The sequence below is a fragment of the Pseudoalteromonas sp. Isolate6 genome (genome assembly GCF_022398435.1).
In the GTDB taxonomy this organism is placed as follows: domain Bacteria; phylum Pseudomonadota; class Gammaproteobacteria; order Enterobacterales; family Alteromonadaceae; genus Pseudoalteromonas; species Pseudoalteromonas galatheae.
In genome coordinates, this window is the sequence record NZ_JAKEVK010000020.1 from 1 (window position 1) to 44868 (window position 44868).

Here is a 44868-nt window from a genome sequence, read left to right on the forward strand (position 1 = left end):
GAATTCTGATTTTGATACCTTTCGGTATCGAATTGACTGTGCTGAATAAACTATGTTTATTCTGTTGGTCACTCAGTTCAATTGAGACTCTAAATTTGTTTGCGCCATCTAGCGAACTAGAATCTGCTGTTAGAACTCAATCTGTACGAGTGCCCACACAGATGATTGCTTCATATTTTTAAAGAACGTTTCGAAACATTTCGTTGTTTCGAGGGATGTGCATTCTAAGCATTCCCAATTTTTTGTCAACACTTAATTTTTAATTTCTTTGGCAGAAGTTTCGAACTTAAGTTTTACTTGACGCTAACTCGCTGCTGCTTTGCTTTTCAGCGTAGCGCCCCGTGTCAGTGGGGTCGCATTATAGGGCGATCCGATTTTAGTGCAACCCTTTTTTTAAAGAAAGTTGCGAAAAAACGTTTGTTCGAGCAAAAATAAAGCGAAACGCTTATTTTTGACACTTTTCTGTATGAAAAGAGAACAAAGAAGAGGTCTACTGTATCGTTTATGTGTGGTACCGCATGCTATCAATACGATTGAGGCACTATTTTATAAGTGGGGTTATCACTTAAGAAGGTTCGAGAACAGTTATTGAATTACTAGGAATGACTCTTTTTGTTGGTCACGATATAAAATCGCTGCTACGACAAAGAGTTTATCGCGAGGTAAACTCGCTCCCACCACAAAAATTCTATCTTTGAAATCGAGACGTAAAGTCACTGCTTCAACAAAGAGTTCATCTTTTAGAGCGTAATAATAAAAAGTCTGTACTCCTTATCGGAGAATGACCCTTTTCACTGGTCGCGATATAAAATCGCAGCTACAAAGCATTAAAAAAGGCCGAACTCCTATCAGAGAACGACCCTTTTCATTTATCGCGATATAAAATCGCATCTACAAGGCATTAAAAAAGGCCGCCAAAGCGACCTTTTTTATGTGTGTTACGACAATCTACAGATTACTCTTCGATTGTTGCTACAACACCAGCGCCTACTGTACGGCCACCTTCACGGATAGCGAAACGTAGACCTTCGTCCATCGCGATTGGTACGATTAGCTCAACAGTCATCTTGATGTTGTCGCCTGGCATTACCATTTCTACGCCGTCTGGTAGCTGGATGTCAAGTGAACTTAGTGTGCGGCTTGATTGAACCAGGCTTACATAGAACCTGACCACGCTCAACTTCGTCACGCTTAGTACCACGTAGTAGTGCACCGATGTTCTCACCCGCACGACCTTCGTCTAGAAGCTTACGGAACATCTCAACACCCGTACAAGTTGTCTTCGTAGTTTCTTTGATACCTACGATTTCTACTTCGTCGTTCACGTTGATGATACCAGCTTCTACACGGCCTGTTACTACTGTACCACGACCCTGGATTGAGAATACGTCTTCGATAGGCATGATGAATGGCTTATCGATGTCACGCTCTGGCTCTGGGATGTAAGAATCTAGTGCTTCTGCAAGCTCAACGATTTTGTCTTCCCACTCTTTCTCACCTTCTAACGCTTTAAGCGCAGAACCTTGGATTAGAGGTAGGTCATCACCTGGGAAGTCATACTCAGAAAGAAGTTCACGAACTTCCATCTCTACTAGCTCTAGTAGCTCTTCGTCGTCAACCATGTCACATTTGTTCATGAATACGATGATGTAAGGTACACCAACCTGACGAGAAAGTAGGATGTGCTCACGTGTTTGAGGCATAGGACCGTCAGTAGCAGCAACTACTAGGATCGCGCCGTCCATCTGTGCAGCACCTGTGATCATGTTTTTAACATAGTCAGCGTGTCCTGGACAGTCTACGTGTGCATAGTGACGAGTTGGTGTGTCATACTCAACGTGTGAAGTTGAGATTGTGATACCACGCTCACGCTCTTCTGGAGCGTTATCGATTGATGCGAAGTCTTTTGCTTCACCACCGTATACTTTTGCAAGTACGTTAGTGATTGCTGCAGTTAGAGTTGTTTTACCGTGGTCAACGTGGCCGATTGTACCTACGTTTACGTGCGGTTTTACGCGTTCAAACTTTTCTTTTGCCATTTTCAAATTTCCTATAAAGAAATTAAAGTCCAGCCCTAAGACCGGACCGAACTAAAATTACTTAACAGCGCGAGCTGCAATTATTGCATCAGCTACGTTTTTAGCCGCTTCAGCATACTTTAGGAATTCCATAGAGTATGATGCGCGCCCTTGTGTAGCGGAGCGTAAGTCTGTTGCATAGCCAAACATTTCAGAAAGTGGGACCTGAGCATTAATTTGCTTCGAGCCACCAAATGCTTCTTCCATGCCTTCAATTATGCCACGACGACGATTTAAGTCGCCTACTACATCACCCATGTTTTCTTCAGGAGTGATTACTTCTACTTTCATGACAGGCTCAAGTAGAACAGGGCTTGCTTCTAGCGCGCCTTTTCTAAAGCCCATCGAACCTGCGATCTTAAACGCCATCTCGTTTGAGTCAACATCGTGGAATGAACCATCAAACAAGGTAGCTTTAACACCCAATAGCGGATAACCTGCAAGAACACCTTGCTTCATCTGCTCTTGAATACCTTTATCAACCGCTGGGATATATTCTTTTGGTACTGTGCCACCAACGATTTCGTTAACGAATTCGTATATTGGTGCATCATCATCAGAAACATCCATTGGTTCTAGCTTCAACCAAACGTGACCATATTGACCACGACCACCAGATTGACGCACAAACTTACCTTCAGCTTCAACAGAAGCTCGGATAGTTTCGCGGTATGCAACCTGAGGCTTACCAACGTTACACACAACGTTAAACTCACGCTTCATACGATCGACAATGATATCTAAGTGAAGCTCACCCATACCAGAGATAATCGTCTGACCTGATTCTTCGTCCGTTTCTACACGGAATGAAGGATCTTCTGCTGCAAGTTTACCAAGTGCAACGCCCATTTTTTCTTGGTCAGCTACTGTTTTAGGTTCTACTGCGACTGAGATTACAGGCTCAGGGAACTCCATACGTTCTAACGTAATTGGCGCTTCTTGAGCACAAAGTGTATCACCAGTAGTTACATCTTTTAGGCCGATAGCAGCCGCGATGTCACCCGCATGAACTTCTTTAATCTCTTCACGCGAGTTAGAGTGCATTTGAACAATACGTCCAAAACGCTCTTTTTTACCTTTAACAGGATTTAGTACCGAATCACCCTGGCTAACTTTACCAGAGTAAACTCGGAAGAAAGTAAGTGTGCCAACGAATGGATCAGTTGCGATCTTAAATGCAAGCGCCGCAAACGGTGCATTATCGTCAGCTTCACGCGTATCTTCGGTTTCGTCTTCTAAGACACCTTGGATAGCTTTTACTTCAGTAGGCGACGGCATGAATTCAATCACAGCGTCAAGCACAGCCTGAACACCTTTGTTCTTGAATGCACTACCTGTCGTCATAGGCACAATTTCATTGGCCAATGTGCGTTGGCGAAGGGCTGATTTAATCTCTTCTTCGCTCAACTCACCATCTTCAAGATATTTTTCCATTAGTTCTTCAGAAGCTTCTGCAGCACTCTCAATTAGATGAGAGCGCCATTCTTCAGCTAGCTCAAGAAGATCTGCTGGGACCTCTTCATAGGTGAAAGTCATCCCCTGGTCTTCTTCATTCCAGTTAATTGCTTTCATCTTAATAAGGTCAATAACACCTTTAAATTCATCTTCAGCACCAATTGGTAACTGAATAGGCACAGGTGTAGCACCGAGACGTTTTTTAACTTGTTCAACTACAGACAAGAAGTCAGCACCTGTACGATCCATCTTATTGACGAAAATCATACGCGGCACTTCGTATTTGTTAGCCTGACGCCAAACGGTCTCAGTTTGCGGTTGCACACCTGATGAAGCACATAACACAACAACAGCACCATCAAGTACGCGCAATGAACGCTCTACTTCGATAGTAAAATCTACGTGTCCTGGAGTATCGATGATGTTAACACGATGCTCATCAAACTGAGCATCCATCCCTTTCCAGAAACACGTTGTTGCAGCAGAAGTGATCGTGATACCACGCTCTTGCTCCTGCTCCATCCAGTCCATAGTTGCGGCGCCGTCGTGTACTTCACCAATCTTATGAGAAAGACCAGTATAAAAAAGTACGCGCTCGGTCGTAGTTGTTTTACCCGCATCTACGTGAGCACATATACCGATGTTACGGTAGCGCTCAATCGGAGTTGTCCGTGCCATAATATCCTCTTAAAAGGTGTTAGCAGATTACCAACGGTAGTGAGCGAATGCTTTGTTCGCTTCAGCCATACGGTGAACGTCTTCACGTTTCTTAACCGCAGTGCCTTTGTTTTCAGCAGCGTCGATCATCTCTTGAGCAAGACGAAGACCCATTGATTTCTCGCCACGCTTACGTGCAGCTTCAACCAACCAACGCATACCTAGTGCGTTACGACGCACTGGACGTACTTCAACTGGTACTTGGTACGTTGAACCACCAACACGGCGAGATTTAACCTCTACCTGTGGGCGAACGTTATCAAGTGCAGCTTCAAAGATTTCTAGGTGCGACTTGCCTGATTTTTCAGCAGCCACGTCTAGCGCACCATATACGATTTTTTCAGCAGTAGATTTCTTGCCGTCAAGCATTACTACGTTAACGAATTTAGCAAGAAGCTCTGATCCGAACTTCGGATCTGGAAGAATTTTACGTTGACCTATTACGCGTCTTCTAGGCATTTTCTTTCTCCGGTATCTTCAGGTCCGTGTTAAACACGGATTCCCAAAACAATATATAAAAATTTAAAACTTAAGTGCTTGGCCTTACTAACGGAGAACCATTAGCCCTTAGGACGTTTTGCACCGTACTTAGAACGAGCCTGTCTACGGTCGTTTACGCCTGCACAGTCAAGTGCACCACGAACAGTGTGGAAACGCACACCTGGTAAGTCTTTAACACGACCACCACGGATTAGGATTACACTGTGCTCTTGTAGGTTGTGACCTTCACCACCAATGTATGAAGTTACTTCGAAACCGTTAGTTAAACGTACACGCGCTACTTTACGTAATGCAGAGTTTGGTTTCTTAGGTGTTGTTGTATATACACGAGTACATACACCACGCTTTTGTGGACAAGCTTTAAGAGCAGCAGAGTTGCTCTTTGTAACCTTGCTACGACGTGGCTTACGCACTAGCTGGTTAATAGTTGCCATTAAATAGCTCCTGAATTAATAAATTACTACTGAAAAATAAAATCTTACCATTTAAGTCAAATCCAGTTTTCTTGAACGACTAAAATGGGTGGCCGAATTTTAATGACCAAAGTTTAACCTGTCAACCAAAAGTCGTCATCAGCATTAAGTAAATGCATACCAATCGGTTGGTTTTGTCTGCGAAACTGTTGAAAGTTAACAAAAGTTAGCAATCACATTGAAAAACCTTTGTTGCAGTATACACATCGATGTGACGCTTTGATGGCAAATCGGACTGCGGAGTTGAGAATGCATAAAAAAGCCGCTGTATTCACACAGCGGCTTTTCAATCAATAAGCTAAATGGTGGGGATTACTCGTTACCACCTAGTAAATCAGCATTCAGTGCATCTGTTAGCGCTTGAGTTGCCTCTTCAGCACTTACAGTTTGTTCTTCAACAGCTGCTTCACCTTGCTTGCGACGGTTGATACGCTCTTCATGGTATGCGAAACCTGTACCCGCTGGGATCAAACGACCCACGATTACGTTTTCTTTCAGACCACGTAGCTCATCGCTCTTACCGTTAACCGCAGCTTCGGTTAGAACACGTGTCGTTTCCTGGAACGATGCCGCAGAAATGAACGATTCAGTCGCAAGTGACGCTTTAGTAATACCCATTAGCTGAATTTCAAACTTAGCTGGGATCTTACCTTGCATTTCTAGCTCACGGTTAGCGATGTTTACACGTGCAACTTCAGCTTGCTCGCCTGCTAGGAATTCACTGTCACCACCATCAAGGATGATACACTTACGAAGCATCTGACGAACGATAGTTTCAATGTGCTTATCGTTAATCTTTACACCCTGTAGGCGGTATACTTCTTGTACCTCGTTAGTGATGTAGTTAGATACATCAGTAACACCACGTAGACGCAGGATATCGTGTGGTGATTCTGGACCATCGGCAATAACTTCACCTTTAGCCACTTGCTCACCTTCGAACACGTTAAGCTGACGCCATTTCGGGATCATTTCTTCGTACGCATCACCCTCGTCAGGTGTGATCACAAGACGCTTCTTACCTTTAGTCTCTTTACCGAAGCTAACAGTACCTGTGATTTCTGCAAGAATTGCAGGATCTTTTGGTTTACGCGCTTCGAATAAGTCTGCAACTCGAGGTAGACCACCCGTGATGTCACGAGTCTTCGAACCTTCTTGTGGGATACGAGCCAATACAGAACCTGGTAGTACTGTTGCACCATCTGTGATTTCAATCGTTGTGAATGAAGGTAGGCGGATCTCTTGAAGACCACGCTCTTCGTTCTCAATGATTAGTTTAGGCTCTTTTGCGTTTACTTTCGCAAGATCCTTAACAACCACACGTGTTAGACCGGTTAATTCATCAGTCTGTGCTTCAGTGTTTGAATCATCGATATCGCTGAACGATACTTTTGACTCATGTTCAATGATGATTGGGTGGCTATGCGGGTCCCAAGTAGCGACGATGTCGTTACCTTTAACATCAGCACCATCTTGTACAGTTAATACTGCACCATAAGGTACTTTATAACGCTCTTTCTCACGACCGTGCTCATCGATTATCGTGATCTCGGTTGAACGAGATGTGATAACGATTTTGCCATCAGCATTGATTACAAATTTCGCATTGTGAAGTTTCAGATTACCATTGTTCTTAACTTGAACACTGTTCTCTGCAGAAGCTCGTGATGCCGCACCACCGATGTGGAATGTACGCATCGTAAGCTGTGTACCCGGCTCACCGATTGACTGTGCCGCGATTACACCAACTGCTTCACCAGGATTGATGATATGGCCACGCGCCAAGTCACGACCGTAACAGTGTGCACACACACCAAAGTCATTTTGACAGGTGATTACAGAACGTACTTTAACTTCGTCTACTGAGTGTTCTTCTAAAAGATCACACAGTTTTTCGTCAATCATTACGTTACGTGCAACAAGTACTTCAGTAGTACCTGGCTTACATACATCTTCAGCAACAACACGACCTAGTACTCGCTCGCGAAGTGGTTCTACAACGTCACCACCTTCGATTAGCGGCTTCATTACTAGACCTTCTTCGGTACCACAGTCTGATTCGTTGATAACCAAATCTTGTGCTACGTCTACTAGACGACGAGTTAGGTAACCCGAGTTCGCTGTCTTAAGTGCCGTATCCGCTAGACCTTTACGCGCACCGTGCGTCGAGATAAAGTACTGTAGTACGTTTAGACCTTCACGGAAGTTTGCTGTAATTGGCGTTTCGATGATTGAACCATCTGGACGTGCCATTAGACCACGCATACCCGCTAGCTGACGGATCTGAGCAGCACTACCACGAGCGCCCGAGTCTGCCATCATAAACACTGAGTTAAATGACGGTTGCTCTTCTTCGTTGCCTTCAGCGTTGATAACCGTTTCTTTTGAAAGGTTAGCCATCATCTCGCGAGAAAGGTTTTCGTTTACACGTGACCAGATATCGATAACTTTGTTGTACTTCTCACCGGCAGTTACAAGACCTGATTGGAACTGTTGGTTGATTTCTGCAACTTCAGCTTCCGCACGATCGATGATCTCACCTTTAGTTGGTGGGATTACCATGTCATTGATACCGATAGAAACACCAGACTTCATCGCGTAGTGGAAACCGGTATACATCACTTGGTCAGCAAAGATAACTGTATCTTTAAGACCTAGACGACGGTAACACTCATTAAGAAGACCAGAAATTTGTTTCTTACCTAGTGGCTTATTGATCAGTTCAAACGGCAAGCCTTCAGGGATATTCAATGAAAGGATTGCACGACCTACTGTCGTATCTACTAGGTGAGTTAACGTGCCGCGCTCACGTGTTTCTTCGTCGATAGTCACTTCTGTGATACGCACTTTAACACGAGCGTGAAGCTCAGCAGCACCTACACGGTATGCTTTTTCAGCTTCTTTAGCATCTTTAAATACAGTGCCTTCACCTTTACCGTTGATGCGATCGCGAGTCATGTAGTAAAGACCTAGTACAACGTCCTGTGAAGGAACGATGATTGGTTCACCGTTAGCTGGTGCTAGGATGTTGTTAGTAGACATCATCAATGCACGCGCTTCCAACTGCGCTTCAAGCGTCAGTGGGACGTGAACCGCCATTTGGTCACCATCGAAGTCAGCGTTATACGCCGCACATACTAGTGGGTGTAGGTGAATCGCTTTACCTTCGATAAGTACAGGTTCGAACGCTTGGATACCTAGACGGTGAAGTGTTGGCGCACGGTTAAGTAAAACCGGGTGCTCACGGATAACTTCGTCTAGTACGTCCCAAACCTCTGGTACTTCACGCTCAACCATCTTCTTCGCAGCTTTGATGGTTGTCGCCATGCCACGGCGCTCTAGTTTACCGTAGATAAATGGTTTGAATAGCTCAAGCGCCATCTTCTTAGGTAGACCACACTGATGTAGTTTCAGCGTAGGACCTACGGTGATAACAGAACGGCCTGAGTAGTCAACACGCTTACCTAGAAGGTTTTGACGGAAACGACCTTGCTTACCTTTAATCATGTCTGCAAGCGACTTAAGTGGACGCTTGTTAGAACCCGTAATCGCACGGCCACGACGACCATTATCAAGTAGCGCATCAACCGCTTCTTGAAGCATACGTTTTTCGTTACGTACGATGATGTCTGGCGCAGCTAGGTCAAGAAGACGCTTCAAACGGTTGTTACGGTTGATCACTCGACGGTAAAGGTCGTTCAGATCTGAAGTCGCAAAACGACCGCCATCTAGTGGTACTAGAGGACGTAGATCTGGTGGAAGAACTGGTAGCACACTCATTACCATCCACTCAGGGTTATTACCTGATTGGTGGAACGCTTCCATTAGTTTAAGACGCTTAGTGATTTTCTTACGCTTAGTTTCAGAGTTGATTGTTGGCAACTCTTCACGCATTTCAGCGATTAACTGACCAAGGTCTAGCTCGCGAAGTAGATCAAGTACAGCTTCTGCACCCATCTTCGCTTCAAACTCATCACCGTGCTCTTCAAGTGCATCTAGGTATTCTTCTTCACCTAGTAATTGACCACGCTCAAGCGTAGTCATACCTGGCTCAGTTACCACGAATGATTCGAAATAAAGTACGCGCTCAATGTCACGAAGCGTCATGTCTAGCATTAGGCCAATACGTGACGGAAGTGATTTCAAGAACCAAATATGCGCAACTGGGCTAGCCAGCTCGATGTGACCCATACGGTCACGACGTACTTTTGTTAGCGTTACTTCAACGCCACACTTTTCACAGATAACACCACGGTGCTTCAAGCGCTTGTATTTACCACACAAACACTCGTAATCTTTTACTGGGCCGAAGATACGGGCACAGAATAAGCCATCACGCTCAGGCTTGAAAGTACGGTAGTTGATTGTCTCAGGTTTCTTTACTTCACCGTAAGACCATGAACGCACCATGTCTGGCGAAGCAAGACCAATGCGAATTGCATCGAATTCTTCGGTCTTATTTTGTTGCTTCAGAAACTTAAGTAAGTCTTTCACCTTAGCTCTCCTGTCGGAGGTTAATCTTGAGGGCAAGCCAAGCCTGCCCCTACATTCTTTTCAGTCCGGTTGCAGTTATGCAACGCCGCAGCGCACTGCGGCGGTCGGATTAAACTTCTTCCAACTCGATGTTGATACCTAGCGAGCGGATTTCTTTCAACAGTACGTTGAACGACTCAGGCATACCCGGTTCCATCTTGTGGTTACCGTCTACGATGTTCTTGTACATCTTAGTACGACCGTTTACGTCATCCGACTTCACTGTCAACATTTCTTGTAGCGTGTAGGCAGCACCGTATGCTTCAAGTGCCCATACCTCCATCTCACCGAAACGCTGACCACCGAACTGTGCCTTACCACCCAGCGGTTGCTGAGTAACTAGGCTGTAAGAACCTGTTGAACGCGCGTGCATCTTGTCATCAACAAGGTGGTTCAGTTTCAGCATGTACATGTAGCCTACTGTTACTTGACGCTCAAATGCATCACCAGTACGACCATCATATAACGTTACCTGACCACTTCTTGGATAACCACCAAGTTCTAGCATGTCTTTGATTTCAGCTTCACGTGCACCATCAAATGCTGGTGTTGCGATTGGTAGACCACCTTTAAGGTTTTCTGCCAAGCGACGGATTTCATCATCAGAGAAGTTAGCAATATCTACTTTCTGACGGCAGTCACCGATTTCGTAAGCTTTTCTGATGAATTCGCGTAGCTCGTGTATTTCACGTTGCTCTTTCATCATTTCTTCAAGACGTTCACCGATACCACGAGCAGCTAGACCCATGTGAGTTTCTAGGATCTGACCGATGTTCATACGAGATGGTACACCCAGCGGGTTAAGTACGATATCTACAGTACGGCCTTTGTCATCGTAAGGCATGTCTTCAACAGGAACGATAGTTGAGATTACACCCTTGTTACCGTGACGACCCGCCATCTTATCACCAGGTTGGATACGACGTTTAACAGCTAGGTATACTTTAACAATCTTAAGTACGCCAGGCGCTAAGTCATCACCTTGAGTGATCTTACGACGCTTGTTCTCGAAACGCTTGTCGTAGTCAGCTTTAAGCTCGTCATACTGCGCTGCTAGTTGCTCAAGCTCTGCTTGATGCTCTTCGTCAGCAAGGCTTTGTGTCAATAGCTTCTCAGTGTTAAAGCCTGCAAGTTGCTCTTCACTCATACCTGCTTTGATAAGTAGGTTACGAGCGTGAGTCAAGATACCGCCTTCAAGGATTCTGAACTCTTCGTTGAAGTCTTTCTTCGCTTCACGAAGCTGCATATCTTCAACTTCTAGCGCACGTTTGTCTTTTTCAACACCGTCACGCGTAAACACTTGTACGTCGATAACCGTACCAGATACAGAGTTCGGTACACGTAACGAGCTATCTTTAACGTCAGACGCTTTTTCACCAAAGATAGCACGTAGTAGCTTTTCTTCAGGAGTTAGTTGCGTTTCACCTTTAGGCGTCACTTTACCTACAAGGATGTCGCCGCCTTTCACTTCAGCACCAATGTATACAACGCCTGATTCATCAAGCTTACCTAGTGCAGACTCACCTACGTTTGGAATATCCGCAGTGATTTCTTCTGGACCAAGCTTAGTATCACGAGCAATACACTGAAGCTCTTGAATGTGGATAGTCGTTAGACGATCTTCTTTTACAACATTCTCTGAAAGTAGGATTGAATCCTCGAAGTTGTAACCATTCCAAGGCATGAACGCTACGCGTAGGTTCTGACCAAGTGCTAAGTCACCTAGGTCTGTTGAAGGACCATCAGCAAGCACGTCACCACGTACTACCGGCTCACCAACCATACAAGTTGGTTTCTGGTTGATACAAGTGTTTTGGTTTGAGCGTGTGTACTTAGTTAAGTTATAGATATCGATGCCCGCTTCACCTTGGATGCGCTCGTCTTCATTAACGTTAACAACAATACGGCTCGCATCAGCATACTTAACGATACCGCCACGCTTAGCAACGATTGTTACACCAGAGTCTTTCGCTAGTGTACGCTCAATACCAGTACCAACTAGCGGCTTATCAGCACGTAGTGTAGGTACAGCTTGACGTTGCATGTTCGATCCCATCAATGCGCGGTTCGCGTCATCGTGTTCTAGGAATGGAATAAGCGCTGCAGCCACAGAGATTACCTGCTGTGGAGATACGTCCATATACTGAATGCTGTCGCTTGGCATAAAGGTTGATTCACCTTTAAAGCGACATGGAATCAGTTCTTCAGCAAATTGGTTGTCATCAGTTAGCGTTGTATTCGCCTGTGCGATAACGAACTGACCTTCTTCAATTGCTGAAAGGTAATCAACATCGTCTGTAACGATTCCGTCTACTACTTTGCGGTATGGAGTCTCTAGGAAACCATAGTCGTTTGTACGCGCGTAAGTAGATAGCGAGTTGATTAGACCGATGTTTGGACCTTCAGGCGTTTCGATAGGACAAACACGACCGTAGTGCGTTACGTGTACGTCACGTACTTCGAAACCAGCACGTTCACGAGTTAGACCACCCGGACCTAATGCAGAAATACGACGTTTATGCGTCACTTCTGAAAGCGGGTTGTTCTGGTCCATAAATTGTGAAAGCTGTGAAGAACCAAAGAATTCTTTTACTGCTGCAGAAATCGGCTTAGCGTTGATCAAATCCTGTGGCATAACGTTATCTAGGTCACCAAGACTTAGACGCTCACGTACTGCACGCTCAACACGTACAAGACCTACACGGAATTGGTTTTCAGCCATTTCACCTACTGAACGGATACGACGGTTACCTAAGTGGTCGATATCGTCCACATCACCTTTACCGTTACGGATGTCGATCAATACCTTCATCACGCTAACGATATCTTCTTTAGATAACGTACCCTCACCTTCGTCTGAATCATAACCAACACGGCTATTAAACTTCATACGACCTACTGTTGATAGATCATAGCGCTCTTCAGAGAAGAATAGGTTGTCGAATAACGCTTCTGCAGCTTCTTTTGTTGGTGGCTCACCCGGGCGCATCATGCGATAGATTTCCACCAATGCTTCTAGGCGATTATTAGTAGAGTCAACACGTAATGTCTCTGACATGTACGCACCACTGTCTACTTCGTTGATGTAAAGCGTATCGATCTTTGAGTGACCCGCCTTCACCAATTCAGCCATAAGCTCTAGTGATAACTCGGCATTCGCTTCTGCGATCACTTCGCCTGTCGATTCGTCGATGTAGTTTTTAGCAACAACACGGCCGATGATGTACTCATGTGGTACCTCAAGAGTATCTATACCTTGCTTTTCGATGCTCTTAATATGGCGTGCGGTAATACGACGGCCTTTTTCAACCAAGACGTCACCGTTTGCATCTTTAATATCAAATGCAGCAGTTTCACCACGTAGGCGTGAAGGCACAAGTTCCATCAACACTTTGCCATCTTTTACTTCGAAACTTGTTGTTTCAAAGAATAGTGCCAAGATTTCGTCTGAAGTGAATTCTAGTGCACGTAAGATGATAGATGCTGGTAGTTTACGGCGACGGTCAATACGAACGTAAAGGTTATCTTTAACGTCGAATTCAAAGTCAAGCCATGAGCCACGGTAAGGGATCACACGAGCGTTATATAACACTTTACCAGATGAGTGTGATTTACCACGGTCGTTATCAAAGAATACACCAGGTGAACGGTGTAGCTGAGAAACGATAACACGCTCAGTACCATTGATAACAAAAGTACCGGTGTCTGTCATGAGCGGGATTTCGCCCATGTAAACTTCTTGCTCTTTTATGTCTTTGACTGTGCCAGGTGCATCTTTGTCCATTAGCACAAGACGTAGTTTAACGCGAAGTGGAGCAGAATATGTCACACCGCGAATTTGACATTCTTTAACGTCAAATACTGGCTCGCCAATACGATAACTGACGTATTGAAGTTCAGAGTTGCCCGAGTAGCTCTTGATAGGGAATACAGAACGGAATGCAGCTTCCAGTCCAGTATCGCCATCGGCATCAGGCGCAATGAACTTATCGAACGATTCCAACTGCATTTGCAGTAGGAAAGGTATGTCCAAAACCTGTGGACGTTTACCAAAATCCTTACGGATACGTTTCTTTTCAGAATAAGAGTAAGCCATGGGGTTCCTCAGCTTGCTGATCTTTGACCCAACCTGTCCAAAATTGAACAGACTTCACTGGCATCTAAGCCATGATAACAACATCTAAATTGTCACACTAATTTACTCAACTAACGGCTTAAAGGAGCACAATTCAGGCTCTATTCAAATCGTTAATGTTACCAAATCAGTGTTACTTCAAATGCCATTGCGATTTTCAACAAAAACTTCTAAGTTATTGAAAATTACAGTGAAATTCGAAGATTTATGCACGATAGAAATGTATATCTCTATAGCGCAAAAGGGCCGGTGATTAAATAATCACCAGCCCTTGCCTGATTTCTCAGGCAGCGAACCTAGCGGGAGCTAGATTACTTGATCTCAACTTCAGCACCAGCTTCTTCAAGATCTTTCTTAAGCGCTTCAGCTTCTTCCTTAGATACACCTTCTTTGATAGGTGCAGGAGCAGACTCAACTAGCGCTTTAGCTTCTTTAAGGCCTAGACCTGTTGCGCCACGTACCGCTTTGATTGCAGCAACTTTGTTACCGCCAGCAGCAGCTAGGATTACGTCGAACTCAGTCTTTTCTTCAGCAGCTTCAGCAGGACCAGCAGCAACAACAGCAGCAGCTGCAGTTACACCGAACTTCTCTTCCATAGCTTCAACTAGTTCAACAACTTCCATTACTGACATTTCAGCAATAGCGTCAAGGATTTGGTCTTTAGTTACAGACATTTCAAATTTCCTAATTATTTACGAACCCATGCGGTTCAAAAAATTTATTAAAGAAAGGAGCATTGCTTAGATTAAGCAGCTTGCTCAGCTTTCTGTACACGTACCGCTTCAATTGTTTTACACAATTTGCCAGCAGACGCTTCTTTCATAGCGCTCATTAAGCGTGCAACAGCTTCGTCGTAAGTAGGTAGCTTAGCAAGCATATCTACATCAACGATTTTGCCTTCGAATGCAGCAGTTTTAAGCTCAAATGCTTCGTTCTTTTTCGCGAAATCTGCAAAGATACGCGCAGCAGCACCAGGGTGCTCTGAAGAGAAAGCGATAAGGCTTGGGCCAACTAGTGATTCGTTAAGGCATTCGTAATCAGTGCCTTCAACAGCACGTTTAGCTAGGGTGTTACGAACAACTTTCATCCATACACCAGCTTCACGAGCTTCTTTACGAAGAGCAGTGATTGCACCTACTGTTACACCACGAGAATCAGCAACAACTGCTGAAAGAGCACCTTTGGCAGCTTCGTTGACTTCAGCAACAATTGCTTTTTTGTCTTGAAGATTTAAAGCCATGGGTGTTACTCCTGGTTTATAGAAAAACACATATATGTTTTTCAGTTCTACTCTACTCTGCTAAAAACTTTAGCAGAGATGCTTTTTACGGCGAGAGCCAGAAGATTAGGAAAATCTAGCTGGGATTCACACCGTCTACGTAGGACGATTAAGGCCGAAGCCACCTACGGTCTTGGACGGAAGCGCAATTTATCGATTCATTGTAGACCATGATGGAAACAATTTTCGAAATTATGCGCTTCAACCCGAATTCTTTGCTTTGTAAAGAAGCACACTTCTCTACAAAATGGCGCAAAATTATAGTCTAATTTTTACGCCATGTAAACGCTAAACTCTAAATTATACTACTTGAGTATTTAGAGTAGCTTGGTCTAAAGCAACACCAGCACCCATCGTAGTAGAGATGCTTACTTTCTTCACGAAAGTACCTTTTGCAGTAGAAGGCTTAGCCTTCTTAAGCGCGATGATTAGCGCTTCAAGGTTTTCTTGAAGTTGGTTAGCGTCAAAGTCTACTTTACCGATAGTAGTGTGGATGATACCGTTCTTATCGTTACGGTAGCGAACCTGACCAGCTTTAGCGTTCTTAACAGCTTCTGCAACGTTAGGCGTTACAGTACCTGTCTTAGGGTTAGGCATAAGACCACGTGGACCTAGGATTTGACCTAGTTGACCAACAACGCGCATTGCATCAGGAGAAGCAACAACAACGTCAAAGTTCATTTCGCCTTTCTTAACTTGCTCTGCAAGGTCTTCCATACCTACTAAATCAGCACCAGCTTCTTTAGCAGCTTCTGCATTTGCACCTTGAGTGAATACTGCTACGCGTACATCACGACCAGTACCGTGAGGTAGTACAGTTGCACCACGTACGTTTTGGTCAGATTTACGAGCATCGATACCTAGGTTTACAGCAACGTCAACACTTTCAACGAACTTAGCAGTAGCAAGTTCTTTTAGAAGAGCAACAGCTTCGTTGATTTCGTACTCTTTAGTCGCATCCACTTTCTCGCGGATAGTACGCATACGCTTAGTTAATTTAGCCATTTTCAATTACTCCTCTACGTTCAAGCCCATTGCACGTGCAGAACCTGCAATCGTGCGTACAGCTGCGTCCATATCAGCAGCAGTAAGATCTGGACGTTTCGTCTCAACGATCTCTTCAAGTTGAGCACGAGTAACTGTACCAACTTTTTCAGTGTTAGGACGACCAGAACCAGACTTGATACCAGCAGCCTTCTTAAGAAGGTATGCCGCAGGTGGAGTCTTCATTTCAAAAGTGAAAGAACGGTCACTGTAAACAGAAATAACAACAGGAACAGGTGCGCCTTTTTCGATAGACTCTGTACGTGCGTTAAACGCTTTACAGAATTCCATGATGTTTACACCGTGTTGACCTAGTGCAGGACCTACTGGAGGACTAGGGTTAGCCATACCAGCAGCAACTTGTAGCTTGATTAGAGCTTCAACTTTTTTAGCCATGATAATACCTCAATTGTGGGTCTTTGCCTCGTGCGCGCGAGGACGCGTACTCAAACGGCTTCCCAGTTAAAAAATTCAGTCTTTTTGCCGCATATTTTTGCGTACAACAAAAAGGCCGCTGATTATAGATTAATCAGCGGCCTTTGACAACTTTTTCAAGTTAGAATTTATTTGTCTTTCTCAACCTGACCAAACTCTAGGTCTACAGGCGTTGAACGACCGAAAATAAGTACCGATACTTTCAGGCGACTCTTTTCGTAATCCACTTCTTCAACCACACCATTGAAGTCAGCAAATGGGCCATCTGTAACACGAACCACTTCACCCGGCTCAAATAATGTGGCAGGTTTCGGTGCTTCAGCATTTTCTTGTAGACGGTTAAGAATACGATCCGCTTCTTTTTGACTGATCGGTGCAGGACGGTCTGACGTACCACCAACAAAGCCCATTACACGAGGTGTGCTATTCACCAAGTGCCAAGACGCATCATCCATCACCATTTGAACTAATACATAACCAGGGAAGAATTTACGTTCAGATTTACGTTTCTGACCTGCACGCATTTCAACCACTTCTTCAGTCGGCACAAGGATCTCACCGAATAGGTCTTCTAACCCTTCGATTTTAATATGCTCGATAATGGTTTGTGCTACACGTTTTTCAAAACCTGAAAACGCTTGGATCACGTACCAACGTAATTTCTTTTCTTTGTTCTCATCCGACATGGGATCAGATCTCCAATCCAGTTAAAAAGCCTACTGCACGGAAAAGTATACCATCTAATCCCCAAAGGATTAATGCCATAATCACCGTTGCAATGATCACGATGAAAGTAGTGTGAGTCGCTTCCTGACGCGTTGGCCAGATAACTTTACGTACTTCGATACGTGATTCTTTAGCAAAAGCGATAAAGGTACGGCCTTTTTCAGTCGTTACCAAAATGCCCAAAGCCGCAGCGATAGCTGCAACTACGCCTACAGCGCGTACTAAAACAGATAAATCGGCATATAGATAATTACCAACTACGGCACCAGTTAGAAGTGCAATAGCAGCTAGCCACTTTACCGTGTCCATCGAGCTTGACGAGTTTTCAACATTAGTGCTCATAATCAATTTTACCTTAAATACAGACACAACAACCCTGCATAGAACAGGGTAAATCCATTCAATCCAAATTTACAAATAAGCGACTTAAGTGGTTTTGGGTCACGTTATTTTAAATGTGGACTTGTTGCTGAATTGGCAGGGGCGGCAGGACTCGAACCCGCAACCATCGGTTTTGGAGACCGCTGTTCTACCAATTGGAACTACGCCCCTGCAAAGTGGATGCCCATTATACTGACGAAGCAAACGAAAACAAGTGTAAAAGATATGCAAAGTAACATTTAATCTAAACTTGGTTTTGCGACGGCTTTAGAAAAGACGCAATAAATCTCCGTGATAAAAATCACAAAGCACCCAAACTTGCTCAAATGGATGACAATCAGGGATCTCCCAAGCGGCTTTTAAGCGCTTAAAATCGTCAAGATGATAAATTGGGCTGGCATTTCGAATTAACAACCAAACACGTTGTGAATCATAGTGTTTTTTGGCTTTTTGATTGAGCAGCCGCTGTAAGCCGATACTCAATTGATCGGAGTCAGCGGCTTGACTCATTGCTGCCAGCTCTCTTTGCGTGGAGAGAGACAGAGGACGCCCAAGCACAGCCATCGCTTCTTTCTCACTGGCATAAAAATGGGCTATTTCTATATCAAGCTGTGTTTTTCCTTGATAACAACTGACGTCCGGTTTATTGGGCTCATTGTGCCAAATATGGCGCATATGCACTGCAAACTGCTTTTCATAACTGCGTAAAAACAGTTTAGCCGCGTCATGCTCAAGTTTTACCTTTTCTGCTTCACTCGCTCTGTCCATTCACAACCACTGCTACATCACTCAATAGGCTTGAAGCACCGAATCTAAAATTATTGGCATTGAGCCACTCGGCCCCCATAATTTCTTCCGTCAATCGTAAATATCGCTGCGCTTCAATTACTGACTTTACTCCACCGGCCGCTTTAAATCCAACCGATTTACCGCTGCTTTTGATTGTCTTAAGGATAACTTCTGCCGCTTCTGGTGTAGCATTGACAGCAACCTTTCCTGTACTTGTTTTAACAAAGTCCGCGCCCGCCATAATGGCAAGCTGCGCGGCCTCCGCAATGAGCTTTGGTTTGGCCAATACGCCACTTTCGATGATGACCTTAAGCTTTGCTTTACCTTGACAAGCGAGCTTACTCGAGTGCACGTATTGCCAAGGTGTATCTGGATCACCCGCCATGAGCTGCTGATAAGGAAGCACAAGATCGATTTCGTCCGCGCCATCAGCGATTGCTGAATGAGTTTGTGCAAGGACCTGTTGGAGTTTTTGCTCTCCAGATGGGAAGTTGGTCACCGTTGCTACTTTTATCTGCGACCACTCACGCTTTTCCAACTCTTCTTTTACTAACGTCACAAACTGCGGATACACACAAATCGCCGCTGGTAGTCCTATATCAGGGTTAATGCTATTCAATAACGCGAGAATACTTGCCGGCGTATCGTCCTCTTTCAACGAGGTCAAATCCATTAAACTCAGCGACAACCGAGCATCAGATTGTAAAGTCATTACTGTGTTCCTTTTCACTCTATGTAATAAGCCTAGTTAAATGCATACAGCAACACCAACAATAGGACAAATGTCCGCATACAATTACCTCTCGGACGCTGTTTCTTCTATTGTTCATAAAATGAATATCTCATAACCAAACACTATAATCATAAAATCACGGTAAAATACTGGCTAACTATATGAAATAAAAAGAAACCAAGGTTTAACCACTTTTTTTATAACTTTTGGTTATATGGAGTCGGTTTAAATTATTTTTTCCCACATTTGCAACTCTATATGCTGCGCCCTATTACTAATATCAATCAATATTGATATTAACCGTCGTGATGTTTAGCAGAGGTTATCGTGCAATACTTGCCAATTTTTACCAAACTAGAAAATAAACCTGTATTAATTGTAGGTGGTGGTGAGGTTGCGCTGAGAAAGTGCCGCGCCTTTTTAAAAGCCAACGCAGCAGTCACTTTGGTTTCACCTGAGTTTTGCGCTGAGCTTTTATCACTAGCTGCGGATTCAAGCGTTGCACTTCGACATAAGCCGTTTGATGCATCAGACTTAAACAATGCTATGTTAGTCGTTGCGGCAACGGATATTGAAGCAGTAAATGCAGAGGTGGCAGAGCTTGCTGAAGCTCGCAACCTTTTCGTTAACGTGGTCGACGACCAACCAAAGTGCAATTTTATTTTCCCTTCAATCGTGGATAGAAACCCTATAACGATTGCCATATCCAGTGCTGGAACTGCGCCCGTCCTTGCAAGACGATTACGAGAAAAGTTAGAAACCCTTATTCCACAGCATATTGGTCCGCTGGCAACGCTTGTCGGTCAATTCAGACATAAAGTGAAAGCGCGTTTTAAACACTTTGCTGACCGCCGTCAGTTTTGGGAATCCGTCTTTGATTCAAATGTGGTAAGTGAAGTACAAGCTGGTAACAATGAAAATGCACAAATTCAGCTTGAAGTCATGCTGAAACACACCCCCTCCCCTGAAGGCGAGGTTTATGTCGTCGGTGCAGGTCCTGGCGACCCAGAGCTACTGACACTTAAGGCATTACAACTAATGCAGCAAGCCGATGTTGTGGTTTATGACTACCTGGTATCTGACGAAATCATGGAGCTTGTGCGCCGTGACGCTGATTTAATCTGCGTAGGAAAAAAAGCCGGTAATCATAGTGTTAAGCAAGAACACACCAACAAGATTTTGGTTGATTTAGCCAAACAAGGTAAAAAGGTTTGTAGAATAAAAGGCGGCGACCCATTTATTTACGGTCGCGGTGGCGAAGAAGTCCAAGTATTGGCCGAAAATAACGTGAAATATCAAATTGTTCCGGGTATTACGGCTGCTGCAGGGTGTAGCGCGTACGCTGGTATTCCATTAACTCATAGAGATCATGCTCAAGCTATTCAATTTGTGACAGGGCATTGCAAGCAAGATGGACAAGAACTCGACTGGGAAGGCTTAGCTAAGGCGAATCAAACGCTTGCTGTATACATGGGAGTGATTAAATCGCCGCATATTCAGGCGCAACTACTCGAACATGGTCGCTCGCCGAATACACCTGTAGCAATTGTTGAGAATGGCACGCGCAAATCTCAACGTGTCGTAAGAACACAATTAGATCAACTTGCACAGACCATTACTACGCATGATATTCAGTCACCAGCACTATTGATTATTGGTGAAGTAGCAGCATTACATGAGCAATTAGCTTGGTTTAATAAGAACAATCAAATCAGTAGCTTTGCTCAACCCATTACGCAAGTGGCGTAATTAAAGTACAAGATAGTTAAATTTATAAGTAGGACATTAATCATGGCTTTAACCCATCTCCAGCAACTCGAAGCTGAGAGCATAAAGATCATCCGAGAGGTTGCCGCAGAGTTTGAAAACCCGGTAATGCTGTACTCGATTGGTAAAGACTCGTCGGTACTGCTTCATCTTGCTCGTAAGGCTTTCTACCCTGCGAAGATCCCTTTTCCTCTACTCCATGTTGATACCAATTGGAAATTTAGAGAAATGATCGAGTTTCGCGATAGATTAGCAAAAGAGTACGGATTTGAATTGCTTGTGCACAAAAATCCAGAAGGACTAGAGATGAACATCAGTCCATTTGTTCATGGTTCATCTAAGCATACCGATATCATGAAAACACAAGGCCTGAAGCAAGCGCTAGATCAATATGGCTTTGATGCGGCCTTTGGTGGTGCACGCCGTGATGAGGAAAAATCTCGTGCAAAAGAACGGGTTTATTCATTTAGAGATAAACACCATCGCTGGGATCCTAAAAACCAGCGTCCGGAGTTATGGAATACGTATAACGGTCAAGTGAACCCTGGTGAAAGCATTCGTGTTTTCCCATTATCAAACTGGACTGAACTCGACATTTGGCAATATATCTACCAAGAAAACATTGAAATAGTGCCACTTTACCTCTCTAAGCCAAGACCAGTTGTCGAGCGTAACGGAACGTTAATCATGGTCGATGATGACCGTATGCCGCTTGCTGAAGGTGAAGTGCCTGAAATGAAATCTGTACGCTTCAGAACGCTTGGCTGTTACCCACTAACGGGGGCAGTTGAATCAGAGGCTGATACGCTTACCGGAATTATCGAAGAAATGTTGTTATCTACGTCGTCAGAACGTGAAGGTCGAGTGATTGATCATGACTCATCAGGATCAATGGAGAAGAAAAAGCGCGAGGGGTATTTCTAATGTCAACAGCAAATGAAGTGAAAGAATTAGGCATTGAAACCTACTTAGCACGTCAGCAAGACAAGAGCTTGTTGCGCATGATGACCTGCGGCAGCGTAGATGACGGTAAATCAACGCTGATCGGCCGTTTACTGCACGATAGTCATCAAATCTATGAAGACCAGTTAGCTGCGCTACACAAAGACAATGAAAAAGTCGGCAATGCGGGTGAAGATCTAGATTTAGCGTTACTTGTTGATGGCTTACAAGCGGAGCGTGAGCAAGGTATTACTATTGATGTGGCTTACCGCTATTTCTCAACTGCGAAGCGTAAATTTATTATTGCCGATACGCCGGGACACGAGCAATACACACGTAATATGGTAACAGGTGCTTCGACCAGCGATTTGGCGATTATCCTTGTCGATGCCCGTTATGGTGTACAAGTTCAGACTAAACGCCATAGTTTTATCTGTGATTCACTGGGTATCAGACAGTTCGTTGTCGCGATAAACAAGATGGATATTGTCGACTTTGATGAAGCCGTATTTGAGCGCATAAAAGCTGATTATTTGAAGTTTGCTGAGCAACTGAACGTACGAGATATTCGCTTTGTGCCAATGTCAGCACTTAAAGGCGACAATGTTGTAAACCGCTCAGAAAAAACACCTTATTATCAAGACAAACCATTGCTGGAACTGCTGGAAGATTCTCCTGCAGCAGAGCCTAATCATGGTTTTGAAGCGCGATTCCCGGTGCAATATGTAGTGCGTCCTAACCTAGATTTTCGTGGTTTCCAAGGCACATTAACCTCTGGTAGCTTAAGCGTTGGCCAAGCGGTTAAAGTATTGCCATCAGGTAAGACTTCAACCATCAAAGAACTCGTGACTTTTGATGGCAATCTAACCCAAGTGGAAACCGGGCAAGCATTCACTATCACATTAGCAGACGAAGTCGATGTGAGTCGTGGTGATGTGATTGTGCCTGCTGAGTCCACTGCTCAGGTGACGAACCAGATCACGGCTAAGCTGGTATGGATGCACGAAACACCACTGCAGTTAGGTAAAAGTTATAACCTTAAATTGGGTAGCAAGAAAACTGCGGCAATCGTGAAAAATATCGAGCACACTATCGATGTGAATACACTTGAGCATGGCCAAGCCGATTCATTGTCATTAAATGAAATTGCTATCGTAACCATCGAGCTGACAGAAAATGTCGTTGCGGATGAGTATTTAAATAATCGTGAAACCGGCTCGTTTATCCTAATTGATCGCCTATCTAACCTAACCATAGGTGCAGGTATGGTGGAAACGGTTCAAGCAGCAACAGCAACGTCCTCAAGTCAGTTTAGTGAATTTGAGATTGAGTTTAATGCATTAGTTCGCAAGCACTTCCCTCATTGGCAAGCGCTTGATATTTCGAAGTTAAAATAATGCAATTTAGCCTGTTAGTCGAGGTATGACGTCATTATGGAACAAGTCATTTTAACAGGCATTATGCTAGCGTTAGTCGTGTGTCTTTTTGCCACACGCATTAACGCTGCATGGCTATTCACAGGCGCAATCGCCACCAGTTATTTGACTGGCCTCATCGATCTTGAATCGATGCTGGTGAATTATGCGAATCCTTCTTTAATCACGCTTGTACTACTTATCCTAGTTTCTATTGCGATTGAAAAAACAACCTTAGTCAAAAAACTCGCTCACTCAATGGCGCAAGGTAGTCTCGCAAAAGCGGTGATTAAATTGGGTTTATCCACCGCCTTTTTGTCTTCTTTTACCAATAACACGGCGGTGGTTGCTTCGCTGATCACCACCGTTAAAGAGAGCAAAACACACGCGCCTTCTAAGCTGCTATTGCCGCTTTCTTATACCGCTATTTTAGGTGGTACGTTAACGCTGATAGGTACTTCTACCAATCTTATTGTTAATGGCTTTGCCGTAGAAGCTGGGATGGCGCCGCTGGGTTTTTTTGACTTTACCTTAGTAGGTCTCGCCGTCCTGAGTGTTGGTTTATTGACCATCACGATTATGCTCAAATATTTGCCCGACAACGGCAAAAATAATGATGAGGTCGTGCCGTTTTATTTAGAAGGGAAAGTTGAGCCAAGCTCGAAGCTAGTTGGCCGCACGGTTGAAGAAAACGGCCTGCGCGACCTCAAAGACTTATTTCTTGCTGAAATCATTCGTGGTGAACGACGGATCTGCGCCGTTACGCCACAACAAGAAATTCTTGCTAGTGATGTTCTGCTATTTGTGGGTGACATCAATTCAGTGCCACTGTTACAGCGTTTCGATGGATTAAAGATAGTCCATGATAAACACGAGAAAGATGTTGAGCACTTGGTGGAAGTGGTCGTCAGTCAGTCTTCGCGCTTTCTTGGCAAAACCATTAAAGAGATCCGCTTTAGGGAGCAGTTTCATGCCGCTATTATTGCAATACGTCGTGGTCATGACCGCCTACAAGGTGGGATCGGTCAGGTCGAATTACAAGCAGGCGACTCTTTAATACTTGCCCCAAGCAGCGATTTTTATGCACTCCCCAATCTCAAACGCGAATTTGTGTATATCTCGGGCCTAGATTTACAAACACATCTATCTCGCAATAAGTCCAACACGGTACTTGCGAGTTTTGCGACAGTGGTTGGCCTTAGTATCTTTGGGGTTGTGCCGCTGGTAAAAGGGTTGATTGTGTTACTCGCCGCCCTTGTGGTGCTCGGCACAATTAAAGTCCCAGAGATGAAACGCCGCTTTCCTATTGAGCTTGTCGCTATTGTTGGCAGTGCGATAGGACTAGCTAAGTTAATGATTGAAACCGGACTGGCAGCCGAGATTTCTTCAAGCTTATTGTGGTTGTTAGGGGATTTTGGTCCTTACGGTGCATTTATCGCCATTTTTGTGATGACCGTGATATTTACCGAGCTCATCACTAACAATGCCGCGGCAGCACTTTCATTCCCGGTGGCTTATGCGCTAGCAAGTGGTTTTGGTGTAAACCCACTGCCATTTGTAATGGCGGTAGCCTTTGGCGCATCCGCGAGCTTTATCTCACCTTTTGGCTATCAAACTAACCTCATGGTGTATAGCGCAGGCAACTATCGAATTCGTGATTACGTCACCATGGGACTGCCCTTATCATTGATTTATTCAGCGACGGTACTGACTGTTATTCCACTTGTCTTTCCATTTTCATAGAGCAAAGTATGGACGAAAATATTGTTTGGCATAACTATGCCGTAGATAAAACAAAACGTAGCGAATTAAAAGGTCATAAGCCTTGCGTGCTGTGGTTTACAGGCTTTTCAGGCTCAGGTAAAAGCACCGTGGCCAATGCACTTGAACATGCATTGCAAGCAAAAGGCATACATACCTACCTCCTTGATGGGGATAATGTCAGGCATGGACTGTGTAAAGACTTAGGGTTCAGTGATGAAGACCGCGTCGAAAACATTCGTCGAGTGGGTGAACTCAGCAAACTCATGGTCGATGCGGGACTCATGGTACTCACTGCTTTTATCTCTCCTTTTCAAGCAGAACGAGACATGGTACGTAACTTAGTCGCAAGCGGCGAGTTTATTGAAGTATACCTAGATACGCCGCTTGCAATTTGCGAGCAACGAGACCCTAAAGGTTTGTATAAAAAAGCGCGTGCTGGAGAAATAAAACATTTTACTGGCATAGATTCGGCGTATGAGCCCCCAATTAGTCCAGAAATATGTTTAAATACTTCCGAGCAGTCGCTGGAAGAATCTGTCCAGCAGCTAATACACTATCTACTGTCAAAAAATTTAATAGGGTAAGTCATGAATCATACGGATCTGCTGGAAGAAGTATTAAATCTAAGTATTCGCGCTGGTGAAGCGATTATGGAGATTTATGCCAAGGACTTTAATGTTGAGTATAAAGAAGATGAAAGTCCCGTCACTGAGGCAGATCTCGCTGCACATAAAATTATTGTTGCAGGCCTTAAAACCCTCACTCCCGAAATGCCGATATTAAGTGAAGAAAGCGCGGGAATAGATTGGCAAGAACGCCAACAATGGCAAGAATATTGGCTGGTTGATCCCATTGACGGCACCAAGGAATTCATCAAGAAAAATGGCGAATTTACAGTAAATATTGCACTTATCAATAACGGCGAACCTATTCTCGGTGTTGTTCATGCTCCAGCACTAAATGAGAGCTACCTTGCAGAAAAAAGTATTGGCGCGTTCAAGCAAACGGGTGAAGCTCGCATAGAACTAAAAGTCACAACAAAGCCCAATCAAGGATTAATTAAGGTGGTCGGCTCGCGCTCACACCCTTCACCAGATTTAGCTGAGTACCTTACCCGTTTCGAGCAAGTCGACATGGTGCCTAAAGGTAGCTCACTCAAGTTATGTTTAGTGGCAGAAAGTAAAGCCGATGTTTATCCTCGCCTTGGCCCGACTTCAGAGTGGGACACCGGAGCCGGACACGCAGTGGCAAGTATCGCAGGGGCAAAGGTCAGCCAAGTGAATGGCGAGCCTCTGTGCTACAATCAAAAAGCCGAGTATCTTAACCCCTATTTTGTAGTTTCTAGGTTGGAAGACTAAACGAGACGGTTTTAATAGCTTAAGCTAGTTCACGTAAGACCAGTCGAACTAACGTTCGACTGGTTTGTTGGCTGCGCGAGTTAGAACTTTATCGTATACGCTTTTTAAAACCGCTCTTGGTATTTCAAGCAAAAATACCTCCTTTACGAGCTGCTCCAGCTGGGAAAAGCTCTCTACTGCTGTTTCAGTAACGCTGCCATCGCATTCATGCCATTCAAAATAGCTCTGATTGCGCAGCAAATAGCGATGGCAATCTGTAATTCGAGAAACCACTAGGTTATTCACAAACGCTGCTTCAGGGTGTTGATGGGAATAAAAGTGTGCCACTTCACAATCGGATTCGAACACCTCAGCAAGGTCGACATGATAAAGAGTGAGCGGTGCTTCTCCCTCCTCTAACAAAGTCACTTTGACTGTGTCTGCTGTTTTTTGTACCTGATAAGTCTGCTGACCCTGGATAGTTAAGGCCTGATTGATGTTAATTGGTGCCCGAGGAGATTTCACACCAAAGCCAACATCTACAAGATATTGCTCACCATCTAGCTCTAATAGTGTGATGCGGTGAGAACGAGGGTTGGTTAAACTACCATTCAACATGACTCTTCCCAACACAGGCCTTACATTGAAACCAAGCTGTTGTAGTGCAAGAAATGCTACCTTATTGTGCTCAAAGCAATATCCACCTTGCTTGCCACTTACCAAACGCTCAAAAAGCGGCTGTTCATCAAGGAGTAAGCGCTCTCCGTACATGGCATTGATACTAGAAAAAGAAAAATGAGATTGATGCTTTTGTTGCAGCTCAGTAACAAGCGTAAGCCCCTCTGAACATTGCAAATTCAAACTTTCAAGATATTGATTAATTTTTACTTTTAAATCCATGACTAGCTCCTTAAGTTGATAAGCTTAGGTTAAAACCTCAACCCGACTTTAGGTCAATAGATTATTTTAAAATAATTTTTGGCACTCAAAATGAACCTTAAGTTTAACGTAGCTCAACAAAGCTAAGCATCATTTTTTATTCGCTTTAAGCCTATCAACTGGGCGACTGTAAGCTAACCAAATAATTGATGAACTTCAGCCTTACCTCGAGCCAAACGTTTAGCATTCGCAACACCGAGCGGCTTTGACATAAAATAGCCTTGAGTTTGATGACAATAAAGCCTTGATAACGCATCAAGCTGTGCTGCCGTTTCAATACCTTCGGCTGTCACTACAAGGTTAAAGCTGTTCGCAATGGCACAAATCGCTTCGATCAGTTGCGTCGCCTTACCGCCCTGTTCAATACCTGACATAAATGCCCTATCTATTTTAACGCCATCCACTGGAAGATGATTTAGTCGTGCAAGGCTGCTATAGCCGGTACCAAAGTCATCAATATAAATACCAAATCCCGCTTGATGCAGCTGCTCAAGCGGCCCAATAAGCATATTTTCCTCTGCCATCATAGCGGACTCCGTAAGTTCAAGCTTGATCTGTTCCATCGCAATTCCCTCATCTTTACAACGAGACATTAACCAAGCAGCAAACTCAGGCGATTGGAGCTGCAGTGGAGAAACATTGACAGCTATAAAAAGCATACTGTCCCCTACTTCATTCATAAAACTTAGCGCCTGATCAAACACCCAACGACCAAGCTCCGAAATCTTCGCACATTGTTCTGCAATAGGAATAAATTCCGCGGGACTCACTTCTCCAAGCGTTGGGCTATTCCAACGTAACAGAGCTTCAAATCCTTTTAGATTCTGCCCTTGCTGACAATAGACGGGTTGCAAGTTCAGGCTTAATTCACGTGACATTACCATTGCTTGAAGTGCTTGCTCAATCTGGATTTTTCGACCAGCCTCACAAGCGATTGCATTAGTGAATACATGGTAGGTATTCTTGCCTCGCTTCTTCGCCTCATACATAGCAATATCAGCATCATGTAGTAGTTTCTCAGCATCGTAATTTAGACACGGAACGGTAAAGTGACGTACACCGACACTACCGCTCACAGAATGACTATTGCCCTGGTACAAAAATGGTGCTCGGATCCGCGCAAGAATATCTTCTAATACTCCCTCTATTGGTTGAGGTAGATGTTCATCGTAAATAAGGACGGCGAATTCATCTCCACCAAGTCTAGCAATATCTGCAAAGCTACTAAGCAGCGTGCGCATTCGCGTTGCAAACTCGATAAGTAGCTTATCGCCTGCTTGATGGCCCAAAGTATCGTTTATGAGTTTAAAGCGGTCTAAATCTATATACAGCAGGGTAAATTTTGCGTTTCTACGCTCACGGAGCTTATCAACCAAAGGCACAAAACTTTGGCGATTTAGCAGATCGGTCAAGCTGTCATGTTGCGCTTTATAGTGTAATTGTTCTTGGAATAGTTTCGCCTGAGTTATGTCCGTCACTCTCCCCTCGTATAGGCAACTATCTGGTTGATGCAACCAATTCCCAGAATGTCTAAGCCAGATGTGCTCCCCAGACTCAGCCTTTGCCAGCCACTCCATTTCTTGGTGAGCTCGCTTCATAGCAACAATCTGGTTCCACTGCTCATGACACTCAGGATCTTGCATAAGCACAGCAAAGTTCGTATCAGGCGAAGGAATGCGCCCAGCAAAAAGCAACTGATTGAATGCAGGGTTAGAGTCAATAATATGGCCATGACGATTTAGTACAAACAAACCTTCATGACTATTAAAAAACAAACTTTTATATTTACGCTCTGCAGCGACCTGTTGCTGCAAAGCCCCCAATCGCTTATTAGATTCAATTTGTAATCTGTGGTTCGACACCTCGAGGCTTTTGGTTCTTTCAATCACTAAACTATTGACAGTTTCATTCCGGTTTTTCAGTTGTCTTAGCTGGAGCCACACCAATAAAATACATGCAGCCAAAATAGCTAAAAAGAGTACAATCAGCACACTATGATTATTTAACCAACTTGGATGTAAACACGCCTCATCATACAACTGCATAGTAATAGACAAACCATAAAAATTAATGGTGTGTACCGCACTTGGCGTTAAGCTATTAAGGTCAAAACGTTTCTGCCAATCGGAGCTATAAATAATTTCATTTTTTGAAGAGACCAATATGTGTTGCTTGCGCTGTTGGTAGAGTTGCCCAAATAATGAATCTAGCAACATTGGCAGCTCGAAGCTTAACCCTAATAACGTCTTAAGCTCTCCAAGTCGAGGCTGCTCTATCAAGACACTGAGTTTTTGTCTATCTGGCCAGACATAAGTTGTTAGGTCATTCTCATCTCGCTCTGCAAAAATATCTTGTGCGAGTACACGCGCTTGCCCAACCGTTTGGCCAACTTCAGACACAGGTGCAGCGCGGGTAACCACCAACCACTGTTCAGCCTGTTCCTCTACTTCGCGTCTGACTTTAAAGTCAAAATAACCCCTTTCTCGCTGCACTTTTTCTAAAATAGAGAATTGATCTGGTGAAACCGCCGCGTATGTCTCCATACTCAACCCTAAGTTCGCCGTGGTAAGCTGTGATTGTGCTATCTCGTAAAAGTCAGCATCTTGGTGGGTGTTAAGGTAGGCATCTATCGAATACAGTAGGTGGGCAACGTGCTGCAACTTACCATCTAACAAGTATTCTAAGCGTGTTAATTCTTGTGCCCTTTTACTATCGGACTGATTTTGATAGTAAACATTCACTATCACCCCGACATAAATTAATGTAGCAAATAATAATAATAGCCATAATGCAGGGAAAGCGCGCTTAAAAAGCACTCGAGCTTTAGTGAGCCTGGCGCTTGTAAAAATACGTCGTTTAAGTCTGGACATCTTCATTGAACATTGTATGCTACACCCATTCGATAATAATTCTTATTTGCAATGAATAAAAGTAAACTTTTCCTTTTTTTGCTCTTTTGGGTACATTTTGGTCAAGCGGTTGCGAAGCAGCCCCACACCTCGCAAGTAAACGTCTATTCATTTAGAAAATATGAATTAATTCAACCTGTCCTTAAGGCATTTGAAAAAGAGACTGGGATCACCGTAAACCTAGTAAATGGTAAATCAGCACAACTGCTTGAGCGTCTCAAAAGCGATGGTGCCCACTCAAAGGCCGATGTGTTACTCACCTCCGATCTTATTCAGTTGCATGATTACAAAACACTACTGCGGCCTATCGACAAGATCACAAATTGGCAAGCAGTAAATCATGAACTCAAGGATGATGATAAGCGTTGGATCAGCGTTTCTATAAGGACACGCGCATTATTCCGTAAAAAAGGCGTTTCTACCCCCTTGCCAGAACACTTTTCAGATTTAGATAAAGCACTTTATAAGGGTAAATTTTGCATTCGCCAGTGGTCTCATAGTTATAACTTGACGTTAGCATCGAGCCTCTATGCTTCTTCACATAACAATGACTCCGCATGGCTCAGCCAAGCCAATGCGCTATTAGCAAAGCGCCCTGTTGGAGGAGATAGAGATCAACTGCGAGCGCTTGCACAAGGCCAATGCGAATTCGCGTTGGCAAATCACTACTACTGGAGCATGATGCAGCACTCCGAAAATAAGCGCGACAAGGCCCTTGCCGAACAGCTAGAAATCCACTTTCTGAAAATGCACTCGGGAAAAACGCCTATTTCTACCACGACAGTTGCTATAGCAAAGCACTCACCCAATGCACACAATGCCGAGCTATTTATTGATTTCTTGCTGAAACCGAGTACTCAGTCCATGTATGCTAATTTACTTCATGAATACCCTGTGATTCAGAGCTCGAACACAGCTCCTGCTCCATTTCTTCCCGCCATGCAACAGGTGAAGCTTGGCCTGCAGCAAGTCTCACGAGCCCAGCGAGCCATTAACTCACTCAGCAAAGATCACTTGTAAGTCACAGTTAAATACTGGCACAGGTCCATCGAAAAGCTGCTGCCGGGTAAATGTTTTTGCAGGCTTCGGCCCGTGCAGTGTCTGTACTATATGTTCTCGCTCGGAATACACTTGCTGGTAAGGATGTTGTTCGGGCTTCTCACGCCACGTGAGCGTGAGATATTTACTTTTATAAGTCCAACGCCCCCGATACTCAGTGCCAACTTGCTGCCAATGACCACTAGATTTCAGCTGCAATTGGATAGAATCGTCTTTGCATTGGTGGGCAAATAATAGATCTGGCAATGCTTGAACAGCTCTGTTTTGCACCAAATACAATCCTGCATTATTTGGAGTATAGCGATGCCTTTGCATATTAAATTCAGAGATTGTCAGCGAATCAAAACCAATCTCTCTAACCACATATTCAATCTCCCTATGCCACTTGTCACCTGAAGTCATCGGTGGAATATTCAAGCGTGCATCTTCATATTGTTGAGGTACGGGAAGCTCTGTAAAACGATAATGAATATCTCGCTCTTCTAAAGCTTTAACTAGATCCGCTCTGGTACTGTCATCAAGACCAGACTCAAAAATATGTAGAGTTTGGATGCTACAACCACTCAATAGTAAAGCGGCCATTGCGAAGATACGTTGCATTGTCATCCTTGGTGTTATGCCTCGGTTTGAAATGCACCTAATCTAGGTAGTGCATTTCAACCTCAGTCTTATTAATACCTTAGATTAACACCTAGATAGCCAATTTTGAACAGATGATTTAGGATAGAGAATGTCTTTAAACAATCGATGCTGTTGATGACGTAGGTGCTGTTCCTGACTTGGCAGTCCCGCTTGCACCTGACTATGATGCTCATTGAATCGAGAGATGACCGAAAGCTTATCCTTGGCTTGCGTAAGAGACTCATTGACATAGTGACGTACATCATCCGCGGTCATTAGATCAGTCTTATCTACGTTCATAAGCTCTTTTCTTAATGCTGTGCGAATACCCATCGTTGCCTCCATATAATACTGATAAAAACAAATCGCGTGGTCGGCGTGCAAGATACACACCAAATGCTTCAGTAATGTTAAAGACCTCAGATTTAACGAAAAAGTTTCGTCATTCATCGCAGTAATTTTATATACTGTCGTATAAGACAATGAGGCACTGGTCGTGTTAAGTAAATACGGCATGTTGAGGTTAATTAAATGCAAGATGGGTTTATTGAAATTGAGCTTGAAGAAGAGCCAATAGAATTATGTAACCTTTTGAAAGTACTGGACTTAGCAGAAACTGGTGGACATGCTAAGTTACTGATCACTGAAGGTTATGTAGCAGTCAACGATGAAATATGTACGCAAAAGCGTAAAAAGATTTATTCAGGCGATATTCTGCATTTTGATGGTGATGAATTTCATTTAACCTTAGCACCTGATGCAACGCCACAACCCCGTGCGGTAGCCACACCACGCGCCGAAACGGCACCAAAATCAAGTAAGAAAAAACGACAAAAGTCAGGAAAATCTTACACACAAGTAGACAAAAATACAGGTCGAAAGCCCATTTCCTTTGGCTGATAATTCCACACGCTGACACACTTAATAACAAAAAGGCTCACCTTTTTAGTGCACTGATACCCCGCTAAAGTGCACTTCCCCCTTGAAAAAGTACTCAATCAACACTAGGACTATAAGAAGTATAAAAAAGCAGCAAATCTGCAACTGGTACATTCTATGCACCATGTTTTGCATTTTTAGAACCAAACCAATTCGCTTAATTTGATGCTCTACTTCCCTATTAACATAGAGCAAACCTTAAGTGCAGTTGGTATAAGGAAAGGGTCAAGCATGAATAACTCATATAACACCCTGACTCAGCTTACCGTCGGCGAACGTCAGGTCCATATTCACTCACTTCCAGCTTTAAGCGACAGAGCAAGAAGATTACCGTTTTCGCTTAAAATTTTATTAGAGAATTTACTGCGTCATGAAGATGGCAAAAACGTGACTGCTCAAGACATCGATGCCTTACTCAACTGGAAACCGGAAGATAAACCCAGTAAAGAAGTTGCTTTTACGCCTGCGCGCGTTGTGATGCAAGACTTTACAGGCGTACCGGCCATCGTGGATCTTGCAGCAATGCGTGATGCTATGGCTAAACTCGGCGGAGATCCAAACAAAATCAACCCCTTATCACCCGCTGAAATGGTCATAGACCACTCAGTACAAGTAGACGAATATGGCCACGATGGTGCCTTTGATCTTAATGCTAAGTTAGAGTACCAACGCAATAAAGAGCGCTATGAGTTTTTGCGCTGGGGGCAAGGCGCGTTTGACAATCTAAAAGTGGTGCCACCCGCAACTGGGATCGTGCACCAAGTCAACCTAGAGTATTTAGCACGTGTGGTATTTGAAAAAGAAATCGACGGTATGCCATTCGCTTACCCTGATACATTAGTAGGAACTGACTCTCATACAACAATGATCAATGGCCTTGGTATTTTGGGTTGGGGCGTAGGTGGCATTGAGGCCGAAGCCGCTATGCTTGGTCAGCCAATTTCACTGCTCATTCCTCAGGTCGTTGGTTTTAAACTTGAAGGGCAGTTGCCTGAAGGTACAACCGCAACAGACTTGGTACTCACCGTGACACAAATGCTACGTGAACATGGCGTAGTGGGTAAGTTTGTCGAATTCTTTGGTGATGGTTTAGCAGACTTACCACTTGCTGATCGTGCTACCATCGCCAATATGGCTCCTGAATATGGGGCAACCTGCGGTATTTTCCCCATTGATAACGAAACCCTGGAATATCTGCGATTAACTAATCGTGATGAAGAAAAAATTGCACTGATAGAAGGTTATGCTAAGCATCAAGGTATGTGGCGAGAACCCGGTGATGAACCACTTTACACCGACGTACTGACACTAGACTTAGCGACAGTGGTTCCGAGCCTTGCAGGTCCAAAGCGCCCACAAGATAGAATTCCTCTCAATGACGCAGGCAAAACAATTCAAGCCCATTTAGGTGAATTCCAGCATGAACGCAGTGAAAAAAATGCCGTGTCAGATCAAGATGAAGCTCGCACTGTTGGTGAAGGCGGAACTTCTCGGGTTGCTCAAAATGAGCCCGCAACACTTGGCGTTGGTAAGGTTAAATTTAAAGAGCAAGAGTTTGAATTAGTCGATGGTGCCTGTGTTATTGCCGCTATCACAAGTTGCACAAACACTTCTAACCCAAGTGTTATTCTTGCCGCGGGTCTTGTGGCACAAAAAGCAAAGGCGCTTGGTTTGAAACCTAAGCCTTGGGTGAAAACCTCATTGGCTCCAGGCTCAAAAGTAGTTACCGATTACCTAGAGCAAGCTGACCTTTTAGAACCGCTTGCTGAACTCGGCTTTGACTTAGTCGGCTATGGTTGTACGACTTGTATCGGCAACTCAGGCCCTTTACCAAAAGAAATTAACGAAGCCATCGTTAAACACCAGCTAGTCGTCAGTTCCATTTTATCAGGAAACCGTAACTTTGAGGGGCGGATCCACCAAGATGTAAAAATGAACTTCCTTGCGTCGCCGCCACTTGTCGTTGCCTATGCACTTGCAGGTCGCACTGATATCGATGTCTATAATGAGCCACTGTGCCAAACCGATCATGGACAGGATGTATTCTTAAAAGACATATGGCCATCGGTCTCTGAAGTCAGTGAACTTGTATCTCAGACTGTCACACAAGCCATGTTTGAGAAGAACTATGCTGACGTTTACCAAGGCGACCAACATTGGCAACAAATCGCGGTAAATCAGAGCGAGCGCTATGATTGGCAAGATAGCTCCACTTATATTCGAAAAGCCCCTTTCTTTGATGATATGAGTAAAGAGCCACCTGGGATCCCCAGTATCAAAGGCGCACGCTGCCTCGCCAAATTAGGCGACTCTGTAACGACTGACCACATTTCTCCAGCAGGTAATATTAAAGCCTCGGCACCAGCAGGGGAGTATTTGCAAGCACAAGGAGTAAAGCAAGCTGACTTTAATTCTTATGGTTCGCGTCGTGGTAACCACGAAGTTATGATGCGGGGTACATTCGCAAATGTACGCTTACGCAATCAATTGGCTCCAGGTACCGAAGGTGGTATTACCCGCCTATTACCCGAGGGCGAACTTATGAGTATTTTCGATGCTGCGGAGCAGTACCAACAGCGTAATACGCCACTCGTAGTGCTCGCTGGTAGTGAATACGGTACAGGTTCATCACGGGATTGGGCTGCTAAAGGGTCTTTACTACTTGGTATTAAAGCTGTACTTGCTAAAAGCTATGAACGAATTCACCGTTCTAACCTCATCGGTATGGGGGTACTACCACTGCAGTTTAAATCAGGTGATGGCCACGAGGAACTAGAATTAACAGGTGAAGAAGAGTTCGAAATTGAAGGAATATACGATACATCAACCGAAGTAATAGTCACTGCAACTAATGCGGATGGCAAAGAAGTCAAGTTTTCGGCGGATATCAGGATCGATACCCCCAAAGAGTGGGAGTACTACCAACATGGCGGCATTTTGCAGTATGTATTGAGACAAATGCTTAATTAACCCAACAACATTTAAGGGAGCATAGCGCCGAAGTTGAAAGTCCGCGCTATGCTCTACTTTTATTTCTAGCCTCACAAAAGTTTTTCACTGTTTTCAATCTTGTTACGGTGAAGCAGTACAACCTTAAGTATCAAAGCCGTCCAGTAAAAATAAGTGTAACAGTGTTGAGATCGGCATCGTTTAGATCCGATCCCAAGCCAAATCGCAACGCTGTATGAGCGTTAAACCAGTACTCTGTTTGCAGCTCAACAATAGACTCATTAAACTCTTCTTCTTGCAGCCTCGCTGACACCGCAACCTGCCAGTCTTTGGCAAAGTGATAACCAGCTTGCACTTGCCAAAAGTCCGTATCAGCCGCAACTTTTTGCATTTTCACATCCCATCCAACCCCATCCTCAATCTCGGTATACCTAAAAAAGGGAGCTAGTGCTGTTTCAGTGCTACGTTCATCTACACCAAAGCTATCAAACTCTGAGCGCTGACCGATCAATGTTAAACCTAACTGCATATTACGGCTCACAAAACGACCAACTTGTAACAGCGCAATAGTGTCTTTAGTAGAAGTGAAAAATGCTTCATCATCTCTAAATTGGGTTATATCTACCTCAACCCGCCAATGCCGCCCGATAAACAGCTCAGCATCAGCTTGGTACAGTTGCCAATCATCATTTGAGAACCCGCCAAAAGAGAAGTTATCACTTTTTTGTATATATCCCTGTAAGCTGTACGGTGTGCTATTATTTTCCAGAGTTGTCAGATAATGTTTATACTGAACTCCTAAGAATCCGTCCTCAATTTCTAAAAATTCACCAAAACCGATACTTACTTCATGTGAATTGGCTGCACTCACACCTGAATAAAGTAGCAAGCTAAGTATTGGAAGTACTTTCATGTTTTCCCCTTTTCGATAATGCAAAGATTGTAACGATGAGAAAAAATCGCCATAGTAAAAAAGTGTAAGCATATGTATATAAAAGGAGGACAAACATGTCCATATGGTTTAACCCAATTAGTCTTGAGCTATGTAAATCGTTAGAAGAGGGAGCGACGGGAAAAGGCACGCTCATGAAGACGCTAGGAATAGAAATCAGTGAAGTGGGTGACGACTATCTAGTTGCCACTATGCCAGCCATTCCTGAGCATCATAACCCAATGGGTATGGTTCATGGCGGCGCAAACGTCGCTTTGGCGGAGACTGTTGCAAGCTACGCAGCAAATTTTGTTGTAGATACCGAACAATTCTACTGCGTAGGGCAAGAAATAAATGCGAATCACTTAAAGGCATCAAGAACAGGAATACTCACAGCCGTAGCTAAGCCTGTACACCTAGGAAAACGTTCATCTGTGTGGGAAATCCGTATTACTAACAGTCGCAACGAACTATGCTGCATTTCCAGAATGACCGCCGCGGTTGTATCACGCTAAAACTTGATCTATCACAATTACAAAAAATCAAACCCACCTCACTATTATTGCAACACAAAGAATAGTGAGGTGGTAATGTGTCAACTCAAAAGCTTTGGCCTCTTCATACGCTCATCGTAGTGGGATTAATTTTAATTTTCACGGGCCACACCATGTTAACGAGCGACTGGTTGAACGATCTTGGTCCGAGTGGTTTTATTATTGGTGCGAGCTGTGTCGCGCTCGGTCTCATTTGCTCTTTACCGACTAAAATATATCTGACCATTTTGCTGATGCGTCGAGAGCGCCGCGATTAGCGCATACCAGCTTGATATTGGGACGGTTTTACTGCACCCTGAGCGTCTACGTTTATAAAGGTAATCAGTTTGTGGAAAAGGTCGACACCCTAATTATTGGCGCTGGCGTTGTAGGTTTAGCAATAGCGGCAAAGCTCAGCCATAGCCGCAGCGTTATTGTTATAGATAAAGAATCTCGCGTTGGTGAGCATACGAGTAGCCGAAATAGTGAAGTGATCCACGCAGGCATTTACTACCCCCATGGTAGTTTAAAACACCAGCTATGCGTTAGAGGGAAAGCGCTTCTTTATACACACTGTGAGCAGCTAAACATTCCCTATCAGCGACTCGGAAAATTCATTGTCGCGACAAACGACGAGGAAGCGCAAAGCCTAGAAAAAATTAAGACTCGTGCCCATACTAACTCTGTCACAGACATTGACTTTGCTTCATCCAAACTAATCAAGCAACAGCTTAGCTATTTGAAAATACATAGCGCACTATTCTCCCCCTCCACCGGTATTTTAGATAGTCACCAATTTATGTTGTCACTCATCGCTGAGATTGAAAGTAATGGGGGGATTGTCGCAACGCAAAGTGAGTTTATTCACGCACAGCAATTAGACAGTGATTTTATTGTTGCGATGCGCTGCAATGGCGAGCTGTTCGAAATGGGCTGCAGCCAGCTGATAAACAGCGCCGGACTGAACGCGCCAGATGTATTCAATAAAGTTACCGGTGATAGCGACAAAGCCTTCGCCTATTATTGTCGTGGCCGTTACTATCGCTATCAGGGCAAGCACCCTTTTCAACAGCTCATCTATCCTCTACCTAACACGCATGGATTGGGCGTACACGCGACATTAGATTTAGCTGGGCAACTTAAGTTTGGTCCTGATACCGACTATATTGAAAACATTGATTACCAATTTGATGATTCCGAAAAAGCGCACTTTGTCGCCGCAATAAAACGATACTGGCCAACTCTGGATGAGAGCAGACTAACAGCGGATTACACTGGAATAAGACCCAAGTTAAGCAAAGAAAAGCAAAGTGACTTTGTAATTCAGTTCGAGGCAGCACATGGAATATCAGGCTTTGTTAACTTAATGGCAATTGAGTCACCAGGATTGACTGCGAGTCTCGCCATTGCAGAATATATTGAACAACGACTTTAGCGCTGGTTTTCCTCCAGCGCCTTTTCAAGCTGTTTCTTTCTATCATCCATTAGCTGTTGGACGTTTTTCGCATCTTCCATCACCTGCTTTACCGCTTTTGGATTTAATGCCGTTGGTAATGCCGAAGCGGTTTCTTTACTTGCGACTTGCTCTGGTTGTTTATTCAAAATGCTAGTGTCTTCGGCTGCTACCACGGTAATTTTACGTTCGTCTAATTGGTAATGCTGCGACTCGCCGTTTGGGTTGGGTTTATCTGAGTAATGCCATTGTCCTTTGGCATCCTGCCAACGATACACTTGTAGCAAAGGTGTGGGCTGTTGAGTGTCGTCACTCACTAGTTCCTTAGTGTGTGTCTTCACTTTCTCAAGCGCTGTCACACCTTGATAGGTTAATTCTGTTACCTGCTGCTCAACCTTGTTGGTCAACGAATTTACACTTAACCATGGTTTTCCATCAGGGCGCTTCAATACAAATAAACTGGCTAACGCCACCAGCATTATCATAATCATCAAGTAACTTGCGGCTTTCATCTTCATACTCTGACTTTCCTTAGAGCCCATACTTTAACAGGATCTGCTTAAATTGCTCAGTTTTTTTGAAGTCGGTATAAAAGTGATTAAAGTCATCACACAATTTTTTCGCTCTTTGAGTGCGACCAAACTGCAATTGCAACGGCGCCACATCAGAAACCCCATGCACGCTGATCGTACTTTTGAATACTGGATATTTCAGCTGTAACCAACGCAGTGTTGGTTCGCCAACAATAGAGAAAGCGAGACCTTTGTCACTTCCTCCTGCAAGCACGGACAAGATATCAAATTCTGAGTAATAGTCTTTGCGCTGCAGCAAGTTATTATCAAAAGACAGCTCTAACTGAGGGTAGGTATAGCCAAATCGACCTAAAAATAAACGTTCATTTAAGCCATTTATATCAAATTTCCCACTCTCCTTGTGTGTAACAAATACATCTTCAACCGTATAAATTGGCTCACTCCAACACATTTGCATTGTGCCACGATACCAATGCTCAGACTCCATACGCACATCGACATTCCCTCGTTCAATTGCTATGGAAGAACGCTTTTCTGGATAAACTAGATAATGTGGTTGGTAGTGATATTGAGCCGAAAATAGCTCAAAAATATCGATCAGCACTCCCTGCTCTTGAGCATGCTCAATAATAAAAGGAGGATAATACTGAACTGCAAAATTGATAAACGTTTTGCTCTCTTCTGCTGCTTTAGCCTGCCCGAAAAAAAACAGAGCACAACTAAGTAACAGTCTTGTCTTGGGTAAGTAGATCAAAGCCACCTCCAAGACCTTGAACAAATAATAGACTAAGTATGACCGATCGCAGGGAATTTCCAAGTCAAAAAACCAGCCACACTCAAATCTGCTAAATGGACATTGGGGGTCTAAATACCATCACCATCAATATGCAGCCCACACTCACGATTCAAACCGAAGAAGCGTGTTTCTTCCTCTGTCATGCCGGGCTCAAGCTTACGGGTGGTGTGAACATCCCCCATAGAAACATAACCTTGTTCCCAGAGCGGGTGATAAGGTAAATCAAATTTTGTAAGATATTGATATACATCACGATTATGCCAGTCAATAATAGGGTAAAACTTGACCGTGCCGCGGCTGAGCTCAACGATTGGCTTATCCGCACGTGTTGAGGATTGTTGACGACGTAAGCCACTGAACCAAGTGCCAGCGCTAAGTTCACGCAACGCTTGAGTCATTGGCTCAACTTTATTCAGTGTATTGTATTTTTTAATACCCTCTTCGCCTTGCTCCCATAACTTACCATACACCGCTTCTTGCCAAGCCGGGCTCTGTTTAGCTCGATATACCTTAAGGTTGAGTGCCAAACGCTCTGACAGTGATTCAATAAATTGATACGTCTCAGGAAACAAATAACCTGTATCGGTAAGTACCACGGGAATATCAGGCTGCTGCTGGGTCAAAAGATGTAACATAACCGCAGCTTGAATACCGAAACTAGAAGACAAAAAGTGAGTATCCGGTAAGTTTTCCAGTGCCCAAGCCACTCTCTGCTCGGCAGTTTTATCACTCAGCAGGGCATTAGCATCCGCGAGTAGCATCTGCTGAGTTGCACTGTCCAGAGTCAATATTTGCTTAAAATCACTCATTTTCTCATCCAATGGGCAGCAGAGCTGCCCGTTCTAAATCAAGCGTGGAAATCAGTTTTTGACACTTTGACTTCCGCAACGATTTCTTTGCGGATGACATAGTCACCAAAACATTCGTCTTCGTTGCGCTCACTGACCCACTGACCAATCAACTCATCTAGCGCTGGCAGGAAGACGTCTTCACCAACATTCTCCAAATACAGCTTAGGAATGCGAGTACCGGCACGGTTACCACCTAAATACATATTGTATTTACCAGGACCTTTACCCACGAATCCAACCTCAGCTAGCATCGCTCGACCACAGCCGTTAGGGCAACCAACTACACGAAGGATAATATTCTCTTCAGCAACCTCATGCTTGGCGAGCAACTCTTCTACCTTTGTCACAAGCTCAGGTAAGTAACGCTCTGCCTCAGCCATCGCAAGTGGACACGTCGGTAACGATACACATGCCATTGAGTTCTTGCGCTGCTCTGAATGCTGGTTATCTATCAAACCATGCTCGTGGGCAATTTGTTCGATTTGCGCTTTATCTTCAGCCGCAACTCCCGCAATAATTAAATTTTGATTTGCAGTCATGCGGAAATCCCCTTTGTGGATTTCTGCAATTTTGCGACAACCTGTTTTTAGCGGTTTATCTGGGAAATCTAAAATACGGCCATTTTCGATAAACACCGTTAAGTGATGCTTACCATCAATACCTTCAACCCAACCAAAACGGTCACCACGGTGGGTGAATTCATAAGGACGGCTTGGCTCAAATTTCATACCGGCACGGTTTTCAACTTCCGCTTTAAACGCCTCAGTGCCAAATGTATCTAGCGTATATTTAGTTTTTGCATTTTTACGGTTTACTCGGTTACCCCAGTCACGTTGCACAGAGACCACATGCTCAGCAACGGCAAGCGTGTGCTCAAGCGGAATAAAGCCAAGGTCATCAGCTTTGCGTGGATAGGTATTAACGTCACCATGGGTCATCGCCAAACCACCACCCACAAGCACATTAAAGCCAACTAGCTTGCCCTCATCTGCAATAGCAACAAAGTTGAGGTCATTGGCATGCACGTCTACCTCGTTATTTGGTGGTATGGTTACCGTGGTTTTGAACTTACGTGGTAAATACGTATCACCCAAAATCGGCTCGGCCGTTGTTTCCGTTTTTTCACCATTCAACCAGATCTCAGCGTAAGCTTTGGTTTTTGGTAGCAAGTGTTCTGAAATTTTAGCCGCCCACTCGTACGCTTCTTGGTGTAACTCAGACTCGACCGGGTTAGTTGTACATAACACGTTGCGGTTTACATCACCTGCCGTCGCAATAGAATCAATACCTACGCTATTCAGCAGCTGGTGCATCCCTTTGATGTTTGGCTTCAATACACCGTGGAACTGGAAAGTTTGACGCGTTGTTAGACGAATGCTCCCATACATAGTTTTATCCGCTGCAAACTCGTCAATCGCCAACCACTGATGTGGTTTAATGATACCGCCAGGCATACGAGCGCGAAGCATCACGTTATGCAATGGCTCAAGGCGTTGCTTAGTACGCTCAGGGCGGATATCGCGGTCGTCTTGCTGATACATACCGTGGAAACGGATCAATTGGAAGTTATCCGCAGTAAAGCCACCGGTTAGCTGATCGGTCAGATCCGTTGAAATTGTGCCACGTAAGTGGGCACTTTGTGACTTCAAACGCTCATTATCAGAAAACTTTGCGTTTGCATCGAGCTTACTATTCGGTTTGATTTCAGAGTTGCTCATTGTCTTTCCTACATTAAAATTGGCTGACGGTATAACAAGACGCGTTAGTAAACGTCTTTCTGATAACGGTTTGCGCTACGCAATGCTTTAAGATATTGCTCAGCTTGTTCATCATCTTTCCCTCCATGGGTTTTAATGATGTCGATAAGTGCTTGGTGTACATCTTTGGCCATTCTGCTAGCGTCACCACAGACATAAAAATGGGCGCCCTTTTCAAGCCATGCAAATACAGCTTCGCCCTTCTCGCGCAGTCTATCTTGCACGTAAATCTTTTCTGCCTGATCACGGCTAAATGCCAAATCTACATGTGTTAATAAACCCGACTTTACATACTTTTGAATTTCTACTTGATAAAGGAAATCTTCCGTAAAGTGTGGATTACCAAAGAACAGCCAGTTTTCACCCTCTGCGTCACGCGCCTCACGCTCTTGCAAAAAGGCTCTGAACGGTGCGATACCTGTACCTGGGCCAACCATAATCACAGGTGTGGCATTGTCCGCTGGTAATCTAAAGTTATCGTTGTGCTCACTGAATACTTTCACTTTCGTGCCTTCTTCAGCTCGATTCGCTAAATAACCAGAGCAGCCGCCAAAGTGTTTTTCACCAAAGGTATCAAATTCAACTAACCCTACGGTTAAATGCACCTCTTCTTCCACCTCTGCTTGGCTTGACGCGATAGAGTACAGGCGTGCTTGCAATTTGCGACAGCAATCAACTAGCGCTTGCGCCTCAATGTTCGCAGGGTTTTGCTTAATCACATCAAAGATTTGTCGCTCTTCAATATACGCACGCAATGCCGCTTTATCGTTTGCAAGTGCGCTTAACTCCTCATTCCCAGTTGCAATCGCATACTTCTCAACGAAACCGGGATATGACTGTGTTAGCTCAAGGTGTTCAATTAATGCTGTTTCTAACGAAACGGTGAGTTCACCTATTTTTACGGTTTGCGCTTTGTCGAGTTTTAAGACATCGATCACCGCTGCCACTTCTTGTGGGTCATTTAAGAAGTACACGCCAAGTGAATCACCCGGCTGATAAGTGATATCGGAACCTTCAAGGGAAATTTCAATGTGACGCACATCTTTGCTTGAGTTTCTGCCGGTGATCTTTTGTACCACACTCAGCTCAGCCGCAAATGGATTTTGCTTTGTATATTGGCTCGCTGCGGCCTTAGGCGCACCAAACGGCATGCTGATAACGTTACCACCACCTGCTTGCTGCTGAGCTTTAAGCGAAGGCTCTAATGCATCTAGCGCCTGTGCGATCCACGCCTCAGCTTCAGCCTCATAATCCACATCTAAGTCAGCTCGCGGCACAACAATTTCAGCGCCAAGCGCAGCCAAGCGCGCTTCAAAATCCTTTGCTGTTTGGCAGAAGAATTCATAACTTGAATCACCAAGGCCAATCACTGCTTGCTTTACACCTTCCAGCTTAGGCGCCTTTTTACCTGCTAAGAATTCATGCAATGCTTCTGCATCTTCTGGTGGCTCACCCTCACCGTAAGTAGAGACAGCAATCACTAAGAACTTCTCTTTCTTCAGGTTGGCAGGTTTGTAGTCAGCCATATTGACTAACTTAGTTGTCAAGCCACGCGCTTCCGCCTGAGCTTTAATTTGGTTTGCAACCCCTTTTGCGTTACCAGTTTGTGAACCAAATAAAATAGTCAGAGGTGCAGACTCGTCAGCGCCCGCTGTTGCTTGTCCAGCAATACCTGATAATGCAGCTGAATTTGCGGTTGCAGCTAAGTAGCCACTCACCCATGCCTGTTGGATTGGATTTAACTCTCCAACTAAGCCTTGTAGTTTTTGCAGTTGTTCATGTGTCAGCGGACTTGCTGCAGCATTAAGTTGACTTAACAACATCATGGATCCCCGTACCCAAAAGGTTTTGCTTGCTCATTGCATCACTGGCTCGCACAGAGCGTAGCCTACTTTTATTAGCGTGAAGCATACGTGGCAAATTGAGAGATCAAAAAGAATAGAATCTGCTTTTATATTCCTTTTAGTTATTGAAGATCGAAAAGTCCAAAGAAAACAGATTAAAAGAAGTTCGATATTTAACCGCCAAAAAGTTTAACATTGCCGTAACAGTTTTGATGCAAAATCAAACTGTCATATACAGACAAACTAATAA

At 44.2% G+C, this 44868-nt stretch carries 35 protein-coding genes, 1 tRNA gene and 1 pseudogene; 12 read left to right on the forward strand and 25 right to left on the reverse strand.

Annotated elements, in window-relative coordinates:
* Positions 1–955 precede the first annotated feature (955 nt).
* The 15 genes and pseudogenes from tuf to deoC all read right to left on the reverse strand — a co-directional run bounded on the left by tuf (position 956) and on the right by deoC (position 19258).
* A pseudogene (gene tuf / locus L1D50_RS04770) lies at positions 956–2039 on the reverse strand (elongation factor Tu).
* A gap of 57 nt (positions 2040–2096) precedes the next feature.
* Entirely contained in the window at positions 2097–4211 is a 2115-nt protein-coding gene (gene fusA, locus L1D50_RS04775) for an elongation factor G (RefSeq protein ID WP_128725815.1), read from the reverse strand.
* 27 nt (positions 4212–4238) lie between these two features.
* Positions 4239–4709 carry a 30S ribosomal protein S7 gene (gene rpsG, locus L1D50_RS04780; RefSeq protein WP_099031881.1) on the reverse strand — a complete coding sequence of 157 codons (471 nt, stop codon included), beginning with the start codon at positions 4707–4709 and terminating at the stop codon, positions 4239–4241.
* 101 nt (positions 4710–4810) lie between these two features.
* Positions 4811–5185: a 30S ribosomal protein S12 gene (gene rpsL, locus L1D50_RS04785; protein ID WP_010367657.1), complete on the reverse strand. Its 375-nt coding sequence runs from the start codon at positions 5183–5185 to the stop codon at positions 4811–4813.
* 351 nt (positions 5186–5536) lie between these two features.
* Positions 5537–9718: a DNA-directed RNA polymerase subunit beta' gene (rpoC, locus tag L1D50_RS04790; protein ID WP_128725816.1), complete on the reverse strand. Its 4182-nt coding sequence runs from the start codon at positions 9716–9718 to the stop codon at positions 5537–5539.
* A 109-nt stretch (positions 9719–9827) separates the two neighbouring features.
* The gene (rpoB, locus tag L1D50_RS04795; RefSeq protein ID WP_128725817.1) at positions 9828–13853 is read right to left on the reverse strand and encodes a DNA-directed RNA polymerase subunit beta; all 4026 of its coding nucleotides are present in this window, start codon (positions 13851–13853) and stop codon (positions 9828–9830) included.
* A 350-nt stretch (positions 13854–14203) separates the two neighbouring features.
* The gene (gene rplL / locus L1D50_RS04800; protein WP_070982798.1) at positions 14204–14566 is read right to left on the reverse strand and encodes a 50S ribosomal protein L7/L12; all 363 of its coding nucleotides are present in this window, start codon (positions 14564–14566) and stop codon (positions 14204–14206) included.
* 71 nt (positions 14567–14637) lie between these two features.
* A complete protein-coding gene (gene rplJ, locus L1D50_RS04805) occupies positions 14638–15132 on the reverse strand; it encodes a 50S ribosomal protein L10 (protein WP_128725818.1) in 495 nt (164 codons plus the stop codon).
* Positions 15133–15471: 339 nt separating this feature from the next.
* Complete coding sequence (gene rplA, locus L1D50_RS04810; RefSeq protein WP_010376228.1) at positions 15472–16176, reverse strand: 50S ribosomal protein L1; 705 nt, start codon at positions 16174–16176, stop codon at positions 15472–15474.
* A gap of 6 nt (positions 16177–16182) precedes the next feature.
* A complete protein-coding gene (rplK, locus tag L1D50_RS04815; protein ID WP_010376229.1) occupies positions 16183–16611 on the reverse strand; it encodes a 50S ribosomal protein L11 in 429 nt (142 codons plus the stop codon).
* A 167-nt stretch (positions 16612–16778) separates the two neighbouring features.
* Positions 16779–17336, reverse strand: a complete 558-nt coding sequence (gene nusG, locus L1D50_RS04820) for a transcription termination/antitermination protein NusG (protein ID WP_010376230.1) — start codon at positions 17334–17336, stop codon at positions 16779–16781.
* 4 nt (positions 17337–17340) lie between these two features.
* Positions 17341–17718 (reverse strand): preprotein translocase subunit SecE, encoded by a 378-nt coding sequence (gene secE / locus L1D50_RS04825; RefSeq protein ID WP_010376231.1) that lies wholly within the window; start codon positions 17716–17718, stop codon positions 17341–17343.
* 133 nt (positions 17719–17851) lie between these two features.
* A tRNA-Trp gene (locus L1D50_RS04830) sits at positions 17852–17928 on the reverse strand.
* 96 nt (positions 17929–18024) lie between these two features.
* On the reverse strand, positions 18025–18525 hold the full coding sequence (locus L1D50_RS04835) for a hypothetical protein (protein WP_138580381.1): 501 nt from the start codon (positions 18523–18525) through the stop codon (positions 18025–18027).
* Complete coding sequence (gene deoC / locus L1D50_RS04840) at positions 18509–19258, reverse strand: deoxyribose-phosphate aldolase (RefSeq protein ID WP_128725820.1); 750 nt, start codon at positions 19256–19258, stop codon at positions 18509–18511. Before deoC ends, L1D50_RS04835 begins: the two co-directional genes overlap by 17 nt.
* 348 nt (positions 19259–19606) lie before the next feature.
* Between deoC and cysG the strand changes: the two genes are divergently transcribed.
* The 6 genes from cysG to cysQ are packed head-to-tail and all read left to right on the forward strand — an operon-like array spanning position 19607 to position 26525.
* Positions 19607–21028: a siroheme synthase CysG gene (gene cysG / locus L1D50_RS04845; protein WP_128725821.1), complete on the forward strand. Its 1422-nt coding sequence runs from the start codon at positions 19607–19609 to the stop codon at positions 21026–21028.
* Positions 21029–21070: 42 nt separating this feature from the next.
* Positions 21071–21970: a sulfate adenylyltransferase subunit CysD gene (gene cysD, locus L1D50_RS04850; RefSeq protein ID WP_128725822.1), complete on the forward strand. Its 900-nt coding sequence runs from the start codon at positions 21071–21073 to the stop codon at positions 21968–21970.
* Entirely contained in the window at positions 21970–23385 is a 1416-nt protein-coding gene (cysN, locus tag L1D50_RS04855; protein WP_128725823.1) for a sulfate adenylyltransferase subunit CysN, read from the forward strand. Before cysD ends, cysN begins: the two co-directional genes overlap by 1 nt.
* Positions 23386–23418: 33 nt before the next feature.
* On the forward strand, positions 23419–25146 hold the full coding sequence (locus tag L1D50_RS04860) for an SLC13 family permease (protein WP_239965628.1): 1728 nt from the start codon (positions 23419–23421) through the stop codon (positions 25144–25146).
* 8 nt (positions 25147–25154) lie between these two features.
* Positions 25155–25751, forward strand: coding sequence for an adenylyl-sulfate kinase (gene cysC, locus L1D50_RS04865; RefSeq protein ID WP_010376239.1), 597 nt, complete (start codon positions 25155–25157; stop codon positions 25749–25751).
* Between the two features lie 3 nt (positions 25752–25754).
* A complete protein-coding gene (gene cysQ / locus L1D50_RS04870) occupies positions 25755–26525 on the forward strand; it encodes a 3'(2'),5'-bisphosphate nucleotidase CysQ (RefSeq protein ID WP_239965622.1) in 771 nt (256 codons plus the stop codon).
* 48 nt (positions 26526–26573) lie between these two features.
* On the opposite strand, the gene L1D50_RS04875 is transcribed toward cysQ, so the two are convergent.
* On the reverse strand, positions 26574–27404 hold the full coding sequence (locus L1D50_RS04875; protein ID WP_239965623.1) for an arylamine N-acetyltransferase: 831 nt from the start codon (positions 27402–27404) through the stop codon (positions 26574–26576).
* A gap of 173 nt (positions 27405–27577) precedes the next feature.
* Positions 27578–30184 carry an EAL domain-containing protein gene (locus L1D50_RS23535; RefSeq protein WP_239965624.1) on the reverse strand — a complete coding sequence of 869 codons (2607 nt, stop codon included), beginning with the start codon at positions 30182–30184 and terminating at the stop codon, positions 27578–27580.
* Positions 30185–30391: 207 nt separating this feature from the next.
* On the opposite strand from L1D50_RS23535, the gene L1D50_RS04885 reads away from it, so the two are divergent.
* Positions 30392–31372: an extracellular solute-binding protein gene (locus L1D50_RS04885; protein ID WP_239965625.1), complete on the forward strand. Its 981-nt coding sequence runs from the start codon at positions 30392–30394 to the stop codon at positions 31370–31372.
* On the opposite strand, the gene L1D50_RS04890 is transcribed toward L1D50_RS04885, so the two are convergent.
* On the reverse strand, positions 31349–32011 hold the full coding sequence (locus L1D50_RS04890) for a hypothetical protein (protein WP_128725829.1): 663 nt from the start codon (positions 32009–32011) through the stop codon (positions 31349–31351). The genes L1D50_RS04885 and L1D50_RS04890 overlap by 24 nt on opposite strands.
* 84 nt (positions 32012–32095) lie before the next feature.
* A complete protein-coding gene (locus L1D50_RS04895; protein ID WP_128725830.1) occupies positions 32096–32365 on the reverse strand; it encodes a hypothetical protein in 270 nt (89 codons plus the stop codon).
* A gap of 198 nt (positions 32366–32563) precedes the next feature.
* Between L1D50_RS04895 and L1D50_RS04900 the strand changes: the two genes are divergently transcribed.
* Together L1D50_RS04900 and acnA are read left to right on the forward strand one after the other, a co-directional pair.
* On the forward strand, positions 32564–32932 hold the full coding sequence (locus L1D50_RS04900; RefSeq protein WP_138523018.1) for an RNA-binding S4 domain-containing protein: 369 nt from the start codon (positions 32564–32566) through the stop codon (positions 32930–32932).
* Between the two features lie 270 nt (positions 32933–33202).
* Positions 33203–35941, forward strand: a complete 2739-nt coding sequence (gene acnA / locus L1D50_RS04905) for an aconitate hydratase AcnA (RefSeq protein ID WP_138523016.1) — start codon at positions 33203–33205, stop codon at positions 35939–35941.
* Between the two features lie 130 nt (positions 35942–36071).
* On the opposite strand, the gene L1D50_RS04910 is transcribed toward acnA, so the two are convergent.
* Positions 36072–36833, reverse strand: a complete 762-nt coding sequence (locus tag L1D50_RS04910; protein ID WP_128725833.1) for a hypothetical protein — start codon at positions 36831–36833, stop codon at positions 36072–36074.
* Between the two features lie 95 nt (positions 36834–36928).
* Between L1D50_RS04910 and L1D50_RS04915 the strand changes: the two genes are divergently transcribed.
* From L1D50_RS04915 to L1D50_RS04925, 3 genes are all read left to right on the forward strand, one after another.
* On the forward strand, positions 36929–37366 hold the full coding sequence (locus tag L1D50_RS04915; RefSeq protein WP_128725834.1) for a hotdog fold thioesterase: 438 nt from the start codon (positions 36929–36931) through the stop codon (positions 37364–37366).
* Between the two features lie 77 nt (positions 37367–37443).
* Positions 37444–37662, forward strand: a complete 219-nt coding sequence (locus L1D50_RS04920) for a hypothetical protein (RefSeq protein ID WP_128725835.1) — start codon at positions 37444–37446, stop codon at positions 37660–37662.
* A 71-nt stretch (positions 37663–37733) separates the two neighbouring features.
* Positions 37734–38819 (forward strand): NAD(P)/FAD-dependent oxidoreductase, encoded by a 1086-nt coding sequence (locus L1D50_RS04925; protein WP_239965626.1) that lies wholly within the window; start codon positions 37734–37736, stop codon positions 38817–38819.
* On the opposite strand, the gene L1D50_RS04930 is transcribed toward L1D50_RS04925, so the two are convergent.
* From L1D50_RS04930 to L1D50_RS04950, 5 genes are all read right to left on the reverse strand, one after another.
* Positions 38816–39355 (reverse strand): DUF4124 domain-containing protein, encoded by a 540-nt coding sequence (locus L1D50_RS04930; protein ID WP_128725837.1) that lies wholly within the window; start codon positions 39353–39355, stop codon positions 38816–38818. The two genes, L1D50_RS04925 and L1D50_RS04930, sit on opposite strands and share 4 nt — an antisense overlap.
* A gap of 13 nt (positions 39356–39368) precedes the next feature.
* Complete coding sequence (locus L1D50_RS04935; RefSeq protein ID WP_128725838.1) at positions 39369–40130, reverse strand: amino acid ABC transporter substrate-binding protein; 762 nt, start codon at positions 40128–40130, stop codon at positions 39369–39371.
* 104 nt (positions 40131–40234) lie between these two features.
* Complete coding sequence (locus L1D50_RS04940; protein WP_138523010.1) at positions 40235–40975, reverse strand: phosphoadenylyl-sulfate reductase; 741 nt, start codon at positions 40973–40975, stop codon at positions 40235–40237.
* 38 nt (positions 40976–41013) lie between these two features.
* The gene (gene cysI, locus L1D50_RS04945) at positions 41014–42735 is read right to left on the reverse strand and encodes an assimilatory sulfite reductase (NADPH) hemoprotein subunit (protein ID WP_239965627.1); all 1722 of its coding nucleotides are present in this window, start codon (positions 42733–42735) and stop codon (positions 41014–41016) included.
* Between the two features lie 44 nt (positions 42736–42779).
* Positions 42780–44597, reverse strand: coding sequence for an assimilatory sulfite reductase (NADPH) flavoprotein subunit (locus tag L1D50_RS04950; protein WP_239965629.1), 1818 nt, complete (start codon positions 44595–44597; stop codon positions 42780–42782).
* Positions 44598–44868: the final 271 nt, after the last annotated feature.

What these genes read in the sequence shown, in the direction of transcription:
- fusA (WP_128725815.1), bottom strand. Translation starts at nt 4,211, where the DNA reads ATGGCACGGACAACTCCGATTGAGCGCTACCGTAACATCGGTATATGT.
- rpsG (WP_099031881.1), bottom strand. Translation starts at nt 4,709, where the DNA reads ATGCCTAGAAGACGCGTAATAGGTCAACGTAAAATTCTTCCAGATCCG.
- rpsL (WP_010367657.1), bottom strand. Translation starts at nt 5,185, where the DNA reads ATGGCAACTATTAACCAGCTAGTGCGTAAGCCACGTCGTAGCAAGGTT.
- rpoB (WP_128725817.1), bottom strand. Translation starts at nt 13,853, where the DNA reads ATGGCTTACTCTTATTCTGAAAAGAAACGTATCCGTAAGGATTTTGGT.
- rplL (WP_070982798.1), bottom strand. Translation starts at nt 14,566, where the DNA reads ATGTCTGTAACTAAAGACCAAATCCTTGACGCTATTGCTGAAATGTCA.
- rplJ (WP_128725818.1), bottom strand. Translation starts at nt 15,132, where the DNA reads ATGGCTTTAAATCTTCAAGACAAAAAAGCAATTGTTGCTGAAGTCAAC.
- rplA (WP_010376228.1), bottom strand. Translation starts at nt 16,176, where the DNA reads ATGGCTAAATTAACTAAGCGTATGCGTACTATCCGCGAGAAAGTGGAT.
- rplK (WP_010376229.1), bottom strand. Translation starts at nt 16,611, where the DNA reads ATGGCTAAAAAAGTTGAAGCTCTAATCAAGCTACAAGTTGCTGCTGGT.
- nusG (WP_010376230.1), bottom strand. Translation starts at nt 17,336, where the DNA reads ATGTCGGATGAGAACAAAGAAAAGAAATTACGTTGGTACGTGATCCAA.
- secE (WP_010376231.1), bottom strand. Translation starts at nt 17,718, where the DNA reads ATGAGCACTAATGTTGAAAACTCGTCAAGCTCGATGGACACGGTAAAG.
- L1D50_RS04835 (WP_138580381.1), bottom strand. Translation starts at nt 18,525, where the DNA reads ATGGACAGAGCGAGTGAAGCAGAAAAGGTAAAACTTGAGCATGACGCG.
- deoC (WP_128725820.1), bottom strand. Translation starts at nt 19,258, where the DNA reads ATGACTTTACAATCTGATGCTCGGTTGTCGCTGAGTTTAATGGATTTG.
- cysD (WP_128725822.1), top strand. Translation starts at nt 21,071, where the DNA reads ATGGCTTTAACCCATCTCCAGCAACTCGAAGCTGAGAGCATAAAGATC.
- cysN (WP_128725823.1), top strand. Translation starts at nt 21,970, where the DNA reads ATGTCAACAGCAAATGAAGTGAAAGAATTAGGCATTGAAACCTACTTA.
- cysC (WP_010376239.1), top strand. Translation starts at nt 25,155, where the DNA reads ATGGACGAAAATATTGTTTGGCATAACTATGCCGTAGATAAAACAAAA.
- cysQ (WP_239965622.1), top strand. Translation starts at nt 25,755, where the DNA reads ATGAATCATACGGATCTGCTGGAAGAAGTATTAAATCTAAGTATTCGC.
- L1D50_RS04875 (WP_239965623.1), bottom strand. Translation starts at nt 27,404, where the DNA reads ATGGATTTAAAAGTAAAAATTAATCAATATCTTGAAAGTTTGAATTTG.
- L1D50_RS04890 (WP_128725829.1), bottom strand. Translation starts at nt 32,011, where the DNA reads ATGCAACGTATCTTCGCAATGGCCGCTTTACTATTGAGTGGTTGTAGC.
- L1D50_RS04895 (WP_128725830.1), bottom strand. Translation starts at nt 32,365, where the DNA reads ATGGGTATTCGCACAGCATTAAGAAAAGAGCTTATGAACGTAGATAAG.
- L1D50_RS04900 (WP_138523018.1), top strand. Translation starts at nt 32,564, where the DNA reads ATGCAAGATGGGTTTATTGAAATTGAGCTTGAAGAAGAGCCAATAGAA.
- acnA (WP_138523016.1), top strand. Translation starts at nt 33,203, where the DNA reads ATGAATAACTCATATAACACCCTGACTCAGCTTACCGTCGGCGAACGT.
- L1D50_RS04910 (WP_128725833.1), bottom strand. Translation starts at nt 36,833, where the DNA reads ATGAAAGTACTTCCAATACTTAGCTTGCTACTTTATTCAGGTGTGAGT.
- L1D50_RS04915 (WP_128725834.1), top strand. Translation starts at nt 36,929, where the DNA reads ATGTCCATATGGTTTAACCCAATTAGTCTTGAGCTATGTAAATCGTTA.
- L1D50_RS04930 (WP_128725837.1), bottom strand. Translation starts at nt 39,355, where the DNA reads ATGAAGATGAAAGCCGCAAGTTACTTGATGATTATGATAATGCTGGTG.
- L1D50_RS04940 (WP_138523010.1), bottom strand. Translation starts at nt 40,975, where the DNA reads ATGAGTGATTTTAAGCAAATATTGACTCTGGACAGTGCAACTCAGCAG.
- cysI (WP_239965627.1), bottom strand. Translation starts at nt 42,735, where the DNA reads ATGAGCAACTCTGAAATCAAACCGAATAGTAAGCTCGATGCAAACGCA.
- L1D50_RS04950 (WP_239965629.1), bottom strand. Translation starts at nt 44,597, where the DNA reads ATGTTGTTAAGTCAACTTAATGCTGCAGCAAGTCCGCTGACACATGAA.